Raw genomic sequence first — 57671 nt, 5'->3', positions numbered from 1 at the left:
CTTAATCAACATTTAATCCCGCTCACCAAACCCTTCAAGTTTCAAGTGAGTGGGATTTTTAGGTGACCTCCCCAATGCTGCTTCCCAAAAATTTAAGCACCTCCAGCAAAAGATTTTTAGAGAATAAAAGTTGAGAATCAAGGCAAAATAAATTCATTACGAAGAAGTGGTATAATTAATATTGAAACGCTACTATCCTTAATACTTTCTACATTTCACAGTGCTGTAGGAGTAAATGAACCGTTAGTAGCAATGGCGGATTCGGCAAAACAAATCGTGCGTTATTCTGAACCAAAAAAGAAGGATTTAGCCGCTTCTTAATTTGTTTAAAAATTATTTTAAATTTTTTCGGGACAATCTTAAGGTTCAACCGTCTTATCATCTGATGACAGGATTGATTTGAAAAGGCTATTGTAGAAAGATATTATACAGGCCAAATGTCAAATTAAACAATTGAAACCAATTATTGAACTAAAATGAAAAGAAACTTAAAGTACGTTCTGTCAGCAGTATTTTTACTGTGGCTGGTCTATGCCTGCCGTAAAGATGAAAGGATCCCTGAAACCAGGCTTCCTGAAGATGTGGCCGAAATGGCCAAATGGTATGGGCGCCAGCTTCTGCCCAACGACAACCCGCAGGCCTTTGCAAACATGAACAAACCCGACTGGAACGGGACGGTTGTCAAAAAAAAGGGAGATTCGACCCTTTATACCACCTTGATATTAACTGATGCAAAGAGCACACGGGAGTTACAGGTAACCTATTACGACGGATCGTACATAGGACTAGTGCGTCAATATGAATATGTCCGAAAGGATTCAATAGCTGTGGGAACATTTACCATAAATGGCAGAATGCTGGACATAGGCTATTTTGACGAAAGTAACAAATACACACTGAAAGCTGTTACGGGCAAACGTAATATTGTGTTGATGGGTACTGAGCTGCCAGTAGTGGATGTTTATCCTCCTGGAACTGGTGGTACCGGGACAGGTGGTACTGGGACAGGTGGAACGGGAACCGGTGGTACAGGAACTCCCCCAACTGGAACTTTTCCTATTGGAACAGGCGGTTCAGTAGGCCCCTCTTCCTTCAATTCGAGCAATCTTGTCAATACATTGGGAAATAAACCCCTAAAAGAATTTCGTGATAAATGTACCGGATTACAATTTATGTGGAATAATTACCCTAACAATGAAACTTTTGGGTATTTAACTGCCGATAACCAGCTCATCATGACTGATGTTTTGGCGCTTGACGGCGGCCAAGCCAGCGGCACATATAAATATGTCAATCCGGATGGAACAACTTCCTATTATTTTACTTATCCCGATACACAAGGTGCACCAGCGGGTACGTATACAGGCATTATACATTCAGCCGGGAAATATTTTATACCGATCACCGCTTCCATTCACACACATACACCATGTCGACAAGACGGCACTAACGGTGTATCTCATAATGTTGGTGCTGACGATAAGGCTTTTGCTACTAGTGCCCCTGGATTAAAACATTGGGTAATCGGTTGTGGTGCAATTGGTCAGTTTAATTCAACATCGACAAACTTTTTTAATATATTGGTGGGTGATCTGTCAACCAATTGTTCTAAAATAAACTAAAAGATGGTATGAAATATCTATTGATAGCAATATTTTTCCTGTGCTTTGACAAAGGAAATTGTCAGATGAAAGATTCAAAAGCTAGCGAATTTATTATTACAGAGATTCAGCTCAAAGATCTGACGTTAAGAGACAGTATAGCTTCTTTTATTTCCCAAGAAATAGAAAAAGATTCTATTTTTAAAAATATTGGCTATGTGAAATTAACACTGAATACCGTATCATCTAAGTATAAAAATGATGCTCTTTTTACCTATTTATACAATAGAAGTTATGATGAGTTTACCGGAGACATTCCATATCCACAATTTTATACTATGATTGCTAATAAATTAGTCGTCATCACTGACCATTCTATCACTACAAACTTTAATCTTCGATATAACAAAAATAATATTAAACAATTTAAGAAGATCGTTGAGACTTATCTGCCAAAAAGAACAAAAATTAGATTTAAAGGCAAAACGGTGCCGTATAGAGAATCTATCGTTGTAATAGATGGGGGAAAACGATTTTATAGATTGCGGGACGGCTCCGTTGTCGTTGAGAATAACACCTATTTTTAAGGATACCATATGGGGAAAAAGCCAATAAAAATGAAGGTTTTTGTCTCTTTTAAACTTATGTAAAATTATTTTCATTTTTTTCGGGACATTCTTGTTGTTCAACCGTCTTATCACCTGTTGATAAGATTCATTTGACAGGGCTATTGTAGAAAGATATTTTACAGGCTAGATGTCAGATTAAACAATTGAAACCAATTATTGAACGAAAATGAAAAGAAACTTAAAGTACGTTCTGTCAGCAGTATTTTTACTGTGTCTGGTCTATGCCTGCCGAAAAGATGAAAGGATCCTTGAGACCAGGCTTCCTGAAGATGTGGCCGAAATGGCTGAATGGTATGGGCGCCAGCTTCTGCCCAATGAAAACCCACAGGCCTTTGCAAACATGAACAAGCCCGACTGGAACGGGACGGTCGTCAAAAAAAAGGGGGATTCTACCCTTTATACCACCTTGATATTAACTGATGCAAAGAGCACACGGGAGTTGCAGGTAACTTATTACGACGGCTCGTACACAGGGCTAGTGCGTCAATATGACTTTGCCCGAGAGGATTCAACAGCTGTGGGAACATTTACCATAAATGGCAGGATGCTGGACATAGGCTATTTTGATGGTAAAAATAGATATGTGCTCAAAGCGGTTACGAACAAACGTAATATCGTCCTGATGGGTACCGAAATGGGAGGGGAATTACCTGAAGTTGTGGTCACACGTCCATGGCCGGGTACCCCGGGAACTGGAACCATTATCGGAACCCCGACATTGCCTACCTTCCCTCCAATTATCGGGGGCGGCACATACCCGGGAACACCGGAACCGACACCCATTGAGATTATTTTTAAATGTGGCGGGGACAATAAACAGTTTGTTGACCTGGTTACCAAAGCGCTGAACGAGCTAAAAAGTGGAATCATGTCTAACTATACGGTAAGCCCCTGTTTTATGGCTGCTTTCTTTAAGAACCTACAGCAGAAACAGAACGGAAATCCGCTGAATATCTGTCTGAAAGAGTCCCCTACGGGAGCCAATGGCACCTATTCAAATAACACAGTGGGATTTATAGCTGGAGATTATGTTTCCAATGAAGTCTTCTTCCACGAACTGATCCATTACTATCAGAATATCAGCGGTTTGTACCCTAACTTTAGTTCGATGGGGGGCAATTCAAAAGGCTTTGCAAATATCGAGTTTGAAACCCAGTTGATGACAGATCTTGTTGAAGGCATTGGTGATGGTTATTTAAACCAGTTGGATAGAACCTTATTTACCACTGCGGAGTTTGATGTCTTGGATGAGTCATACCGAAACTGGTTTAAAAAGTTCTATGACAGCAATGGCAACTTTAAAGGGGCTGAGGTATTCAATGAAACCGGTGTCATGGATGGCTATTACAATTATCTAAAAATTTATGCGACCAAATCAAAATATTACAAATCGGAGATCTTTGACACGCTTAAGCCACTGGCCTTAATAAATATGTTATCAACAGCAGGTATCAACTGTAAATAAAATTCTGTTATGAAAAATATGATAAAACTATTATATGGCATCATTATATTAATGATCCTGAATATAAATACGACGGAAGCTCAAGAGGGCAGGCTGTCAAATGGAATCTTTAAAGTCGGAAATGTAAACTATTCCGTTAGGATTATGGGATCACAGGAATCTGACTCCAATATCTTTATCAGCAGCGAGGGCAATTCTGAAAAAATATTGAAGATTGAAAAAGATCATAAGGAAGCAAGGGAATCTATTCCAAGATGGTTTTTAACCATCAATAACGATGAAATCCTGAAGGTCAAAAGAAGCATTTTGGGTGATTCAGCCCGTATACAGATCACATTCTATTTTGATAAAAACGCTAAATTATTTGATCTGAGATACATGTTTGCAAAAGCTGACAACATCACTGTCGAACAATTTAAGGAACTTGACCAGCAGGTACGCAAAACAGCACGGGGTTCAATATCAATCCCCAGAAGTTTCAATAAGGACTACTATCCGTATGTGATGAGATCCTTTAATTTCAAATAATGGTAGAAATTGTTCAATACGCTAGCTTGTGGCGTTGAGTTAATGATTGGCTAAAACACCTGATTACACTGTAATCGGATGTTTTAGCCAATCTACAATCTTAATGAGGGGATAATAACAAGGTTTACCGAGGTGGAACAGGGAACCTTTAATCCCGATCTATCCAACGAACCGAAAAGCATGAGATGAGAAAAATTAACCCAAGCCCATCTGGTTTTGCAAATGACAGCTTACATTGTTTACCAATTTTTCTTATCGGTATGGCTTCCTGTACCGGCTACCTGAACCGTGGAGCATCCTTCTGGGCCGGGGAATTGGGCTTGCCCGCCGTTTTAGCCCTGACAGCAACCAGCTGTTTTGGCCTGTACAAAAGATTATTTTTGACAATAAGCGGTATAGATAGATTATTTCTGCTCTACCTGGCTTATCTCTTGGTCAATGCCGCGGCGCAATCATACCCTTTTCCACCGACCGACCGGATCCTGCTGCCGGTCATAAACCTGCTGTTCTACCTATTGATACGCAATATTTCGGTACAGGGCTCTCGTAAACTAATTTCAGGTCTAACGAACGGAGTGATCGGAATCGCATTGTTCCAGTCCATTATCGGCCTGCTGCAATATATAGGTGTATTGTCCCCATTCCACCCGGACTATAAGTCCGTGGGACTTTTTATCAATCCGGGGATCTATGGCTGTTTTGTTGCCATCGGTTTTTGCATGGCCGCCATCATGCTGATCGAGCGATGGCATAAAAATGGGTTCCTGTACGGATCGGCGCTATTGCTGTGCGGATGCGCACTGGTACTTTCCCGCTCCCTTACGGCCTGCATATCCGCCATAGCGGGCATTGGCTGTTATTTAGCCATGAGCCGGCCAGCTATCCCTGATCTGTTAAGGCAATGGCGAAGATTGGCCGTTTTTACGGTACTGATCGTTATAGCCAGCTGTTGTGTACTCCTGTCACAGACCGATTTCAGTTCTTTTCAGGGACGTCTGCTGATCTGGAAAATAAGCCTCAATATGGTACTGGATTCCCCCCTGTTCGGTCAGGGCTACGGTAGTTTCTACAATTCCTATCCGGATTATCAGGCCGGTTATTTTATGGCCGGAAAAGGTTCCGCAGAAGAAATACAGCTGGCTTCCGTCAATTATTATGCCTTTAACGAACCTTTGCGGATACTCATCGAGGGCGGCATCGTTGGATTTCTGTTTTTGGGAGCAATTTTAACAGCTATTTCCCTCGTCCTTAAAAAGAATAGTTCTTCAAAGACCGGAATGCTATTGTTTTGCCTGTTATTGGTCATTTTCATTTTCGGTCTTTTTTCCTATCCTTTATCCGATATCTCACTGTCGCTCCTTGCAACATTTTCCATCGCCGCAATCGCTTCCATGCCGGGTTTGGCAGGTGGCATAAAACTTATCGTCATAAAGCCACTATTTAGGTTTATATGCCTTGGGGCACTATTGGTGCTGACCGGTGGAGCAATGCTCCGGATTTATGCCGTATGCTGCTGGAAGGAAGCAAAACAGCATCTCGCCGAACAGGAAGGCGATTCGATGAGAACCTATGCAAGGATATATCCACTCCTTTCCAATAATGCATCCTTTCTCTATAATTACGGAAGTGAACTGGCCGAACTGGGGCAAATTGAGGCGGGTCTGGCTGTATTGGAGCGTTCATTGCGGTACGGGAACAGTATTGAACATCATCTGGCCATCGGCGATATGGAAAAATCGCTGGGCAATCTGAAGACGGCAGAACAGGCCTATAGATATGCAGCCTATATGGATCCAAAACGTTTTGTCCCGTTTTATAAGCTGCTGCAATTTTACCGGGAAACACGGCAGGAGCAAAAAGCAAAAAAAATTGCGGCCATGCTCTGTGCCAAACCCGTCAAAGTTCAGTCACCTATCATAGACCGCATAAAACAAGAAACCTGTACATATGAAAAAGATAACTAGTTATGTATGTATGTTGCTGGCTATGGCCAGCCTGATGACCGCCTGTCGGAAAGATGATCCCCTTCCACCGCCGGATCCGCCATCCCCAAAAGGGCTTTGCGGGGAGATCGGCCTATTGGAGCGCGATACGGTATTTAGCAACAGGCTCACTGCCTTGATCCGGGACACGCAGACAAAAAATTACGAGACGGGGTACATGCTGCTGCCCAATGGTGGAAAAACATTCCGTTACCAGCCGATAAATGGGGTGCCGGGACAGGCATCCATTCAGTTCAGCCCCCAGGGACAGGTCGATGGTTTTATCCACAGTCATTATGGCGGACTGTACCCCAATTTTTCCGGATCGGATATCCGGGCCGTCTATTTTGCCCTGGTAGATGAGAAAATAAATGATACCGGACGGTTCATCACCACTGTCGTCTCGGACAATGGCATCGCCTATCTGCTGATGATCGAGGATGTGAAGAAATTTCTTGCCTTCGGTGAACGGTATTTCGATGATCCGGCGGCCTTTACCCGGTTTGAACTTACCTACAGCAGGATGCAGATGGAATCGCTCAACAGAGCAGGGCTGACCGGCTCCTTTGAAATTGCACTGCTCGAAATGCTCAGCGGTTCGGGGCTGGCTCTGTTTAAAGGTACGGGTACATTCAATGTATGGCTCCGAATGCAAACGCAGGGGGATGGAAAAGTTAGTTTAAATAGATGTTTCTGAAAAAACAATAGGTATGAAAGCAACCCTTCTGACAATATTTTTTTTATTATCGCTATCTGGCCTGATCTCTTACGGGCAGCAGCGGACAGTCCCGGAGCAGCAGCTCCTCTCGCTATCACTGGATTTTGCAGGAAAAAATAAGAGCAATCTCCAGCAGGTGCTCGACCATTATTCGAAAGCTCCGGGAGACAGCCTCAAACTGAGGGCTGCCCGTTTTTTGATCGCCAATATGACGGGCCATTTTTCCTATGCCGGCTATCTGCAAAAAGGGATGTCCGACCTGATCGATCACGTTAAACATCTGGAGGATAGCTTAGATCGTAAGATGTGGCGGTTTTATGCCGATCCGTTGGTCGACCGTGCATGGGATTCTGTCATTAACAAATCGAAGGCCGTCAATCCATCCCCCTCGCAGGTTTTTGACAATAAAGTTATCAATGCGCAGTTGCTTATTGAAAATATCGACCATGCCTTTGAAGCCTGGAATTACCCCTGGAGCAAGCACCTGACATTTGACGAATTTTGTGATTATATCCTGCCGTACAGATTTTACGATGAACCGCTGGAATCCTGGCGGCCGCTTTATAGGGAAAAGTTCAGCTGGTTGGTTCAGGCTATGGAGAAAATCGGGAGTACGGATCCAGTTGATGCCTGCCGGCTGATCAATGACAGCCTGCGCTACAAGTTCACCTTTAATCCGGCGATGTTTTCCTATCCTGCGGCTTTAGGGCCGTTGGAAGTTTTGAAAGGTGGCATGGGAAAATGCCTGGATCAGGCGGGATTTGCCAATTATGCCATGCGAGCAATGGGGATCCCCGTCATTCTGGAGCAGATCCCCCATTGGGCCGACCGCAGTATGGGCCATGAATTCTGTTCGGTCAGGAAGAAAGATGGTTCCTTTGCCAGTTTTCTGGGGGCGGAGCTTCCTCCCGGTAAAAATGAGATCCGCAATGTTGCCCCTAAGATATACCGTACTTTTTATAGGATTCAGGATGACCGTTATCTGGTGGATGAAGTGAGTCTGGGGGATGTATCAGCACTTTTTGACCGTTATCAGCTGGATGTGACAAAAGAGCATATTCCGGTCAGGGATATTGTCCTAAAACTCCCAGATCATAGCTGTGTTCCGGGAGAAACAATTTATATCTGCGTCTTTGATAACGAAAAGTGGATCCCGTTTTCATCCACCGAAACCGCAGATGGTAAAAATGCCGTCTTCAAAGATATCGGGCTGGGAGCTGTCTATCTGCCAATGGCAATAAAAAGTCAGATGCTGCCATTGTCTGCTCCCCTACTGCTGAAGAAAGATGGTGGGCTGAGCGAGATCCGCCCCACTGGCAGCGAGGTTGAAAAAGTGGTGCTCTCCCGCAAATACCCCCTTGGGGAAAAACAGCGGGCCTGGTTGGAGCTCGTAAGGGGCGGATTATTTCAGGGGGCTGGTAGCGCCGATTTTTCGGATGCACAGGAGATCATTAAGATCAGCTGGAGTGAGATGGCGATGAACAAATATTATTATGGCAACAATGGATCGTTTCGATATATACGGTATGTTTTCCCTGACAGCAGTTTTGGTTCGTTGGCAGAGCTCGCTGTCTACGCAGACAGCCTTTTTCAGATCCCATTGAAAGGAAAGCCGGTCGCTTCTGCTAAAGTAAAACCAGAAGATGTAAAGATCGCTTTTGACGGTCGGCTGGATAATTTTATTTATACCGAGGCAGCTGATACCTATAAAGGGGAATGGATAGGGCTGGACCTGGGGGAAAGGACAAAGATCACGGCAGTTGGCCTCAGTCCCCGGAATGATACCAATGGTATTATGCAGGGCATGAACTACGAACTTTTTTACTGGAAGGACAAGTGGGTGTCGCTCGGTGCAGGGACGCTGGATAGTCAGCTGCGCCTGAATTACGGGCGTGTTCCCAAAGGAGCGCTTCTGCTCCTGCGCAATCATACCGAAGGGAAAGAGGAACGTATATTTACCTACGAAAATGGGAAGCAGGTCTGGTGGTGATAAAACGTTCTGATCAGCAATAAATTTTCTATCCAAGGAAAATTGGGCTGTTTGCATTGCATTTGTTTGAATTTAGGTAGGTTAAAGTTATTTTCACTTCTATCGTTACGCGCAGCTCTATCGCTAACCGACAAAGTGCCAAAACCAACAGTGTAACATTATCACCTTTCTTCTTTATTTAATCTTTGCTTTAGCTCCAGATTCGGAGAATGCTTTCCCAGCTTTGAATTTTGGTATTTTCCTGGCCTTTATTTTTATGGTGTCGCCTGTCTGTGGATTACGACCGTTACGGGCTGCTCGCTCTGTTACTGAAAAGGTACCGAAACCACCAAGCGTTACATTATCACATTTTTTAACGGAGGAAACCACAGCATTTGTAAAACTGTCCAGGGCTTTGTCAGCCTGCACTTTTGTAAGACCTGCACCAGTGGCGATCTCGTTAATAAGTTCTGCTTCGTTCATAATTTTTAGTCATATTATAAGCGAAAGATGCCGCTATATTACAATATTGTAAGAAACAAACCAAAAAATTGATTATCATTAACTTGTTGAAAAGCTAAAAGCCATAGATTTTAACTGATATCACCATCTGGCTGGCCCACATAATATTGTACAATATCACCTCATAGCCCTGCTTCCCATACAGCTCATTATAGGGAGAGCCTTTTATATAATGCCAGCCCGCAACCGTGGCCCCAGCGAAAATGCCACAGATAGCCGGGAACCGATAATTTCTGATTCGATCTTTATTACCTGCTCATGAGGCGCATTATAGCTTTGGTTATCATTCAATCCCTGAACAACTTGCTCCAGGTGTTTAAAAAAAAACATAGCCCTTGTGCTCATCTGCTCTTATAAGTAAACCTTATTAACGTGAGTTCGGGATAAGGAAAACGTTAAAACAGAGTGTTTTAAAAAATAAAAAAGGTTTGATTTTTGTATATAATTAGTTGTAAATAAGATTAATACAATATAAAATCAAGCCTTATGCTTAGAGATAAAGCTATAGAAATATTTGTAAAAGTTGATATTTTGCAAAGAAATTCAGCCAGTTATGGAGGAAAAGCTAATCGAAGACAGAAAATTAGGTAAGCGAAATCGTAAGGCTGGTCTTTGTGAAAGCGAGCTTATGAGTTTGATGATCCTGTTCCACGCTGGTCAGTTTAATAATCTAAAGTCCTTCTATACGTATTATGCATTGCCACATCTGACAGACTTGTTTCCGGGGCTGCCATCGTATAACCGCTTTGTGGAATTACAGCCTCGATGTGCGGTGCTATTCATGCTATTTGTTAAAATGTGTTGTTTGGGCAAGAGCGAAGGAATTAATTTCATCGATTCTACCCACTCAAAGTTTGTCATACAAGGGGATTCACCAGCACAGGGTCTTTAAGGATACCGCCGAAAGAGGCCAGTGTTCCATTGGTTGGTTTTATGGTTTCAAACTACACCTGATTATCAACGATAAAGGGAAATACTTTCATTTTATCTCACCAAAGGTAATGTTGATGACAGGAACCTGCGGCATATGATGGATATGACAAAGGATATTTTTGGAAAACTCTATGGAGATAAAGGCTATATCTCAAAAGCAATGGCAGACATCCTTTGGGGAAATGGAATACAGATGTTAACAAAGCCCCGGAAAAATATGAAAGGCATGAACCTAAGTCAGACCGATAAAATTATGCTCAGAAAAAGAGTCATAATAGAATCTGAGAACGACGAACTAAAAAATATATGCAAGATACAGCATACTAGAGATCGGTCAGTGAACAACTTTTTATTGAATATTTTAGGAGCGTTTGCAACATATGCGTTTTTTCCTAAAAAACCATCATTAAATATTCAGTTTGAACAACAAGTAAATCAATTATTCCTTGCTGCTTAAACCGAACTCACGTTAGTTACTTTTTGGGAGAAACCTTAGACTTGGATCTTTATAACGAAAAGTAGGTTTACAGCTGTGTGAATTAACCAAAGGGATCGAGCAGGATAAAAATTATCAGTACATGGTGGGTATTATGTTTTAAATACAAGTTCGTGTTAAGAAATTATGAAATCTGCTACTTTGCTCATATAATGGTGATAGGCTTTGTATTTTTGTCTGGTGAACTTATTGGAACAACTTAATATTCAATTTGGATTGTAGGGTTCTTACTAATTTTGTAGATTTATCTGTAAAAGGTAAAAGACCTTAACCAATTATGAGTTAGCTTTTAGACATCGTTTGTCTGATTTGAATAAAAATCGTTATGAAGAAGGAGTACTTCAAAGACCTATTTAATAGATACCATAAGAAAGTATTTTTATTCGTTCAATACTATATTGAATCCCAGGATGATGCTGCAGATGTAGTACAGGAAGTTTTTATTCACCTGTGGCGTTATGTTCATAAGCTATATGGGGTATCCAATCCAGAAGCAATAATTTTTAAAACCTCCAAACAGGAAATTGCCAATTTTTATAGAAAACAAAAGGTTCAATTTACTTCCCTTGATAGCGCTTATGAGTTAACAGAAATCGAAGAGAGGTTTGACGAATCTGCCTATCAGATTAAAGTAGACAAACTGAATTTATTATTGTCAGCTTTGCCAGAACGTCGAAAAATAATGGTACTTGATAGTGTTGTGGATGAGTTAAGTTACAGTGAGATTGCTCATAAATTCAAAATATCCAAAACAGCCGTTGCTAAGCAGATCAACAAAGCCATGGCTTTTCTTCGCGCTAATTTTTAATTTTTTTCCAAATAGGGGGTGTACGATATAGGGGTATAGACGTAATAATTTATAGATACCATCTATACGATATGGCGAAAGGAAAAAAAGATCCGAAAGAAATCTGGGATGCAATTTCTGAGGACCCCTCCGTGAAACAGGAGACGTCTGAATCCTTATGGGAAAACATTGATCAACGTATCCAGAAAAAGGAACGGGCTAAAAGAAAAAAGAGGAAAAGTATGCTACTTATTCTTCCCGTATTGCTGTTAGGAGCGTGGTTTATATTCCAGCCCAAAAATGTAGCAGAACACTACACTTTTGTGACAATGAACAATCGTGATACTGTATACCTTAAAGATGGTAGCCATATCATCATGGAACCCTTTAGTGAGCTGACTATATCTACCGAATTTGGGAGTAGTTTACGAAAAGTAGCTTTCAGAGGGAAGGGATATTTTGATATCGCTAAGGACAAAAATAAACCTTTTCAGATTGATGCAATGGATTTTGATGTTGAGGTGCTGGGTACAAAGTTTGACCTCATTCAAACGGATATCGACCATCGGGTACAACTATTTGAGGGAAAAGTTAAGATCAATAAAGATGGGAATATAACCTATTTAATGCCCGAAGAGGCCTGGTGCTTTAAAGCGGGATCGACACAAAAGCATTATATGCTACCATCCGCTAAGAGAACTTTTAAGTTTGACCACACTGAGCTAGCTATCGTGTTACAACAACTGGAAGAATCTTACCAGATGAAAATAGCTTATCCAGATAGCCTAAAGGACAAAGTTGTTAGTGGTGCTTTCAGTGGTAATTTTGAGGATATCCTACAGATTATATCTTTCCCACTAAACCTAAAACCGATCCGAATTAATGAACAACAATATAGCTTAAAATAAAAAACACCGGTAACAGCCATTACCGGTGAATAAATCAATTCAAACAATTAGAATCAATTTTCAAATCATTTCAAATTTATGAAAAAAAACAGTTTTATAGCCTCTGCTATACTTTTTTCATTGTTTTGGTCCGCATTTCCTGAATCGACAGATGCGGCCCCTTACACTCTTGGTCAGCAGGCCAAGTTAAAATCACTGTCCTTACGCTCCGCGATCAACAACCTGGGGAAGCAGTTTGGATACCAAGTGTACTATGTAGAAAGTGACCTGCAGGGGCTTTATGTGGAGGAAACAGCCCTTCAGTTCAAGACGATGAACGAATCCATAGATTTCCTCAAAAGGAATTTTCCGCTGGATTTCTTTGTTAAGGATAAGGTTGTTACGGTCAAACGTTTGATGAAGACAGCTAAACAACAACAGGTTCTTGCTGGTGTTATCCGTGATCAAGACAACAAACCAGTTAGCGGTGTTACGATAGAATTTCTGAATAGCAGCGTTAAAACATTGTCTCAAGCAGATGGGAGTTATCGACTAGCTGTGCCCAATGTGCCAGAAAAAGTTTTGATGGTTTCTCATGTGGGCTATGATACCTTCCGTACCACAATAGAGGGCCAAGATCAGCTTGACATTAAATTAAATACCAAAAATAGATTGTTGGATGAAATCGTGGTGATTGGGTATGGCGAGCAATCTCGGGCAAAAATCGTAGGTGCTGTCAGTAAGATTGACGCCAAAAGCCTAGAAAAGACTGCAGCGGCCAGTTTTGAGCAACAATTGGCAGGGAAGGTTTCTGGTGTTGTGATTAATCAGGCTGATGGCCAACCGGGAGCGAGCGCTCAAATTGTCATTCGGGGACGAGGCACATTGACTGCTGGGGCGAGTCCTTTGATTGTAGTTGATGGTTTCCCGCTATCCGAAGGAAATACATTAAACTCGATCAATCCTTCGGATATAGCAAGTATCAATATTCTAAAAGATGCTGCATCCGCAGCAATTTACGGTTCACGCGCTGCCAATGGTGTTATCCTGGTGACGACCAAGGAGGGAAAGATGGGGGCCGAAAAGACCAAAGTAGGCTTTGATGCCTATTACGGTTTCCAGCAGCAGACATCAGGCGTAAAACTTGTGGACGGTTATCAGTTGGCTCAATTCCTGTCTGAAGCTCGAGATTGGGGTTATGTATCCAAAGATCCAATGAATCGAAGTGCTTCTGATCCAAATTCGGTACGTGTTACGAAAAAAATCAATGGCAAGAACATTGATGGGAGAGAGCTTTCCCTGGATTATCTAAGACCTTATCTTGACGGTCAGCAAGGTTTAACAAATACAGATTGGATGGATTTAGCGTTTCGAACAGCACCAATGTCCAATTACAATGTTAATATCAGCGGCGGCGGATCACAGTCAAAGTTCTACACCTCACTCGGGTATTTTAACCAAAAAGGAGTCGTCATTGGGTCTGATATGCAGCGCTATTCTGCTGCCGTTAATTTGGAAACCAAAATATCAAGTAAACTTGATTTCGGGATCCATCTCAAACCGAGTTATACTCACCAAAATGCACGAGATCAATCGAGCAGAAGTGACGGCGCCCTGGGATTAATACCACTGTCTTTCCCATTTTATAGCCCTTATAAGACTGATGGTAGTTTGAATATCAGTGACCAACTGGTACAAGAACAGCGTATTCTTGAAGGGGTTGCAATTAACGGTACTCCTGTAGAAAATTTGCTAGCGACATCAACATTGGTCAAAAACCTTAACCAGCGGTTTAAAACATTTGGTAATATCTTTCTCAATTATGAGATTATTAAAGGGCTTAAATACCGTTTTAGCCTAGGTGGTGATTACGATTCCTATTTAGCGGATTTCTATTACCCTTTAAGTGTAGGGGCATACCGGATTCCTGCGCCAAGACCAGACGCAGATGGAACACAAACTCGGATATCAACTTATAATTATCTCGTAGAGAATACCTTGAATTATGACTTCCGGATTCAAAAGCACTCATTTAATGTGTTAATAGGTCATACTTTTCAGAAAGAACGGATCAATTTAAATAAAATTACGGGGACAGGGTATGCTGATGACAATATCCAGAACATTGCAGGAGCGAGTACAACAAGATCAGTTCCTAAGATTGATATGTGGACATTAGAATCCTTTCTTTCCCGTATTCAATATGATTATGATGCGAAGTATCTTGTCTCTTTAGCGCTACGCCGTGATGGTTCCTCCCGGTTTGGTGAAAACAATCGATGGGGAAACTTCCCATCAGCATCGGTGGGATGGGTTATGAGCAAAGAGAATTTCTTTCCTGAAAATGACTTCCTAAATTTTGCCAAATTGGCTTTAAGTTGGGGAAAGACGGGAAATAACCAAATTGGCAACTATAGTTCTTACGCGCTGGTTACCAATTTGAATGACTATACCAAATACAACTATGATTATCTCAATGGATCAACGGTCGCACCGGGGTATATTACGAGTACATCTTCGAATCCTAACCTTGGTTGGGAAATTGCCAATGCACAAAATATAGGCTTAGATCTAGGATTTTTAAAAAATAGGTTAAATCTCTCACTAGCATATTACAAAACCAATACCAAAGGATTATTGCTCAAAGTACCCGTCCCGGCTCAATCAGGTTATAGTGAAGCGCTGGCAAATGTTGGTGAAATGGAGAATAAAGGTTTTGAAGCACAATTATCCGGTAATAATTTTATGATTGGTAAGGTCGCTATTGGTTTTAATGCTAATGCCACGCGTAATAGCAACAAAGTGTTGGCCTTAGGGCCGGGGCAAACCAAGGTAGCCACTGGTGTTGATCAAAATTTCGTAACTAAAGTAGGTGGTTCTATTGCGGAGATCTACGCCTATACCGTTGAGGGGGTGTATAAAACGCAGGCAGAGATAGATAATTCGCCACATCTCGATGGAACGCTGACAGGCGATTACCGCGTCATCGATGTCAACAACGACGGCAAGATCAATGAAGAGGATAAAACCTCAAAAGGTTCATATGCACCAAAATGGACTTATGGTTTTGGCTCAGATATCACGTATAAGCGGTTTAACTTTAGTTTTGATTTCGCCGGCATTTATGGACGGACATTGCTGGACGGTGATATGTCTTCACTGACTGAATCCGGCGAAGGCTTCGCTGTTCCCTCGCAGTACTATTTTGAAAACAGATATCATCCCGAAAACAATCCTGGAGGGTTTCTGGGGCAGCCCAATTTTGGTAACTTTTCCAATAGCCGAAAGCTGGTGCGCAGTTCTGTTGTTGTGCAACGCAATAATGGCGACTACTTTCGGTTACGAAATGTGCGCCTCGCCTATACCTTTGATTCAAGCTTGTTGAAAAAGATAAAATTAAGTGATCTGCAGCTTTATGTTTCTGGTACAAATTTATTTACAAAAACCAAGTTTAGGGGCTGGAATCCCGATGGTACCACCATGGGAAATATCCTGACGTCAGGATACAATACAGGAGGAAACTATCCAATTGCGAGGACAATAACTTTTGGACTCAAAGCAACTTATTAAAGATAACCATGACAACATCGTTTAGACGAAATGTCAATAGAGAAATTAATTATACGAACGGAGTTTATTGAGATGAAAAAAATAATCTACATATTTTTGATTGGTTCGGCCACTATGCTGAGCTGTACAAAGGAACTTAAGATCTATCCTGAAACAGAGAAGGTTGCGCAACGGTTTTACCGAAATGAAAAAGAAATCGAAGAAGCGATAAATGCGACCTATGGTTCTTTACAGTTTAAAGGAATCTATAACTTGGGCATGCTCGCCATCGGTGAAATCCCCGGTGAGGACGCTTATGATGAAACTCCTGCCAATGATAATGGCGAGTATGGCATGTTGGACAACTTTACCAATATACCACAAAGCGGCCTCATTGAGGCCGTTTGGAGAGATCACTATATGGCTATCCAGAATGCAAATATTGTACTCAACAGAATTAAGGAGATTTCGTTCAACAAAGAAGAATTGAAATCAAATAGGATCGGTGAAATGAAGTTTATCCGCGCCCTGCTTTATTTTAATTTGGTACGCTGTTTCGGGGATGTGCCACTTGTGGTTGATGAGATTAAAGATCCACAGGAACTATTTGGTCAGGGCCGTACAGAAAAGGCAAAGGTTTACGACCAGATCAAAACAGATCTTAAAGAGGCTATTGTTTCGCTGCCGACACGTACAGAGTCCAATAAAGGCCGCGCGACAAAATCGGCTGCGCAAACCTTAATGGGGAAAGTCGAGCTAACCTTAGGTAATTTCCAAAATGCCAAAACCTTTTTGGATGAAGTGATTAGTCCTGCCTCAGGGCAAGGGTTGCTTGATGATATCACACAGGTCTTTCCAGTGGCCAATGAATTAAATAAGGAGATTATTTTTGCTGTTCAGTTCGCTTCAGGTGTTAATTCCAACAGCGAAGGGACAGACGCTTATCGGATGTTTAATCCAACCGGACGCGTGGAAGGAAAGATGACTGGCACCAAAGGTCATGGTGTGCTGAGTAGCAAGTTCTATGGTCTATTTACAGATCAGGACAAACGTAAAGGAAGCTATGTCAAAAGGTTAGCTTCAGGTTTGGCCTATAGCAATAAAATCGCAGTTCCAGTGACTGTCGTTGAAGATGCCGGCAGTGATTTTGTTGTCTTGCGTTATGCGGACGTATTGCTGATGCTAGCTGAGATTGAAAATGAATTGGGCAGTACCACATCGGCCTTGAAATACCTTGATCAAATCCGGAAGCGCGCAGGTATAGGCCCTTATGGAGGAGCTTTGACAAAACAAGCTATTTTTGAGGAAATTGATATGCAGCGTCGCAAAGAACTCGTTTTTGAAGGCCACCGCTGGTTTGATATTATCCGTCGGGGACGTGCTGCGCTGCTTTTGGGATTGACAGACAACAATAAGTTGTTGCTTCCTATTCCTGCAAGCCAGACCGCGACTGATCAACGTATCGTACAAAATCCAGGTTATACTAAATAATTAGAAAATTAAGGCTTTTAAATCCATAAAGATAACTATCAGGCTATGTTATTTCTATCTGCTGCTACTTTTTGTACAGCAGATATCAGCACAGGAGAGGGCTGCCAGCCCAACGAACATCGAGCGGACAACAGCGCAACTGCGGGATTCACCCCGCGAAAAAGTTTGGGTCATCGCGCATCGCGGCGATTGGCGCAATGCGCCCGAAAACTCCGTTCAGGCAATCAAAAACTGTATTTCAATGGGGGTGGATATGGTCGAGATCGATGTACAACTGACCAAAGACGGAAAAGCGGTATTAATGCACGACTCCACTATTGACCGTACAACTACCGGAAAGGGAAGGGTTGGAGACTGGACGTTGGATAGTCTAAAGAACCTATTTCTCAAAGACGGACTCGGTATAGCCACTTCACATCGTATCCCAACCTTAGAAGAAGCATTGTTAACCTGCAAAGGGCACATTCTTGTTAATATTGACAAGGGCTTTGAGCTGTTTCCTATCTGTTATGCGATAGCTAAATCTACAGGGACGCTGGATCAGATCGTACTTAAAGCCAATAAATCGTATGAGGAAATCAAAGAAAAACTGGGTGAAGGCTTTGAAGAGGTAAGTTTCATGCCAATTATTAATATGAACAGTTCCAATGCGATGGTTTTATTGGATAACCATCTTCGAAATTATAAACCCATCGCGGTAGAATTCTCGATCAACAAGGGCCAGGAGGACGTATTGAAAAGATTTCAAGAATTACGGCAACAGGGGATCAATATCTGGGTTAATTCACTCTGGGCCAAGCAGAATGCTGGGCATGATGACGAAAGAGCTGTAGCTGACCCATCCATTTATGATTGGTTTCTGGAGAATCATGTAAACATGATCCAAACCGACCGTCCAGCGCTTTTGATAAATTATTTAAAGAGCAAAACCCATGAAGATGATTAGAAGACTAGGAATGTTAGTGTTATTGTTCGCATTAGAAGTTCCATTACTGTTGGCACAGCTATCCCCAGTCAAGCATGAACCTTCAGCGCAACAGAAATTTCCGTTTTGGAAAAAAGGGTACATGGATATACATCACATTAATACAGGAGAGGGAAATTGCACCTTTATGATGATGCCTGATGGGACGCGTATCTTATTGGATGCTGGAACAGTGGATAAAAAGGGTTTTGAGAAAAATAATGCGCCATTGAAAGCCATCGATTCCCGTTACGCATCGACTCGTTCCATTCAGGATGCGCTGATTGATTATATAGGGTGGGCCACTGAGAGTCAACGAGGTCCGCTCGTGCTGGATTATGCTATTATCAGTCATTTCCATAGTGACCATTATGGTGCCGTAATGGATCTGCTGCCGAGACTGGATGTTAAAACTATCATTGACCGTAATTATCCAAATTACGACTTTCCTTTGGATCTAAGAGTTAAATTGAAGGATGATAAGTTATTTCAGCAATATCTCCAATTGGTTGATAGTCGTTTGTATACCATTCAATCTTTGCAAGTTGGACGTCAAGATCAGATCGTATTGACAAAAGATCCTAACGCTTTTCCAATGGTACATATTCTGAATATCAAAAATAATGCGCAGGTATGGAATCCACAAAGCAATGAAAGGACAGAACTTTTTTCGCCTAAAGATATGCTCGACTTTTACAAAGGGGGATATAATGAAAATCCTTTGAGTATGGCCTTAAAGTTTCGTTATGGCAAGTTTGACTACTATGCTGGTGCTGACAATACCGGTTTGCACGACGGCTCAGTACCGTCTTGGTTTGATGTAGAAACTTCTATTGCCAAAGCTGTCGGACGAGTCGATGCGATGGTATTGGATCATCATGGAAATCGCGATGCCAACAACGCAAACCTTATAGCGACGCTGGATCCAAAAATTGCCATTCAACAAGTCTATAGTTCAGACCAGCCCGGACAAGAGGTTTACTATAGGCTGCGGAATTTGGGGAAGCGAAAAGATAGATTGCTATTTTCAACCAATATGCATGATGAAACTTTGGTTACTTATGGTCCATGGTTCCAGAAGGGATATCAGTCATTTCGTGGACACGTTATTCTTCGTGTATTTGAAGGTGGCCAAGGTTACAAGGTATATGTATTGGACGAGTTCAACCGTGCTGTTAAATGGGAAAGCGGACTTCTAAGTGCTGATGACTAGAGAACCTTGCCGATTGTAACAGAACGAATATGAATTTATTGATAATTAGGCCACTTTGGACAATCTCAAAGTGGCCTTTCTTTTTATTGGTGGTATCTCGGAGGTTGAAAATGGTAAATAAAAGGAATATCGATAATTACAAGAATAGATTTACTAATATTAAATTGTAGCAGACGAATATTACCGCAAACTCTCCTTTTTCGTTTGTACTTGTTCCAATATTGGTCCCTTATACTCCCACACTAACCCTATATAAAGGATCGCCTTTGCCATCCAGCACTCTTCCCCGAATTATTTGCTGCCTATTATTGAGAAACTGGCTTGTTTTTTCATTTATTGTTCCTTTGGGAATCGCAGCAGGATCTATGTCAAGCCTATTTGCCACTAGATCTTGCTGAAAGAGCAAAATAAATGACAACGTAGTCAACTTCATCGGCAATAAATTATTCTCGAAGTTATACCAACGCCCAGATTTTGTAAAGTAATTAAAAATCACATACTTACATTTATGGTTTATATTAATGTTTCTCAAACCGTGAAATGTTGATCCATTTCAGCTGCTTGTTTGTTTTTCTCTGTACTTACCTAAAAAAAAGATCTGCATCACTTTACGGCGAATTTTAACACTGTTTTATTAAAAAATCTGAGAGTAAGTGATCAATTTGTGTTGGCTAAATATTTATTCAATTCCGCTGCTACCATCAAAAAACCTCCAGTAGAATAACCTCTTGTTGATTCCTTCTCAACTACTCCTGGCTTCTCAGCAACAAGTTGTGTCCAGCCAACTCTGCCTGTTGGGTCAACAGCATTGACAAGTGCTTTCCAGCCTCTTTGTACAACAGGTAAATATGTATCGGCCGGTAATATCCCCTGATTAATACCATACATCAAAGCATAAGTAAACAGACTTGTACCACTTGTTTCGGGCATTGGGTAGATATCTTTATTCAATAAGCTACTCCGCCAATATCCATCTCTATGCTGAAGACTTGCTATTTTTGCACTCATTTCTAGAAATAACTTCTCGTAAAATGGACGATATTTTTTATCCTGTTCTGGTAGGTTCTTCAACATCTCGACAAGCCCTGCTAGTACCCAACCATTTCCGCGGCTCCAAAACACTTTAGTACCATCAGCATCTTTCGTCCTTAAATATCTACCATCACGGAAAAACAAGTGTTCATCACGATCATACAAATGATGATAAGCGGCAAGGAATTCATGATGTGCAAAAGTGAGATACTTAGTCTCACCTGTTATTTTCCCAAGCCTAGCAAATACAGATGGCCCCATATACAGCGCATCACACCACCACCAACGTTCACTTTTCCCTTTCGTGATATCGATATTATTGGAAGGTGGATTGGCAATGATCCAATCAATCCTAGCCTTGGCTGGGGTCATCATTTCTTTTTTTTCCTTCTTCAAATACATATCGAGATAAACTTGCGCCACACATAAATCATCTGCATGATACATGCGATTACCGACCTGCCAATAAAAGCGGGCCAAGATTTTATTTAGAAAATCAAAATAAAATTTACTGTTTGTACTTTCTGCCCAATCAAACAAGCCATTGTATAAAACACCGCTTACCCAGCCCTGGTCCAAACTACGCTCATTTTTTTGATAGCTTTTTATCTGCCAGTCAAAGACTGCATTAGCGACCTTCGTGACACTGTCCTTATTCCATGTTGGCTCAAAGCCTGCTGCATGAGTATGATAGGAAGCAACAGTACATATCTTTGCCGAAGCATGTCCCAGGTACGGATCTAAAGTCATAATCGATGTAGGACTCGCCGTATGGGGTATAGAAATCTCTAGTGCCAAGACTTCATTCTGAATAATGAATATAGACAGGTAAAATAGGCTAATCAAGCCCTTGTAAATCTTGGCCTTTCTCTTTTTGGTCAGGTACATAAGTAATTTTTGTTTATCTCCCTTTAATCTGTTAAAATGTATTTTTTTCAATTTTTTATCATTCATCCCCTCTATAGAGAGGGGGGAAATACACTTTTTATTTTCCTGTGCCACTTTTCTATCCTTATTATCCAAAGAGAATTTCTTCTGGCAGCCAAGCACCGGTAAAATAGCGCATAGTGACAGTGAAAGAAAGTATAGAATCCCTTTCTTCCTAATTTTAAACAAGACGATTGAAAAAGTAAATTGTCCCGAAATATTTTCATATTAAAAAAAGAATAGCTTCTGCATGGGGTCAGAATTTGCGGAACCTTTCATTTTTAGAGCTTTTGATTCAATTTTATGCTTTTCATCCTGTTTTACTGAGGATTTTTGGCACTGTTTTTTATGCTCTATTTTTTTGTTAGTTTCAAATGTCCAGAGACTTTATAAACTTCCAACTTTTTAAGGTAATTGTATATAAAATCATCCTTATCATATAGGTACCTACAGTTATGGTAAATGGCGGCCTATATTCTATGGTTCGCTGACGAGAAAAGGTCGGTTTATTTTCAAAAATATGTGAACTGATATCCTCTATCGGGGTGGATATTATGATAATAAAGGAAAATTCAATTTAAAAAGTAATGTATTTTTATTGGAAAAAGACGGAAACTTAAAACTGTCAATAATGAAAACCTATATTCCGAACCATTCCCGATCGGCATCAGACTGGAGAAAAATAATTATGGTGAAGACGCATGGTTAAAGCGAAAAAATCTTACAGGCTGATTGCGCTAAATCACAAAGACGATTGGGATACAATTTCGTCCCGCACTCCGGTACAGGACTCTCTGATCACTTTTTCTGAATTTAAATCAATGTGCCAGATTCTTGCATTGATGGAAAACGAGGCCGAACTTAGATTGGAGAGCCCCTTTTACATGGTAAAAGATTCGGTTGTATGGTATTAAGATCTGATTATATCTAACATCATAGTGATTCTGTTTTTCCTGCCCGACGTCCCCCATACTTCGGATGTTTCAATTTCCCACAAACTTAAAAATCTAAAAATCACTAGTTCCAGAGAAATTTTAGTTCTTAATTTCGATTTTAATAGAGTGCAAATACCGATAAATGCTATTTTCCCATTTGCCTCAGGGAGATGCAATGAAATGTCCCTGACATCTGTATATTCAAGCGTAACATCTATCTAATGGTTATTTTGCAGTTCAAAAATAGTAAATTGGATATTTAGATTTAAAAGAGGCACAATACAGCTTTCGCAAGCATTGGATTTCTTAAAAGTCCACCTGAACGCCTTAGACACTTTATGCTCACGAATAGATCCCTGTCCTTTCTTGTGGCGAAATTTCTGAATGTCGCTGTCCCATGATACAGCAGTGCTATGTCCAGCGTTTCTGCCTCCATAAAATGGGTTAGAGAATTCGTGTGTGAATTGCGCAAACTATGGCAGCAGGAAGAGGAGAATGCCGAGCTAAAAAAGCTTGTTCCTGATTTAAGTTTGGACAAGCAGATGTTACAGGATGTGAAAAAAAAAAGTTGTGAAGCCGGCCCACAAAAAGGAGATGGCCTAGGAGGAAAACTCTATGAAATTATTAATCAACAAATTCCAATAATTGGGGTTGCCAAGAATTCATTTCATGCTAATCATACTACAGTCAAAGAAGTATATCGTGATGAGAGGTCAAAACCATTATATGTATCTGCGATAGGAATTGATTTAGATGAAGTAATAGAATCAATCGAAGGTATGAAAGGTAGATTTAGAATACCCGATATACTGGAAATATTGGATAGTTATACCAAGAGTTGATAATTCTTTTTAGCACGAGGCGGTTTGTTTCGGGCTTTTTTATACCTACTTGGTTCCAATAGGCGATCTAATCAAGCCTATCGAAGCAACCGGAAATTACGCTGAATTGTGTCCTATTGACTAAAAGAAGCCTGTTAAAATAACGTTGGAGGATATTCTAGAACTCCCGAAAGACTTATTCATCCAAATTCATCATCTATATATAATAAATCAAAATTTCATTGAAAAAATAGAAACGAATAAATTGATAGTATCTAATATTGAATTGCCAATCGGTACTTCCTTCTTTTTCGAATCTTGAATACTATCCATGAAATTTAGCATTTTGAAACTAGTTACTAGGAAAATGGAGAAACTATTGATATAGACATTCTATAGAAGACCTTTTTGTCCATCTTCATTTGTATTTATTACTTCAATCTCTTATCTTTAAAATATAAGAGTACTTGCAGCTAAAACGAATGTCAAACCAGTGAGTTATTCGGTGAACTGGAAAAGGATAGGTTTGTAAATTACTGATAAATAGACTAATGCAGGAGGGGTTCGATTCCCCTACGGGCTACAGGGTAGGCAAATCAAGTAAAAACTTGATTTGCCTTTTTTTTGTCCTCTTCCGCTACTTTGTCCGCATATCCAGATCAAGCTCTCCTCCGCCCTTATTCCCTACATTTTTCAAAAATGAATTAAAATATTGGAAATCGATTTCAAAAAATTATTTTTGCTCTGAATAACTGAATATTAAGGGCAAACGAATCTTACTCCAGTAGCAGTGTGTGCAAAATTTAGGATAGCAGCTTCGAGAATAAGTAGGATTGCTTTAAGCGCGAGTTCGCTCGAGCATATTGAATAGAATATTGGTTTGACACATACCCACATACCTAAAAGTTTTTGGCATCATCTATAGCAGGGAAATTTGATTAGCGAGGAAGGTTTAAATAGGACATTTGGCTTTTAGTATATGATTAAGTGTCAATAAGACGGTAAATTATGAAAACTCTAATCTGTACAGGACCACAAAAACTAGAATACAAAGACGGCACCATGCCAAAAGCTAAGGCTGATTTTGCAATTATAAAAATACATCGCATCGGGGTTTGCGGTACCGATTTACACGCATTTGAAGGAACGCAACCCTTTTTTACTTATCCCCGCATTTTGGGGCACGAGATCTCTGGTGAACTGATCGATACTGGCGGTAATCAAAACTTTGAAGTGGGGGAGTCTGTGACATTTATCCCTTACATCAATTGCGAAAACTGCATTGCCTGCTTAAGTAAAAAGCCTAATTGTTGCGTAAATATAAAAGTCTGCGGAGTGCATACAGATGGAGGCATGGCGGAGTTTATACAGATTCCTGCACGTTTGTTGGTAAAGGGATGTGGCTTGAGTTTTGATGAACTGGCTTTGATAGAACCTTTGGCTATAGGTGCCCATAGCCTGCGTAGAGCCCAGATACAACCAGGTGAGTTCGTCCTTGTGGTCGGAGCGGGTCCAATAGGACTTGGTATTATAGAACTCGCCAGAATTGCTGGCGCTCAAGTAATTGCCTTGGACATCAACAGCAACCGTTTAAACTTCTGTAGTGAAAAATTAAATCTAAGACACATCATAAATGCAGGCAATGAAAATGTAGCCGATAGATTAGCTGAAATTACAGGTGGTGATATGCCTACACTGGTGATAGATGCTACCGGTAATCAAAAAGCGATTAACAATTCTTTTTATTACATGGCACACGGCGGCAGATATGTATTGGTTGGCTTACAAAAAGGTGAATTGATTGTGAGTCATCCGGAATTCCATAAACGCGAAGGCACGCTCATGAGCAGTCGGAATGCAACTATCGAAGATTTTGATCACGTAATAAACTGTATGAAAAGGCGATTGATCAACCCCGAATATTATATTACACACCGGGTATTTTTTGATGAAGTAAAAACTGAGTTTAAAAGTTGGCTTGATCCATCATCATCGGTAATAAAAGCGATGATATCCATCCGTTGATATAAGTCAATCACAATTTAGGCCCGATAAAATACCTCATAGTATACATTAAAGCTCTTTATCTAAATTAATATGCTATTGAAAACATTGAATAGCCCAAAGAGATAATCAGCACGATCAAAGTAAAGAGTTTTGATGAAAATAAAGGGATAACTGTACGCAAACATGACATTCAAAATAGCGTGTACAATTTGAATAATAACCATTTCGGTGAGGACCAAGTATCAGGTAAAAAGAAAACAAAAGCTTTTGGTATTAAAGAAATAGCATGATGAATTTAGATAAACAACATTTGGCGGGTATTAACCATCAGGAAATTGAAGTTCCCATGGAGTCAATATTTAATATGCCGGAACGGGTCATCCAATTTGGAACAGGAGCACTCTTACGTGGCCTGCCTGATGATTATATCCATCAGGCCAATCAAAAAGGAATATTTAATGGCCGTATAGTTGTTGTCAAATCAACACGCACTGGAAATACAAGTGCATTTGACAATCAAAATGGGCTCTATACTTTAATTACGAGGGGGATGGAGAAAGGAAAGATTAAAGAACTGAAATGTATTAATGCTTCCATCTCCAGGGTGTTGTCTGCCCATGATTCGTGGGAGGAAATACTAACGACAGCGACTTCTCCTTTGATCAGCATTCTGATTTCAAATACAACTGAAGCTGGACTGTTGGAATTGGGAGGAACTATTGATGACAGTCCCCCGACAAGCTTTGCGGCAAAGGTAACAGCTTATTTATATCATCGATTTTCCCATTTTAATGGCGATAACGCTAAAGGTCTTGTCATCATTCCTACGGAGTTAGTTTCAGATAATGCGAAGGTACTTAAGCATAACATCGTCTGGATTGCTGAACAGCAAAAATTAAGCAAGGATTTTATTGATTGGATTGACAAGGCCAATTACTTTTGCAATTCACTGGTAGATCGTATTGTTCCCGGTAAGGTCTCTGAAGAGGACCTTTCCTATAGAGATCAACTTGCAATTATGGCCGAACCGTATAAGTTATGGGCTATTGAATCAGATAATCAGGATGTTAAGAATATTTTGAGTTTTGCATTGGTTGACAGTACCGTGAAGATAGTTCCCAGCATAGCGCAATATAGAGAATTGAAACTGCGTCTGCTTAATGCTCCGCATATTTTATGTTGTGGTATTGCGCTCTTGTCCAATACAGAATTTGTTAAGGGCTTCTTTAATAATGAGATCTTAGACCGTTATATTCAATATTTACTTTTTAAAGAGATAAGTCCAATAGTTGAGCAATCGGGTATCAGTCATGAACTTATTCAACCATTTGGTGAGGCAGTTATTGATCGTTTTAAGAACCCATTTTTATTACACAAATGGCAGTCCATCGCATTTCAGTATACGGCCAAACTTAACATGCGGGTGTGTCCTTTAATTGAACAATGGTATAGCAAAAAACCTGAACCACCGGTTGGTATTGCTATTGGCCTAGCTGCATACATACTTGTCATACGCCATCAAATCACAACAGAACCTTCATTTCAAGATGACGCTACTTTAATAATATCAAGACACCAGGAGTACCCCAATTTAACAACAAGAATATTATCCGATCCTGAGATATGGGATAAACCACTTCATAATTATCCAGGTCTCATTTCTTTAGTTCATACAATAGTTAATCATATAGAGCGGCAAGGTATATTGGCAACCATAAATCATTTTTTATAGACTAATCAACAGTGTTTTTTATTTCAGGATAGATTACAGATTATTTGATCAATTTTTTCATGGATATTGCGGAAGGTCGTTTAATTGACAAATAAACAAGACTCCCGAATTTAGGCGTTTCCCCGATTCGAGAGTCTTGCAGACGCTATTGTCTATTATAGTTTAAAGCAGGACACATTTCCTGCAAAATCAGCCGTGTAAATAAAATCGCCATCTGCTGTGATTTCCGAAAAAATAGGAGCGCCCAGGTTAAATTTGGAAAGTAGCTTTCCTTGTTTATTAAGCATATAGATGTAACCGTCCGAAGCACCAAAAAACAGCTTCCCTTTTACTTCAGTTACAGAGGATTCTACGGTTCCGACCGGTTTATGCTGATCGGGGCTGCTGTAAGGGGAGGTATAGACAAGAGCCTCACCGGTGTTAAAATGCCATTTTTCCGTTAAGGTCTGCAGGTCGTATGCCTTGATGCCATTTGTGGATGTTGGCATGACCAACAGATCCTCGACAATGCCCGGAAAAGCCATGACTTTAAAGTCATCGGTTTTGATGCTCTTTTGTGCGACCTCGCCCGTCTTTAAATTTAGCTTAAATAGTCCATTGAGGCCTGTTGTATAGAGGTAGCCGTCTTTTGCCGTGACACCCCCGCTTCGAAAACGGAGACCATCCTCTTGGCGTTTCCAAAGAAGCTTTCCTGTCTGGGTATCGTACGCACAGAGGGCATTCCAGTTGTATCCCGCTAATAAGGTTTGATCCACTACGGATAGCTCTGCAGGGGTTGCTTCGCCGCCCGAGGGATCTACACCTTCCCAAAGTACTTTTCCTGTTTTGATATCAATCGCCGACATGCGCTTGCCAAGTCCGGCATAATAAACCCCTTGCTCAAGTACTGGACCTGACACAAATGTCGGAAGGCCCGGATTGGAGGTTTTTTTAGTCCAGCGTATTTTGCCAGTATTCGCATCGATGGCATATACATTGGTTTCGATATCGGTTGCAAGCAATATTCCGTCGCTGTAGCGCAGTTTATGTTTGATTGAATTGACGGTGGGCACTGACCATAGCATTTTACCCGTGCGTTTGTCCAGCGCGGTAATAGCATGGTTGGTTCCGATACCATCGTCCATAGTAGCAACAAAAAGTTTATCCCCAACGATTAATGGACTGGTTTTCCAGATATTTCCTTTTATAGCAGTAGACCATTGAAGTTTCATGTCGCTTTCTGCGCGGTCCACCAAATTAAAAGACTGTTTTTTTAATGCTTGTTCACCATTTTCATACTGGATGGTAATAAGGGCTTCATATTGGCCTTTTTGTTTTCCGAATGGTATGTTTGCTTGCCACAACCAATCGCCAGAGGGAGACAGTTGAACACTGCTCAGACGTTTGCCATTTTCATGGGCATAGACTTCCATGGTCACCCTTTGTATTTTTCGCTCACTGTCGTAAGCACTGACTACGACAGGCAAGGCTTCTTTTGCTGTCACTTGTTGATCAGCGCTTGGCTGTACCAGTTGGACCTGATCGCGTCGGTTGGTATAAATGGGCTGAATACCTTTGATGCCTTGTTTGTCGATATCGACGACGACAAACTGTGCAGCCGAATTGTCAATCCCCCCTTTATTTGGTGCGTTTGAACAGACAACATAGACTCCTTTTTGTTTAAAGACAAAATTGTTGTGCCAGTGCCCATAAAACCAGGCTTTGAGGTTATATCGCGTCAGGTCGATCTGTTCTTTTTCCCCTTTTAGGATAAAGTCAGGCCCGGCGAAAAAATCGTGATTGATAAAGATCAAAGGTTTTGACCTGTCCATCGCAGCAAGGTCTTTCTTGAGCCAGGAAATGATCTGATCGGCGGTGTAACTAGGTTTGTAGTCTCCATTAGGCATGGGGGTTACGACAAAATGGGCCGGGCCGGCATCAAAAGAGTAATACGTCGGACCAAAGAGGTCTTCAAATAGTTGCTCCCCATATTCCCCTTTTACAAGGTCATGGTTACCGACGGTATAATATGTGGGTCTGCCCATGAGATCGGAGTTCACCTGCTTGGCATGAAAAAGCATACCCGGTTCATAACAGATATCGCCTGTATGCATGATCAGGCTCGCCTTTTGATTTTGGGCATAATTTCGCACGTTATCTATCCATGGGCCATAAAGTGGAGTTTCGGTGTCCGTAATTTGGATAAAACGTAAAAAATCATTTTGCTGTACCGTGTCTTTGGTTAAGGCGAAATCTAAATTTTTAACCTCACCGCGCAGTGGGATATAGTGCGTTTTTGTTGCTTTATATCCGCTCGGAATGGTAACTGACAGAAAGCGGGCGTTTGGGTTGTGCGGTAAGCTGTATGTCCCGGTCTTGTCCGTTTTTACAACATCATAACCATCGGAGACAACGATGTTGGCAAGTTGTTTTTCGTCCTGTTCGAACTGATTGTTCGCATTTTGATCTTCAAAAACCCGTCCCGTCCGCTGTTGTGCCAATAAGGGCGAGATCGGGAGTAGGAGGCATGTGATTAGTTTCGTTAATTTCATCATAGTTTTATAAAGTAGAGCCAGCTGCTCCCTGAGGAGAGCTGGCTCGTTTTGCTGGTTTCGCTGCTTATTAAGCGTAGTCATGACCTAGGCTTATTTACCGAGGTTATGAATCTTGCTTTTTTACAGGTCAAATTCTTCCCAACCTTTCGGCTGTTTCAGCTTATTGTTGAGAACAGTTTGCTCAATCGGTATAGGAAAGTAATAATATCTTTGCTCATTAAAACTCCTTGGACGGGTTGTTTTGTCATCGATGAACATGATTCTTCCTGAATTGTCGTTTTCCAGATAAAATATGCCATCATTGACATAGAATTTAGGGATCTTTTTAAGATCGTCTTCAGGAATACCGGCTATCGGACTGTTATCTCCTTTTTTTAGGATGATAATATCCCCAACACCATCGCCGCTCACATCAATAAGTCCCAGCTTAGGGATGTACATGCCACTTGGAGCCTTGGCGAGTATGTTGCCCGATTTCCAGCGGTAAAGATCATCAAAACGGAATCCTTCACAGGCGAGTTCTACACGGCGTTCGCGACGGATTTCTAATAACACGCCTTTATTGGCACCTGTTACTAAAGCGTATTGATTTGCAAGATAGGCATCTGGCGTTGCGTTGGCGGCTGCGAGATTTAATGCAGGCATTCCTACACGTGCGCGAATCTTGTTCACAGTAGCATCAATATCAGTTTGCGTCAATTTTCCCAGTTCCGCCTTTGCCTCGGCATTGATGAGTAAGACTTCTGCGTAACGCATAATAGGAAGATCCGTATAATTCAGTTCCCAGCCACCCCGTAGAGCGGGGTCACGCGGATAGAATTTGACCTGAAGCAATCCCCCAAAATCCGGACGTGTTATATACGGCGTCCCAGCAGCATTATTGCTGAATCCCGCAGGCATAATTGTTTCGGCAAGACGCGGATCACGGTCTTTGAATAGATCCACAAAGGCTTTCTTTTTGTAATCAGCTTTGGATGTAAATGTTGTTCCGTCTTTCATCAGGAATTCATCGGCCAGTTCGGCACTCAATGCCCATTGCCAGTCCAATACCGTGTGTGTATTGTTGGCAACCCCTAGATCGCGGCCGTTTTTCTGTACGAAAATCACCTCTTTGTTGCCAGCAAGTGTATTGCTCGAAAAGAGTGCACGATAGTCCGTAGCAGAGCTACCTGATATAGAGAACCCACCGTTATTGATGATTTCCTGCGAGGCCGATGCAGCTCTTTCCAAAAATGTTGCTGCCGTGTTCTGTAGATTTAATTCCGTGTGGTATTTACGGAAGGTACCTTCATGAAGGGCTACACGTGACAATAACGTCAAAGCACTCCATTTGGTGAAATAACTATTATCTCCACCCGGACGGACATTTGCTGCCGCAAATTCAAGATCCTTCATGAGGGAGTCGACAACTGCAGTACGGGGATCTTTTGCCTTGTAAAGATCTTCGGATGATGTACCCATTACATGGGAGTACCAAGGGACATCACCATATTTCTTCACCATTTTAAAGTAGAAGTTTGCGCGAAGCAAACGGGCAACACCAATATAATGGTTAATAACAGCTTGGTCTCCCGTGACCTTGCCCACGTTGTCCAGCATGTAATTGACGTCACGTAAAGGAGCCCAGGTATCTTTATCCCATCCGGAGACGGTAGAGGGTGTCAGCGTGCCGGCCAATAGTGTTCTGACTTCCGCGTTTTGGTCGTTGTTGCTCAAGGCAATGTTGTCCGAATAAAGATCTGTATATTGGGCCCGCATTTGCTTGTATAGACCATTTGTATAGATTGCCAGATCTTCGGTTGTATTAAAAAAGACCTCTTTGGTTATCGCCGATCCCGAGGTGCGATCCAGAAAATCTTTTTTACAGGATGTCCCCAGTGCGATAAGGGAGGCCAGTGCGATATAATTGATACGTTTCATTTTTTTAGATTTAGAGATTAAAGATTTACATTCAGACCAAATGTATACGTCCGCTGGAATGGATATGCAGCTTGCGCCCTGTTACCTGATCCTATCGATTCCGGATCCAATTTCACCTTAATATGAGAGATCTCAAAAACGTTTTCTGCACTGAAGAAGAAACGTACTTTTCGCAATTTGATACGTTGTAATACAGATTCTGGTAGCGTATAGCCAAGCGTAAGATTTTTTACCCGCATATAAGCACCATTCTGCATATAACGTTTGTTTGGAATACCGAGCTGTTGATAATTATCTTCGGCAGAGTAAGCACGCACAGCAGGGAAGTAGCCAATTTCGTCTTTAGATTTCCAATGATCGCCATTTTGTACCGTTGGATTTGTCCAAGGTTGAGCATAGACACCCCAGAAGTAGATGTTGGAAGCTCCCGGATACCAGTCACGCTTACCTATACCCTGTAAGAATACGCGTAAATCAAAGCCTTTCCATCCTGTGGAGAGATCCAAACTATAAGGTAGCCTTGCACTGTTATTACCAACAATATGCATATCGCCGGCGTCATCCACCGTCTTTTTGCCCATATCCACTTTGCCATCTCCATTTAGGTCAGCAAAGACAGGATCACCGGCATAGAACTTATAAGATTGATCATCCGTTCCCATAGCAGACTGTTTGGAGGCAGCTGCGGCAGCATCATCTTCAAAAAAACCAACGATGTCCGCACCCCAGATTTCACCAATTTCCTTCCCTACATAATGTCTGTCCCATTGATCGCCTAAGGATTTTGTCGGATTATCAAAACGGGTTATCCATGAACGGCTATCCGCCAGTGTAAAGGCGACATTATACCAGAATGGAGAACCGCTTAGTTCCTTGCTGTCACGCCAGCTCAAACGCAACTCCCAGCCTTTTGTTTTTAAGTCACCGGCATTTTGTACGGGAATCTTTGCCCCAAATGGTCCCGGCAATTCTTTGCCCGGTACCAACATATCCTTGGTATAACGGGTATATTTATCAAAGTTGACGCCGAGCTTGTTATTGAAAAATCCCATATCAATACCCGCATTGACCGTTTGGATTGTCTCCCAAGTGAAATTATCCGAAACAGCCCGCGGAGCATAGACAGCCGGTGGTTTACCATTCCCCAGGATGTAGTCGGCTAGTTTATTGTCCATAATTGGCATATATGGATAGGCATCGTAATAAGGGAAATCAGCATCATATCTGAACAATTGGTTGCCCAAAGATCCATAAGAACCCCTGATTTTTAGGAAATCCATTGCCAGCGTATTTTTCACCGGTTCGAAAAAATTCTCCTTGGAGATTACCCATCCAGCAGAGGCCGAAGGAAAGAAACCCCATCTGTTATTCTTCGGAAAACGGGACGAACCATCAAATCGACCATTGAATTCTGCCAGATATTTATCTTTATAACTATAGCTGACGCGGGCAAATATACCCTGTACTGCCCAGTCTTTAATACGTTCATCTTTTGAGATATTTCCCGTCGCACTTCCGATGGAAGGCACCGTTGTGGAGATGAGATTTAATGCCTGTATGTAATTGTAGTTGTTGTAGTTGTACTCCTGGTTATAACCTGCAAGTGCCTGTAAATAATGATCCCCAAAATTTTTATGAAAATCAGTGTAGATATTATAGACATTATATCGGGTGAGATCATTCTCATTTCTTGCATAGGTATTCGAAAATGTTGGCGTTAGAATAGCCTCTGGTCCCGTTTTGTACTTCGAGGGAACATCATATGATCTTTTTAATCCTGAGCTGCGTCTGAAAGTAGCATCGGCATTTAAGTCCCAGATCCCTTTGATCAACGCGGCCTTTGCGGAGAATGTGGTTACAAATTCGTTGATACGATTATCATTACGCCCACCTTCTTGTAATGAACCTAATACCTGTGCACCAGCTCTTGTCCAGCTACCATCCGGATTTCGGGGTACATCGAGCGAGTTGGTTCGGTTTACTCTCCAGAAAAAGCTGTCGCCCGCATCCAAAACTACAGGGGTATCATAGTTCATGCTGGTAAGCAATGTATTATTAGATACCTGTAGCCAGTCGGTAACATCAAAATCTACCTTACCTCTGACATTGTAACGCTTGTAAACATCATTTCCATATTTTAAAAGCCCATCTTGTCTATAGTAATCACTGGAGAGGTAATAGCCGATTTTATCCGACTTTTTGGCAATACTTAAGTTGGCATTATAGGTTGGAGCAGTTTTATTGTAGGCCTCTTTCAGCCAATCCGTGCTTCCCGTATATACCCAGTCCTGACCATTATCGGATAGTGTTACCGCAGGTAAAGAAGGGTCCAACGAACGTTTTTTTGCATATTCACGAGCAGATTCCGGATACGAGTTGTATAAAGGTTTTCCGGCTTCGTGTTTAATGGCCATTACTTCGTAAGGGTCAGTAATGAATTCAGGGAGCTTGCCTAAAGTTCTATAGCCAACATTGGTGCTGAAATTCACATCAAGCTGACCGCTCTTCGCTTTTTTTGTGGTGATTAATACCACCCCAAAACCACCACGGGCACCATAAATCGCGGCTGAAGCAGCATCTTTCAATACCGACACGGATTCGACATCATTTGGGTTGATACGTGCAACTTCATCCGGAGAGTAGGGGATATTATCGACCAAAATTAACGGTGCTCCACCATTTAGACTGGTAAATCCGCGTACGTTAAATTCAGGATTTGTGGAAGCACGGCCATTGGAAGTGGTAATATTTAAGTTGGGGATTAATCCTTGAAGTCCAGCGCCAAGATTTGCAATCGGACGGCTTTCCAGTTGTTTTGAAGAGATCATATCAACAGCCCCCGTTAGGTTCACTTTTCGCTGCGTACCGTAGCCGACAACAACAACCTCATCCAACTGTGAGTTGCTCGCCTGTAGGGTCATGTTGACTGTACGTTGACTGCCTATCTGCACACGCGCTGTGGTATATCCCATATATTGAAATACCAATACAGCGTTTTCCGGTACACGGAGTTTAAACTGGCCATTGGCATCAGTTTTCGTCGAAAGTGTAGTATGTCCCTCCACAGATACGGTAACACCGGCCAGGGCAGATTCTGTACTACGTACAGTACCTGTTATTTCGATATCTGTGCGTTGTTTTTCTGAAATGACGATCGTGTTGTTAAGAATCTGATAGGTCAGGTTCTGACCTTTAAGAACCTTGGATAGGGCCTGTTGTATAGGGCCGTGATCCATTTGGATACTCACAGGCTGCAAACTGTTCAATAGTTTTTCGTCATAGAAAAAGCGGAGGTCAGTTTGTTTTGAAATTTCTTGCAAAACTTTCTCTATCCGTACTTTTTTCAAAGAAAGATTGACAGTCTGTGCTGTTCCCGAAGCATGGGCTCCAAGTGCGAGGGAAAGCAAGGAAAGGGTGCTTAACTTTATCATACATAAAGTTTTAAAGGCTGGAGGGATACGGAATCCCCGATCTTTCTCCTGCCTTTTTAATGGAGAAAAAAAATTCATAAATTAGAATGATTTTTAAGGTTTTAAAATTTCTGTTGGTAATCAGTAAAATAAGCCTTGAATTTAACCGGGGATGCGTCAACATCCCCTTTTTTGTTAATCGCAAGGCGCTAAAGTTGATGTCTATACCATAGGCCGTTTAATATTTGGGTAATTAATCTCATTGTATTATAACCTTTCGTCCGATAATGTCAAATTTGCGCCCCGTGGCCAGAGCCAGGATCTGCAATACCTCTGAAAGTCTACTATTTCTGCTGATAGAGCCTTTGTAAGTCGAATTTGTGCCAATTGTTTCCAAATTTTCAAATTCAACATTATACCATCGGGCGATCTGAAGAGAAATATCGCTAAAATTGCTGCCATCGAAATAAAATTCATCCCGTTGCCAGGCTGTATTTTTAGCCAGGTCTGTGGTGGTGACTTTGATATCGTTTGTCAGCGATGTGGTTGCCTGTTGACCGGGCTTGATAATCATTTGCTTACCTTCCTTCAGGACTTTCACGCTACCCTCCACTAATGATGTAGCGACCTCCTCGTGATAGGCATTGACATTAAAAGTTGTCCCGAGGACTTCAATTGTGGTACCGTTGGCATTGATCCGGAAAGGTCTGTTTGCATCTTTTGCTACCTCAAAATACGCTTCTCCCGTTAAAGCAACTTGACGTTGATCGGACTCGAAATGTGTAGGATACGACAATTTTGTGGAAGCATTCAACCATACTTTTGTGCCATCTTCAAGAATAACCATATAAGAACCAGCTTTAGGAACATCAACAAGAAAATTCTTTCCCTGTTGATCGGATGATTGTTCAAGCCGCTGAATGAACGGGTCGGCTAGTGTATGTTCTTCCCCTTTTGCTGTGATGATTTTGGCATAATGCCCTCCGGGTAGGATATCGTTGTGAAAGGTCTTGTCATGTGAAGGCACCTCCGCGGCCAGTTCCTGCAGCCTGTGATCCGACGGGGACAAGCTGTTATACATCCACAGACCAAAGCCTGAAACGGCCACCAGCATTGCCGCTACCATCCATTTGGAACGAAACCAGAGGGGGCGGCTGACGGTAGGGGTAGATTCACCAAATAGTTGTTCCTCCAGTCTGGTATTGATACGTGGTGCTAACCCCGCGCGGTATTCCTTTGTTAACGGCTCCTCCTCGGGATGATCCTGCGCATAAAACCAGTGAAGAACCTGTTGTTCTTCTTCTGGCGTACACTGACCTTCCAGATATTTTTTGAGCAAAGCTTTAGCTTGATCTGACGATTCTTGTTCCTTCATACAGACCTATAATCTGTATAGGGGAATAATAGTACCGAAGAAAATTACGGTAATTTTGTAATCCGCTGTAAATGAGTGTTATATTTTTTATGCTCCGTTATTTAAAACGAAGTTTAAGCCATCCGAGGGCTAACGAAATATTGTTTTTGACGGTTTGCTCGGATAGGGCTAGTTCCGAAGCAATATCTTTGATGGACATCGCTTCCTTTCGGCTGAGTGAAAATGCTGATTTCATTGTTGTTGGCATTTTTTCTATTTCTGTGTCGATCAATTGGGCTAATTCTTTTGCCAGTAGTTCCTCCTCAGAGGTTGGAGAAGTCGATTCTTCTTGGAAATTTGCCAATAGTTTTTCGGCACGGACAATTTTCTTTTGTTCATTTATTGTCCAGTCGATAATCTTATACTTAGCGGTTTGAAATAGATACGGATATAGCGAGTAGGCTATTGTAATATGAAGACGCTGATTCCAGAGTGAAACAAATACTTCCTGCAAAATATCTTCGCTGTCTTCAATACAGGAAACACGGCGCTGAATGAAACGGAAAAGAATGTCTGAATAGCGATTGACTAATTCAGAAAAAGCATAACGGTCATCCGCTTGAATTCTAGTGAATAGCTCGGTGTCGTCTAACTGTTCCATAGGTACCGCAATTTGTGCTAAATATCTCTTAGTTTAATGAGGTCAAATTTATAATTGTGGTGTTAAGTTAATATTAAAAACAAAAGATTTGATGCTATTTTTTAAAACAAACGATTGCATAACCTGCATTTATAACAAAAACAGTCAGTTTTCTCGTTACTTAAAGAGAAAACTGACTGTTTAGAAGAATGTTGTCAGAAATATGCTAAAAATATACGGTGCTACAAGCGAGCGTCTACTAAGTTTCGATCCAGTATTCCTTTGATATCGAATACAACCGATGGATTCTTTTTTAAATTTTTGAGGTCAAGCTGTAAAAATTCCCGATGTCCAACAGCAAGGATGATACTATCATAATCGCCTGTCTGGGGGAGAGTTTTTAGTAAATCCAGACCAAAATGTTTTTTTAATTCATCGGTGTTTACCCACGGGTCATAAATATCAACCTCCAGACCAAATTCTTTCAAATCCTGAATCATGTCAACCACCTTACTATTGCGGATATCAGGACAGTTTTCTTTAAAGGTAACACCCAATACCAAAGCTTTGGCGCCATCAAATTTGATGTTCTTCTGAATCATCAATTTGACGACCTTTGAGGCAATAAAAGAAGCGACCTGGTCATTGACTTCCCGCCCCGATAGAATGACATGGGGATGATAGCCTAATTGTGTTGCCTTTTGAGCCAGATAATAGGGATCTACCGAAATACAATGCCCACCAACCAAACCGGGTTTGAAACGGAGGAAATTATACTTTGTACCGGCAGCATCGAGCACATCCTGTGTATCTATGCCCACGCGGTCAAAGATCAGGGCCAGCTCATTCATAAAAGAGATATTGACATCGCGCTGTGCATTCTCAATCACTTTTGCTGCTTCGGCGACTTTGATTGACGGTGCCAGGTGCGTACCCGCGTGAATAATTTTTTTATAAAGACCATCCACCACAAATCCTGCGGCAGCAGTACTGCCTGAAGTTACTTTCATCACTTTTTGCAACGAATTCACCTTATCGCCAGGATTTATACGCTCAGGGGAATATCCAACAAAGAAGTCCTGATTAAATTTTAATCCTGAGTTCTTTTCTAAAACCGGAATACACTCTTCTTCAGTACAACCGGGGTATACGGTGGATTCATAAATAACCAGATCACCCGCTTTTAGGAGTTCTCCGATCATTTTGGAAGCCGCCAACAGTGGCGACAGGTCCGGTGAGTTATAACGATCTATGGGTGTCGGTACAGTGACAATATATACATTGGCATCAGCGATATCTTGAACGTTTGCACTTGCATCATACCCTTTGCGCTGTTCCGATGTTGTAAATAAGTTCCGAGCACGCATCAGCTCATCTTCGGGAGTCTCCAATGTACGGTCTACACCCGCCTTAAGTTCGTCAATACGTGTTTTGTTGATATCGAAGCCGATCACTGGAAAGAATTCAGAGAAAGCTATCGCTAAAGGCAATCCCACATAACCCTGACCAATGATGGCAATTTTTTTTATCTGAAAGTCTGTCATATTTATATTTAAAGTAAAGATACATTCTTTACATCGAAATTACCCCCTTGTCAACCAACCTCTACGTCCAGCAGTAGCGATGGCGTACGGAGTGATCCAAAATAAACTAAATGCGTAGAATATACTGTAGCTATATGCCCAGAATGCCTCTTTTGCGTTGGAGTTTTTAGATGCAAAGAAATAAGCCTGAATGCTTGAAAAAATAAGGATTCCTACCAAAGTCGAACTTAAAAACATCAACGGATAGTGAAATACCGTCCAAAGCATCAGCAACATCATGGGGTAGGAAAGTAGTACTTTCTGCCATTGCATGATCAATAGGATACGTGCGCCCCATTTTGGTCCTTGACGGAAGTTTTTAAAGGCAAACTGGCTCATCATAATGTTTTCACGCACATTGCTTCGTTCCCAACGGATAAACATTTTATATAAATTCCTATAGCGTACAGGTGTATCAGTGTACACTAATGCGTTGGACTGAAACAATACATGATATCCCTGTTTCAAGATCATATTGGTCATGGCACGATCTTCACCAATATCTGACGGCTGTCCCATAAACGTTTGGTTAACCCAATCTTCAAGACAGTTCAGCACAGCTTCCCGGCGGTATCCGGATAATGCGCCTGGGGTACACATCACGGTGCCCAACATGCTCTGAGCCGAACGTACAAATTCAAAGCTGAACACGAAGCTCACATTCAACATACGTGGTATAATAGCCTTTTTATTGTTCAGTACCCGCACGTTACCCGCTACAGCTCCACATTCCTGATTGGTTACAAAAGGGCTGGCCATGTTACGAATAGTATCTTTATTGACCACAGAGTCACTATCCACTGTGATAAATACCTCTCCCGTACCTAATTTAAAACCACGGTATAATGCATGGCGTTTACCCATATTTTTGGGTTGTTGGTAGATCTCTATACGATCTCCTAACTCCATTTTAGCACGTTGTATCCACGCGAAGGTGTTATCCTTACTTCCGTCATCAATGGCGATAATCTGCAGTTTCTTTTCCGGATAATCGCTACTTGCCAAGCTATGCAAGGTATCGTAAACCAATTGTCCTTCATTATAAGCCGGCACGATGATCGTACAGGTCGGCAGTTCCTCATCTGAGACCGAGGCAATCGGCTTATATTTGCGATGGAGTACAACTAAAAATAGTAAAAAGCTAATTGCGACAACCGCTAAAAATATACCCAAGCCAATTAAAAATGTCCCCCAAATACTGTCTAAACGTTGAAAACGTAAGGCGTCAAAATCTGGCTGGAGCATATATACACCAAAGACTGATGCAAATAGTGTAAAAAATGTCGCTCCAAAAATTAAGTATTCTTTTGTTCCAAAATTGCTTTCTTCGACTTTATCTACTGCCGTCTCAGATTGCTGCTGTTCTTCATTTACGTCGTACATGGCAGGTTTCCATTGTTTAGTCATCTGCGCCGATACGATTGAGTTTTCTTTCATGTAATTCATAGCCGTTCTATTTTTAGATATGCATTCTTCTTTTTTATTTTTTAGCGGACTCAAGCGAGGAGCCTTTTGTAATGAAAATATTACGAATCCATAAACGCAAAATACATGCCTTTATTTTGTGCCAAAAATTGAGGTAACCAGCTATTTGTAACGTTCTTGATACATTACGTTGTTTTGTAATTCGTTGATATTCAACTTGTTTTATGTGTGATAGTTTTCGATTAACCAAAAAAATAGTAGGCTATGCCGCAGGTGGACATTTAAGATTTTTTAACGTTTTCAGGGATTTTGTTAAGAGAACTTGACAGTGTAGTGCCAAGAATGTATCCGAAAAAAGGCAGTGATTTGCATGAAAAAGGGGGGATCAGACCTGACTGATACCCCCTTTAACTTGATGGATTTTTCGCGATGGGTTAACCGCCAAATTCCATTAAATAATTTTTTAAGAAATCATTGAGGTCCCCATCCAACACGGCTTGGGTATTTGATGTTTCGTAATTTGTGCGTAAATCCTTGATCAATTTGTAAGGGTGTAAGACATAGTTACGAATTTGCGATCCCCATTCTATTTTCTTCTTATTTCCTTCAATTGCTGCAGTGGCTTCTTGCCTTTTGCGCATTTCGATCTCGTATAATTGCGATTTCAATAGGCGTAAGGCATTTTCCTTATTTTGCAATTGCGACCTTGTTTCCTGATTTTTTATAATAATTCCCGTGGGTTTATGATGCAGTCGGACCGCCGTTTCTACTTTGTTTACATTTTGGCCGCCCGCACCGCCCGAACGGAAAGTATCCCATTCAATCTCTGAGTCTTTGACGTCTATTTCGATATTGTCGTCAATCAGCGGATAAACATAAACTGAGGCAAAAGAGGTATGTCGTTTTGCATTGGAGTCAAAAGGCGAAATGCGAACCAGTCGATGTACACCGTTTTCACCTTTCAGGTAGCCGTAGGCAAAATCTCCGGAAAGCTGCAGCGTTACACTTTTGATTCCCGCAACATCTCCCTCCTGAGAATCCTGCTCGGTGACTTTATACCCATTTTTTTCGCCCCACATGATATACATGCGCATCAACATGGCAGCCCAGTCACAGCTTTCTGTACCTCCCGCTCCCGCGGTGATCTGTAAGATCGCATCCAGCTGATCCTCCTCTGCACTGAGCATATTTTTGAATTCCAGTTCTTCGACCTCTGCCAATGCAAGCTTATACTGATCGTCCAGTTCCTTTTCGCTTGCATCTCCGGACTGAAAAAACTCGTACATCACATAGGTATCTTCAACCGCAGCGGCTACCGCGTCAAAATGATCTGTCCATACTTTCTGGTTTTTGATGGCCTGCAGTATTTTTTCTGCAGCTTTGGAGTCATCCCAGAAGGTCGCCTCTAAGGTAAGCGCTTGATCTCTTTCTATTTCTTCTTTGCGGACATCAATGTCAAAGATGCCTCCTCAGGGAAGTAACACGATCCCTCAAGTCTTGAATTTGTTCTTTTGTCATATCTGCTAATGTATAAATTTTTTAGTAATAAATTCGTCGTCCTGGCTAAAATTCGCTGTGGTATTTAATAAGCTTATTGATCGCTATACGGACAAATGCTAAGATAAAAAGGGAAGGAACTAAGATTACGGAATTTTGTAAAGTTCCCAGCGCAATTGGATAGCAATAAAGTTAGATAATCTTGTTGGACAAGTCGAAGGTAGAGAACCACGGGTAAAAGACCGGTGGAAAGCGAGTCTAGTACGCAATACTGGCTAACTTATACAAATATTTGACCTTTTTTTTTTAGTTTTGGTATCATCAATTGTATCAACCTTCACTGAACGATCTGTGCCGGGGGGAATGAAAAAATACCGAAGGTTTTTATTCGCATTTTAAAACAAATAATTTCAACAAAAACAGTATGTTTCCAAAAATTAATTTTACGACAACCAAAGCCTACCAATATCTGGTAGATCATTATATTGATATCAATCAGCAGGACCTACGAGAGCTTTTTGCAGCAGATCCACAACGATTTGAGAAATTTTCAATTCTTTTTGAGGATATTCTCTTAGACTATTCTAAAAATCGTGTAAACGAGGAGACAATGGCACTGCTGATCCAGTTGGCCAAGGAGTGTCAACTAGATGAAGCAATAGCAGCCATGTTTGCCGGCGAAAGGATCAATGTGACTGAAAACAGGCCCGTTCTGCATACGGCATTAAGAAATCAATCGGATCAACCTGTCTTCGTCGACGGGAAAGATGTGATGCCTGCTGTTAAAAACGTGTTGGCTCAAGTGAAAGCTTTCACAGAAAAGATTCTCTCCGGCGAATGGAAAGGGTATACAGGCAAGGAGATCACAGATGTGGTCAATATTGGCATTGGGGGTTCTGATTTGGGACCCGTCATGGTCACTGAAGCTTTAAAAGCTTACAAAACTAGACTGAATGTGCACTTTGTCTCCAATGTGGATGGAACACATATTGCCGAAACCCTAAAAGCAGTCGATCCAGAGACAACCTTGTTTCTGATTGCATCCAAAACATTTACCACCCAAGAGACCATGGCCAATGCGCACACAGCCAAGGATTGGTTCTTGGGCGGCGGGGCAGGCCAGGAAGATGTTGCTAAACACTTTGCCGCATTGAGCACCAATACGGAGGCCGTGAAGGCTTTTGGAATAGACCCGCAAAATATGTTCGAATTTTGGGATTGGGTTGGCGGACGTTATTCCCTATGGTCTGCAATTGGACTTTCCATTAGCTTAGCGATCGGCTTTGATAATTTTGAAGAGCTTCTCAAAGGCGCATATGATGCCGATGAGCATTTCAGGACCAGCGCCTTCGAGGAAAATATTCCGGTAATATTGGCTTTGCTTGGTATATGGTATAATAATTTCTTTGAAGCGGAGAGCCATGCAATCCTTCCTTATGATCAGTACTTGCATCGTTTTGCGGCTTATTTCCAACAAGGAGATATGGAGAGCAACGGAAAATATATAGACCGGAATGGAGAGCGTGTAGATTATCAGACTGGACCGATCATTTGGGGTGAGCCTGGGACAAACGGACAACATGCCTTTTACCAATTGATCCACCAAGGCACAAAACTGATCCCATGTGATTTTATCGCACCAGCGAATAGCCTGAATCCGATCGGTAATCATCATCAGCTTTTATTATCTAATTTCTTTGCACAGACTGAGGCCCTGATGAATGGTAAAACTGAGGCAGAGGTTGTTGCGGAACTGCAAAAAGCAGGTAAGTCGAAAGAAGAGGTGGAAGAATTGAAAGCCTATAAGGTATTTGAAGGCAATCGGCCGACAAATTCTATTTTATTGAAAAAAATGACACCACGTACATTAGGCCGACTTATTGCATTGTACGAACACAAAATTTTTGTGCAGGGTGTGATCTGGAATATCTACAGTTTTGACCAATGGGGTGTTGAACTTGGTAAACAGCTTGCCAACAAGATTTTGCCTGAATTGGGTGACAATAATCCCATCAGTAGCCATGATTCTTCTACCAATGGCCTGATCAATACCTATAAATCTTGGCGCGATTAGGACGAACGAAGCATACCTGACATTTAACAATAGGGATATCCTTACATAACAACAAGCGGCTGATTTTTCAATGTCAGCCGCTTGTTGTTTATCCATTCTCTTGTAGAACCATTTCTTTATACCGTTTTATTTTGGATACGGATTGCATTTAGGATCGCCAGGAGTGCCACCCCAACATCGGCAATAACAGCCTCCCAGAGTGTCGCAACCCCTCCGGCGCCCAAGATCAAAACAATTATTTTTATACCCATCGCCAGGATCACGTTTTGCCAGACAATATTGCGGGTAATCTTACCGATTTTGATCGCAGATAAAATTTTATGGGGCTCATCATTCTGTATCACGACATCCGCCGTTTCAATGGTTGCATCTGCGCCTAATCCGCCCATTGCTATACCTACCTGCGCTAGCGCGACGACAGGAGCATCATTGACGCCATCCCCGGCGAAAGCAACATTTCGCCCTTCGTTGATCAGTCCCTGTACATGCTTCACTTTGTCTTCTGGTAAAAGGTCACCATAAGCTTGGTCAACCCCCAGCTCCTTTGCAATCTCGTTTACTACAGCCTGCTTATCGCCGGACAACATGACTGTGTATAGGCCCTGTGTCCGCATAGCGGAAATAACCTCTTTTGCCCCTGGCTTATTTCGATCGGCAACAGTAATGTAGCCCACATATTGATTCTCTATTGCTATGACTACAATGGAATAAACAATTTGCTTTATTTCTTCCGGATACGGAATGCCAAACTTGTCCATCAGCTTCGTATTGCCCGCTAGGACAAGCTTATTGTTGACCTTGGCTTTGAGGCCATGTCCCGCGATTTCTTCTATCTCTTCCGTTGTAAAGGAAGCATTTCCGGGATGGTAGTTGGCAATTGCCTTGGCAATAGGATGGGTAGAATTTGACTCAATGGCTGTGGCGTAATCCAGCAATGTTGCCGTTTGCCCATTGACGGCTTTGACCTCTTTTACTTCAAAGACTCCTTCGGTGAGGGTACCCGTTTTGTCCATAACGATGGTGTCAACAGCAGTGATGGCATCGAGGAAATTACCCCCCTTGAACAATATGCCATTTCTCGAGGCCAATCCTATTCCGCCGAAGTAACCTAAGGGGATCGAAACGACTAATGCACAAGGGCAACTGATGACCAAAAAGACCAAGCTGCGGTAAAACCAGTCTCGAAAGCTATAGTCATTAACAACAAATAGGGGGATGATAAGTACCAGAAGCGCCAGCGCGAAGATAATCGGAACATAGATTTTTGCAAACTTTGAGATAAATAGCTGTGTTTTGGATTTTCGCGCAGTAGCATCCTGCACCATCTCCAATATTTTGCTCAATTTGCTATCCTGAAACGAGCTACTTACAGCGATTTGGGAAACGGTCTCCAGATTTATCATGCCGGCAAAAACAGCCTCGCCCTTATATTTGGTGTCTGGTTTGCTTTCCCCTGTAAGCGCTGCGGTATTGAATGCGGCCCTCTCATTGACCAGTTTGCCATCCAAAGCCACTTTTTCACCGGCTTTGACGAGAATGACTTCACCAATTCCGACCGTCTTCGGATTGACGTCTATTTGTTCCCCATCACGCAGCACAGTGACCTTATCTGGGCGGATATCCAGCAATGATTTGATGGATTTTTTTGCATTGTCTACCGCCGTGTCCTGAAACCATTCACCGATCTGATAGAATACCATTACTGCGACCCCTTCTTCAAATTCGCCTATGGCAAAAGCGCCTAGCGTCGCGACACTCATCAGAAAGAACTCATTAAAAAAATCGCCACGTTTGGCCTTTCGAAAAGCCATTTGGAGAACTGGAATGCCGGCTAATAAGTAAGCAATCCCGTTTAGAAGGAGCGAAGCATAAAATGGAGGACTGATCTTAAATGCGTATTTGAGTATCAGCAGGCTGATCAATAGGAGAAGTGCAATAAGGAGTTTGCGTTGCGAAATCCACCAGGGGGTCTCTTTTTCTGTATGGCTATGCTCGTGATTGTGTTCGCACATATATTGAGGGATCTATTTAAATACTATAAATTTAGCGATTTTAAGCTTAAAAAGCGAGGCGGACTTTAATAAAAAGCACTCTCCGTGGATTCCCCGAACGCTCAAACAAAAACGGCTGTTTTTCAAATCGAAAAACAGCCGTTTCTATATGCGGTAAATCTAATTTTAGTCTTTTGAAGTGCTGCCGATGATCATTTCCAATATAGCAACAACGATGGCAAATAAGGCCGCAGTCCAGAATCCATCCACATTAAACTTGTCTCCAAGCAGTGAATCTGAAAGTAAGACCATAAGGACAGTGATAATAAAAGAAACCAGACCCAGTGTTAGCCAGTTCAGAGGAAAGGTGAACAGCCTCAAGATGGAACCTACAGTAGCGTTGACAAATCCAATGACCAATCCTGTGACGATAGCCCAGCCAAAACCGGCAACTTGGGCTCCCGGTATGAGCCAGCAAGCGACTGCGACGACAACTCCGGTGAGTAAAAGACTAATAATAAATTTCATAATATGCGCTAATTTATAAACTGTGAATAAAGTAATAATATAAAAACTATCGTGCAAACGCGATGCCAAAATTTAATAGATGCTTGTTGATAAATAGGTCTTCGTGTACTCGCTGTTCAGATTTTTGTTAGATCTAGTTCATTAAACCAACAATGAATCTAAGCGTCTATTTAAATAAATCGAAAACACGACAAATAAATATATGCGAGCATAGTAAATATTTTGTATATTTATTCATGTTAATAAATGAGATAGCAGCGATCATTTTTAGTTATCACTTATAATTAGTTATCACTTATAAATAGTAAACCAATGAAGAAAATTATGATGTCATTCATCATGTTACTAGCTACAGTAACATTGTTTGCACAAACAGATCCGATTATCGGAAAATGGGAAAACCCAAGTGGCGAGGGGCGTGTGGAAATTTATAAAAAAGGGGATAAATTTTTCGGTAAACTCTATTGGCTTAAATTTCCGAACAATGAATCGGGCCAGCCCAAGAAAGACGTAAAAAATCCGGATAAAGCACTTCAGGCTAGAGCTGTCCAGGGCTTGGAGATCCTGACCAATTTTGCAAAAGATGGAAATACCTATGAAGATGGAAAAATCTATGATCCAAAAACAGGAAAGACCTACAGCTGTAAAATGACGTTAAAAGGCGATAAACTTGATATACGCGGTTACGTTGGCGTCAGCTTATTGGGCCGGACTGAAACCTGGAAAAGGATCAAATGACAGACAAATGGATAGCGAAAGCGATTCATATCAAAAGCTATAGCAGATCAATACAAACCTTCTTGATGGCAATGATCTGTTATAAAAAGGCAATTTATTCCATTAGGATAAATTGCCTTTTGGTTTTGTGCAGGAATAACAGTATTTTCATCTGCAAATTATAAAAATCGCCGTATGTCCGTAAAAATGTCTTATGTTGAAAATGTCAAACTTGCGCTGCAATCTATCGTAGGCAATAAGTTGCGGACATTTTTAACGGCATTGATCATTGCGATAGGGATGATGGCTTTGATTGGTGTATTGACATCTATTGATGCCATGAAAAATTCGCTGACGGATTCCTTTTCTTCGATGGGCTCCAATTCATTCAATATCCGCAACCGGGGACTGAATGTACAGATCGGTACCGGCGGCACCCGGTCGAAAGTATTTGCCAATATTACCTATGCGCAGGCGGCAAGGTTCAAGCAGAACTTTCATTTTAACGCAACGACCTCCATCAGTGCCAATGTAACCTGGAATTCAACGGTAAAATTTCAATCCAAAAAGACCAATCCCAATATTGGCCTCATCGGGACCGACGAAAATTATCTTCAGACATCAGGTTATGTGGTCAGCGAAGGACGCAACTTTTCTGCTCGAGATGTAGCGACGGGTGGCGCAGTGATTATTATTGGTAGCGAGGTCAGTAAAACACTTTTTGGAGAAATCATAGATCCGGTCGGGCAGTTTATTACGGTCAATAATATCCGATACCAAGTAATCGGAGTGCTAAAAAGCAAGGGTTCTTCTGCAGGGATGGGTGGGGATAGAGCTTGCTTTATACCCTTGGTGAAAGCCCGGTCAGTGATGCAAGTGGTGGAGCCATCCTATGTGATCACCGTCTCTTCTAATGATCCAATGCGCTTGGAAGCAGCAATTGGAGAGGCCTCCATTGTTTTTCGAAATATTCGTGGTCTATCCGCCAGACAGACCAACGATTTTGAGATTACCAAATCCGATGCTGTCGCACAGATGCTGATGCAGAATATGGCCATGGTAACCCTGGGAGCTGTCGTGATTGCTTTTATTACCCTTGTTGGCGCATCCATCGGGTTGATGAATATCATGTTGGTATCGGTTACCGAGCGGACGCGGGAAATTGGTATCCGCAAGGCGATCGGGGCGACACCAAGTGTGATCCGCAAGCAATTTCTGATGGAGGCCATCGTCATCTGTATGATGGGCGGTGTCGCAGGTATATTTATCGGAATCCTGATCGGTAATTTATTGGCGCTACAACTGGGGACATCTTTTATTATCCCCTGGGCAGCCATTATTCTCGGATTTGCAGTTTGCGGTCTGGTGGGAATGCTATCCGGTTATTATCCGGCTTCCAAAGCGTCGAAATTGGATCCTGTCGACGCACTTCGTTACGAATAGACAAAACCGGCATTTATCCACCATATAATTCACCCAAGAAGAGAACAAAAGTTCAAACCTAACAGGTCAGGGGCGGGGCTTTCCTCAGCTGCGCATAATTCCGGGCTAGGCCCATACTTTTAAGTTGTCGCGTTGCAAACAGATTGTTTTTATGCTGCCAATGATCCAATGCAGTTTGCTCGTTATCCCCGCATAATAGTTCATTTTTCGTTGCGAAAGGAAAGAAATCAATGCAGGATGTAAATTTGTGCAAACGGTTTAATGTTATCAAAACATTGATTTGAGGTGAATTCTCAATAAACAGGCTGTTTCCACCAAAGAAAAACTGTAATATTGTATAAAAAAATAAAATCAAATTATGTACAATACATTACAACCAGTTTTAGAAAAGGAATTGGAAGCAATCAAAGAAGCGGGATTGTATAAACAAGAACGGGTGATCGTTACTCCTCAAGGAGCAGACATCAAAGTAAGCACAGGACAGGAAGTTGTCAATTTTTGTGCGAACAATTACTTGGGCCTGTCTTCACACCCCAAAGTAATCGAAGCTGCAAAGAAAGCGATTGATACACACGGATATGGCATGTCATCTGTACGTTTTATCTGTGGTACCCAAGATGTGCATAAAGAATTAGAAGCAAAAATTTCCCAGTTCTTAGGAACAGAAGATACAATTTTATATGCAGCGGCATTCGATGCCAATGGTGGAGTTTTCGAACCTTTGTTTGGTGCTGAGGATGCAATTATTTCCGATGAATTGAACCACGCTTCGATCATTGATGGGGTACGTTTATGTAAAGCACAACGTTTCCGTTATAAAAATGCGGATATGGCAGACCTGGAAGCACAGCTGCAGGCAGCATCGGGAGCAAGACACAAAATCATCGTGACCGATGGAGCTTTCTCCATGGACGGATCAGTAGCGCCATTGGACAAGATCTGTGACCTGGCCGACAAATACCAAGCTTTGGTGATGATCGACGAATCACATTGTACGGGCTTCATTGGAGCTACCGGTCGCGGGACACATGAACTTTTCAACGTGATCGATCGTGTAGATATTATCACTGGAACTTTAGGTAAAGCCCTTGGTGGTGCCTCCGGTGGTTTCACTTCGGGTAAAAAAGAGATCATTGATTTGTTACGTCAGCGTTCACGCCCTTATTTATTTTCAAATACATTGGCTCCGGCAATCGCAGGTGCTTCTGTTGCGGTATTGGATATGTTGAGCGAGACAACAGCGTTGCGTGATAAACTGGAATCCAATACAAAATATTTCCGTGAAAAAATGACAGCGGCAGGATTTGATATCAAGCCAGGTTTCCACCCGATCGTCCCTGTGATGCTTTATGATGCAAAACTTGCACAAGAGTTTGCTGCCAAGATGCTGGACGAAGGTATTTATGTGATCGGCTTCTACTATCCTGTTGTACCTCAGGGAAAAGCCCGTATCCGTGTTCAGATTTCTGCAGGACATGAGCTTGCGCACCTGGATAAAGCGATCGCCGCCTTCACCAAAGTAGGTAAGGAATTAGGTGTAATTAAATAAAATACACATAGTTATAAATTTTATGGTGCAAAATGATTATCTTTGCACCCTAAAATTTTATAAAAATATTCTTGCTCAATGCAAAACATTAGAAACATTGCGATCATCGCTCACGTCGACCACGGTAAAACTACGCTTGTAGACAAAATTTTATATTTTACCAATCAATTCAGAGAAAATGAAAATGCTGGTGAATTAATCCTAGACAATAATGATTTAGAGCGTGAGCGCGGAATCACTATTGTATCTAAGAACGTATCAGTAACATATAAAGGTGTTAAAATCAATATCATTGATACTCCTGGTCACGCCGACTTTGGTGGTGAAGTGGAGCGTGTATTGAAGATGGCCGATGGTGTTGTATTACTTGTAGATGCTTTTGAAGGTCCAATGCCTCAAACGCGTTTCGTTACAGGTAAGGCACTTGGATTAGGTATCAAACCTATCGTTGTTGTCAATAAAGTCGATAAAGAAAACTGTCGTCCAGAAGAAGTATACGAAAATGTTTTCGATTTATTCTTCAACTTGGGTGCTACCGAAGAACAATTGGATTTCCCAGTATTGTACGGTTCTTCAAAACAAGGATGGATGTCTACAGACTGGAAAAACCGTACCGAAGACTTCACGGATCTGTTAGAAGCAATCATCAAATATATCCCTGCTCCAGTGGTTACTGAAGGTACTTTGCAGATGCAGGTAACATCTTTGGATTACTCTACCTTCGTAGGGCGTATCGCTATCGGTCGTATCGCTCGGGGTACAATCAAAGAAAACCAGCCCGTATCATTGGTAAAACGTGACGGAAAAGTGGTTAAATCACGCGTGAAAGAACTTCAGGTTTTTGAAGGTTTAGGCCGTATCAAAGTGCCAGAAGTACATGCAGGTGATATCTGTGCCGTCGTTGGTATCGAAGGTTTCGATATCGGTGATACCATCGCAGATTTTGAAAATCCAGAGCAATTGGAAGTTATCAGCATTGATGAGCCAACAATGAACATGTTGTTTACAATCAACAACTCTCCGTTCTTTGGTAAAGAAGGTAAATTGGTAACATCGCGTAATATCTATGATCGTTTACAAAAAGAATTAGAGAAGAACTTGGCATTGCGTGTCGTTCCTACCGAATCTCCTGATGCTTGGTTGGTATATGGACGTGGTATCCTTCACTTATCTGTATTGATCGAAACAATGCGTCGTGAAGGTTATGAATTACAGGTAGGACAACCTCAGGTTATCGTGAAAGAAATCGACGGTCAAAAATGCGAGCCTATCGAAGAGCTTGTTGTTGATGTTCCTTCTGATGTTTCCGGGAAAGTAATTGAACTGGTCACACAACGTAAAGGTGAATTGTTGATCATGGAAGCTAGAGGAGATATGCAACATCTTGAATTCTCTATTCCTTCTCGTGGTATCATTGGCCTACGTAACAACGTATTGACTGCAACCGCTGGTGAAGCTGTAATGGCGCACCGTCTGAAAGGTTACGAGCCTTGGAAAGGTACAATCCCTGGTCGTTTGGCGGGTGTATTGATCTCTTTGGATACAGGTTCAACTACAGCATACTCGATAGATAAATTGCAAGACCGTGGTCGTTTCTTCGTAGATCCAGGAGTGGAAGTATACGAGGGTCAAATCTTGGGTGAGCACATCCGTGATAACGATTTAACAATCAACGTGACCAAAGGAAAGCAATTGACAAATATGCGTGCTTCCGGTTCTGATGATAATACACGTATTGCTCCGGCAATCAAATTCTCTTTAGAGGAATGTATGGAGTACATCCAGGCAGATGAGTATATTGAGGTAACACCGCAATCGATGCGTCTACGTAAGATCTATTTGACGGAAAATGAGCGTAAACAAAATGCGAAAAAATTCCAATAATCATTAGATAAGGATAATAAGATAAAAGCCATCGAAATATTATTTCGATGGCTTTTTTATTAGTTTTTGGTTTTGCGTCGAAAGCAGATCTATGCCGCCAATTTTCGATGGCATACTACTTCCAAAGCAAAATGTGTGGAATTAATACCTGTCCTTTTTAATTTTTTCTTCTTTGCATGCTTCAATCAAGCAGAGCAAGTAATCCTATCTATTATTTAATAGACCATATCACATCATTTTGCGTATCCGATCCGTTAAACTGACGTTGCAAAGCCTCCTTTAAATGACTTTCGTTTGTGCTATATTCGTTTTTCGGATAGGCCCAACGTTTAGGAATCTGGTTGTTGTTGGCGTTTGCCGGACCTACATTGAACTCCGGGATACCGGTACGTCGTTGCTCAAAAAAGGCCTGTTTGCCCGAATTCTCAAAAAAAGCGACATATTTCTGGATAAGGATCTGTTTCAAACCTTCCGGATTATTCCCTTTGTAAGGATAAGCCCTTAAAAAGGCTTCAATCTTCTCTGGGGAAATACCATAGGACTGCATGGACTGTGTTATACCCGCTTCAAATCTGGATTTTGCATCAGCATTGCTCCAGCCGCGGTTGATCCCTTCGGCAAGCGCAAACTGTACTTCAGCCGCTCCAAGTTGAATGGAGGGTAAACCCGAAGGCGAGGCGAGCCAATAATCAAAATTGATCATGGATAGCAGACCTTCAGTAGCCTGTTTCAAAAGTGTACTTTGTAAATCACCTGTTTTACCGCCTTGATAAGCTTCGAAAGGTTTGGCCGGATCAAATGGCAAAGCAGTCGCTGGTAATGCCTGAACGAGCAATCGTGGATCTCGGGTTGCCTTTAGAATGTCCAGATAAGTTGCCCCCAGGGTGTTCCGCACATCTTTTTTGATAATCACTCCGTCAGTAGGCCAGAGCGGATAGGTATTGATCGAATTGTATTGCAGTTGAAAATTGTCCCGATTGTCAAGAATCAGCGGGAATTTTGACGGATTGGCCAACATCTCCGCAAATCGCTCTTTAATACGTAGTGCTGGACTGTCATCGGCGCGTTTACTCAGGCTTAACAGGATACGCAACTTCAGGGAGTTGACCAATTTCTGCCATTGTTCCGTTTTTCCGTTGTAAAAGAAATCACCCTCCAGTAGGGTGCCTTTCGCTTTGAAATCAGCCAGTTCGATATTGGCCTCCTCCAGCCAGGAGAGCACCTGTAGATAGACTTCCTGCTGCGTATTGTACCGTGGGGCAAAGTTGTTGTTGGTCTCCCCCTGGAGGGCATCTGCCATTGGGATATCACCGAACATTTCGGTTGTCCGCGTAAAAAAATAGGCTTTGAAGAACTTGGCCAGCGTGAGGTAAACAGCTCCTAATTCGGGTGTTTTCGCCGCTTCGATTTCCATCCGATAGACATCCCGCAGCACGCCATAAGGTGTATCAAAGGAGCCTGTAGTCCAGCTGTAGGGTTGTCCGGTATAATAGGCCTCATTTTGGGTCATGAACTGATTGTACCGATGGTCTTCGCTCCAGGGTGCGTCATGAGCGCGCATTAATATTCCGGTAAACAGCAGCTTCGGTGCTGGATCATAGACGGCAGCAGGATCCTTTTGCAAGTCCTCGATTTTTTTACAGGAGCTCAGTGTACCCCCCAAGACTAATAAAAGTAGAATTGATTTAAAGCATTTCATAGTGGAAAATATCTTGATGTGTTAAAACCTTTAAAAAGTAGCATTAATATTTAGGCCAAAGCTTTTTACCGATGGCGTTTGGTAATCCGAACTGGCTGCGGTAAATTGATCCAGATCCATGTTTTGCGTCCCTTTACCGGTAAAGTATAGCAGATTCCGGCCAACGATAGAGACGCTTGCGCTGCGTAAAAAACCAGTGTTTTTCAGTAAACTGACCGGAAGGTTGTAGCTGAGGACAATTTCCCGCAATTTGACAAATGTCCTGTCTTTTGCACTGATCGGTCCGGATTGGTAGTAATTGGTGGCCCAGTTTTGCCATAAAACGGGGATGTCATTGCTTGCAAACTCCCGTGTGTCGGAGATTATTTTACCATCTTGATCAGTGCTCAATTGGCCTTTGACAATCTTTAATCCCTCGGTCATTATCGAGCCCTTGTAATCTTTGCTGTCTCTGTTTTGCCAGTCTTTTAGGCGATAGACGCTGGCCGATTCAGGGTGCGTGCCAGATCCCCATTGTTTGGCATCCTGTACGTTTTTGATCAACCCGCCAAAGCGGCCGTCGACAAGAAAACTCAGGTTGAAATCACGGTAGCGGAAGCTGTTGCTGATGCTGGCCGTGAACTTATTGTCACTGTATCCGATCTTGCTGACATAGGGATTGTAGGCCGGTAGACCGTTGGTCCCCACGATTAAATTTCCTTTTTCATCACGTTGAAAATCATTTACATAGAAGCCGTCCCAGCGTTCTCCGATGCGAACATTGCCGGAGCGGGTCTGCTGGCCATCTATAGCATGCAGCCAAGCATGGTTGGTCGATGTATTGACTACTACATTCCAGCTGAACTGCTCACGTTGGATTGCCGTGGCGTCTATACTCAATTCAATTCCTTTTCGCAGCAAAGTCAACCCGTTAGTTTGTCTTGCCTTGACGCCCGAAGTGACAGAAGTAGCCAGTTCGATAATTCGGGGACCTTCCAGGTTTCGGAATACGGCGACATCCAGGCCGAGACGGTTATTAAAAAGACGGGTTTCTAAGCCGATCTCCGCTGTCTTTACACGTTCTGCTACGAGATCCGGATTGGGTAATACATCTGTATAGGTAACGCCAGTCATGGAGTTTGCCCAACGACCGTAATTGGTATAGGCTGGCAGCAGCTTGTAAATATCGTATTGTGCTGTTTCATTAACGAAATCACTGGCAACATTGGCATAGGCACCACGTACTTTAAGCGAAGAGATCACTTGTGGTAGAGCAACCATCTGTGATATGACCGCACTTAAGGATGCAGATGGATAAAAATAGGTGTTATTTTTTACTGGCATGGTCGACGATTTATCGAATCGGCCGGTTAGGTTCAAGAACAGCATATTTTTGTAGTCAAGATCCACAAAACCATAAGCGCTTCCGACCTGACGGAGCGCACGGTCGTTGGTCGATACAGTTGGCATGACCGAATTGCTCAGATCATAAACACCAGGGACAGTCAACCCTCGATCCGTACGGGCAAACAAGGATTTTGCGCTAACAGTTCGTAAGTTTCCAAATAGGGAACCGCTGAAGCCTAGGTCTTCTGAAATACGATTTTGATATTTTAAAGAGATCTCGGTGTTATTTTCCCAGAAAGTATCGTAAGTTTCCTGATAACCGCCGACACGGCTTCCGCCGATATTGTAGTTGTATAAATTGGCAGATATTGGAATTTTGATGGTTCGGTTCCTGTTCCAGGTGCTCGCGCTGCTGCGCGCGTTCAAAGAAAGATGGCTGTTCCATTTATAATTTGCCGAAACATAGCCGTAAATATCATCTTTGTCATAGGTACGCAGGTTTTCATAAGCTGTCATCCATGGGTTGTCATATATCGTGTATTCGCGATTATACTGTTGTACATTTTCTTTCCCCGGTTGCCAATAGTTTCTCAGATCATTGATGTCATAATCGGCGCCACCCCACAGTGTTAGAATATAAATGGGACTGTTTGGTCCATAAGCGATATTGGGATAGTTTGGCGAATATTGCTTATTGTAATTGATGCTTGCGTCTATCCTCAATTTGCTTCCGGCATTAATACCACCTGTTAAATTGATATTTGTGCCCCCTAGTTTTGTATTGGGTGTTGTGCCGCGTTGAAATAGCTGCGAAGCCGAAAGGCGAATGTCCCCACGCTCCGTTTTACTCGAAATAGCGATATTGTTGGTGCTCAACAATCCATTTTGAAGAAATTCCTTTAAATTATCTTTTCCACGGGCTTCCCAGGGAAGCGGTACCAAAGATCCGGTTTTGGGGTCTATAGGACTATTGTACTGAGGGATAAGCTGGCCTTCGAATCGGGGTCCCCAGATATTATAGTCGTTATCGTTTATTCCGCCACCGCGTCCATCTTTGAATGCATATTGAAAATTTGAACCGGGACCATACTCCGTCTGAATCTTAGGGATCGCATTGTAGCCGGTTTGGAGTTGGGTGCTCGAGTTAAACTCTACTTGAAAACCCTTTTCCTCAGTCTTGGCTCGCTTGGTTGTAATGACAATAGCACCATTTTGTCCACGATTTCCGTATAGTGCTGCAGCATTTGCTCCTTTCAATACAGAATAAGATTCAATATCATCGGGACTCAGGTTCCAGGAATCTGTATTGATCGGCATACCGTCTACGACAATAAGAATATTGCTTCTCCCACGCAAAGTGATACCGGGATCTCCGAATAGATTTGTGCTCGGGGTAATTGTCAGGCCCGATACACGCCCCGCAAGACTGGATATTGCATTTGGTTCGCGGGCCTTGACCAGATCTTTGCCTTTAATCTCCTGTACGGAATAACCGATGGCCTGTTTTTCTTTCTTTATACCCAGGGCAGTGACCACTACTTCATTGAGTGATTGTTGATTAGGCGATAAGGAAATCAATAGCGGGCCCTGATTGGAGATAATAAAGTTTTTAGGCAGGTAACCCATAAAGGCTATACGCAGGGTATCTCCGATTTGCGCCTGGATGGAGAATTTTCCTGTTGGGTCTGATGAAACTAATTTACCCCAATGGGAATTTCGAATGGTTGCTCCATGAATAGCGTCCTGACTCAGGGAATCAATCAGCTTTCCCTCAAATATGGGGGATTGGGCAACAACCTTTGCAGATAACGTCGTTAAGATACACGTGAGCACTGCAATTTTTGATAGATGTGATGAAGGTCGATTAAACATGATCATTTATATACTTATGTCTGAAAACGTAAGCAATATTAAACTTTGTGTATTAATACTAAACCAATGCAATGTTAAGTTTTTGGTATGAAGATTTTTTTATATTGCTACAATGCTTTGTTAATCATGTTGTTGAGGCTGGTATTTTCGCGGGATTTTGAAGAGATCAGCGTGTTTTTCTGTTCGATGGCTACAAAAAAGGAAAAGCCTCCAATTTTTATTGAAGGCTTTTCATTATCAGCTTTGTTTGTTGTTTTTGGGCCAACTAAACAGAATGTAGTGGCTATTATTTTTTCTTTTCCCTGACTTCAGCAGCCCGATAGGTATCTCCATCTGTCGAATAGATTTTGAATTGCGCTTCATAACCTTCAGGAACATAAATAACAATAGGCATTCGACCATTGTAACGTACCGTTTCAGGTTGGGCACTTACAAAAAGATTTCTCTTGGCTTTATCCGGGCAGGCCATCATGGTACTTGCTACATTCCCGTTGGTTTTGAATACATAGTAATCATAACCCCAGCCCTGAAGATCTTTCTTCTCAAGGGAACCGGCTAAGTTAAAATTGTTGCAACCGTCCACTTCCATCCATTTACCTACAGCGAATTCGATTTTTTTATTCTTATCGTTGTCCGAATGTGGAACTTCGATCACCATTTTTTTGTATCCCTTTTCTGCCGCTGGAAAAATACTTAAGTCTATTTTATCAATTACCATTTGTGCTTTACTTACTGTTGTGGATGCTGCGAAGACGAACAGCATCATGACCATTACTTTAAATAGATTTTTTCTCATAACCATTTTTTATTTTATTATTAAAACGCAATTTCTATTGGTATTGCTACATTGTTATCAAAACTATATTTTTAAGACTAGCAAAAATTAAGAAGGATTAATTGTTAATTGATATATATTCAAAATAATTGTTTGAAACATCAGGTGGCAATGTGAAAAAGTGTCATTAGACAAGACCTGCTCAATGTCGGATATACAGTGGTTATTTTGTAACAAAATTATGGGATTTTCCTAGAGTATT

General features: G+C 41.8%; 39 protein-coding genes and 3 pseudogenes. 26 read left to right on the top strand and 16 right to left on the bottom strand.

Annotated elements, in window-relative coordinates; genetic code table 11:
• The first annotated feature begins 476 nt into the window (after positions 1-476).
• The 7 genes from BWD42_RS24755 (at position 477) to BWD42_RS12880 (ending at position 8913) form a co-directional block, all read left to right on the top strand.
• Positions 477-1622, top strand: a complete 1146-nt coding sequence (locus BWD42_RS24755) for a hypothetical protein (protein ID WP_077436787.1) — start codon at positions 477-479, stop codon at positions 1620-1622.
• Positions 1623-1687: 65 nt separating this feature from the next.
• Complete coding sequence (locus BWD42_RS12905; RefSeq protein WP_139351148.1) at positions 1688-2188, top strand: hypothetical protein; 501 nt, start codon at positions 1688-1690, stop codon at positions 2186-2188.
• A 208-nt stretch (positions 2189-2396) separates the two neighbouring features.
• A complete protein-coding gene (locus BWD42_RS12900; RefSeq protein ID WP_077436785.1) occupies positions 2397-3695 on the top strand; it encodes a hypothetical protein in 1299 nt (432 codons plus the stop codon).
• Between the two features lie 9 nt (positions 3696-3704).
• The gene (locus BWD42_RS12895) at positions 3705-4223 is read left to right on the top strand and encodes a hypothetical protein (RefSeq protein WP_077436784.1); all 519 of its coding nucleotides are present in this window, start codon (positions 3705-3707) and stop codon (positions 4221-4223) included.
• A 185-nt stretch (positions 4224-4408) separates the two neighbouring features.
• Complete coding sequence (locus tag BWD42_RS12890) at positions 4409-6187, top strand: O-antigen ligase family protein (protein ID WP_077436783.1); 1779 nt, start codon at positions 4409-4411, stop codon at positions 6185-6187.
• Positions 6171-6902, top strand: a complete 732-nt coding sequence (locus tag BWD42_RS12885; protein WP_077436782.1) for a hypothetical protein — start codon at positions 6171-6173, stop codon at positions 6900-6902. The genes BWD42_RS12890 and BWD42_RS12885 overlap by 17 nt, the downstream gene beginning before the upstream one ends.
• 13 nt (positions 6903-6915) lie before the next feature.
• The gene (locus BWD42_RS12880; RefSeq protein WP_077436781.1) at positions 6916-8913 is read left to right on the top strand and encodes a transglutaminase domain-containing protein; all 1998 of its coding nucleotides are present in this window, start codon (positions 6916-6918) and stop codon (positions 8911-8913) included.
• 174 nt (positions 8914-9087) lie between these two features.
• Here the strand turns inward: BWD42_RS12880 and BWD42_RS12875 are convergent, their stop codons facing one another.
• A complete protein-coding gene (locus tag BWD42_RS12875) occupies positions 9088-9375 on the bottom strand; it encodes an HU family DNA-binding protein (RefSeq protein WP_077436780.1) in 288 nt (95 codons plus the stop codon).
• Positions 9376-9967: 592 nt separating this feature from the next.
• Between BWD42_RS12875 and BWD42_RS24990 the strand changes: the two genes are divergently transcribed.
• The 10 genes and pseudogenes from BWD42_RS24990 to BWD42_RS12840 all read left to right on the top strand — a co-directional run bounded on the left by BWD42_RS24990 (position 9968) and on the right by BWD42_RS12840 (position 19734).
• Positions 9968-10306 carry a hypothetical protein gene (locus BWD42_RS24990; RefSeq protein ID WP_254846232.1) on the top strand — a complete coding sequence of 113 codons (339 nt, stop codon included), beginning with the start codon at positions 9968-9970 and terminating at the stop codon, positions 10304-10306.
• Positions 10203-10804, top strand: a pseudogene (locus tag BWD42_RS25250) (IS982 family transposase). The gene BWD42_RS24990 and the pseudogene BWD42_RS25250 overlap by 104 nt, the downstream one beginning before the upstream one ends.
• 364 nt (positions 10805-11168) lie before the next feature.
• Complete coding sequence (locus BWD42_RS12865) at positions 11169-11651, top strand: RNA polymerase sigma factor (protein WP_077436779.1); 483 nt, start codon at positions 11169-11171, stop codon at positions 11649-11651.
• Between the two features lie 71 nt (positions 11652-11722).
• A complete protein-coding gene (locus BWD42_RS12860) occupies positions 11723-12538 on the top strand; it encodes a FecR family protein (RefSeq protein WP_077436778.1) in 816 nt (271 codons plus the stop codon).
• A 78-nt stretch (positions 12539-12616) separates the two neighbouring features.
• Positions 12617-16087, top strand: coding sequence for a SusC/RagA family TonB-linked outer membrane protein (locus tag BWD42_RS12855; protein WP_077436777.1), 3471 nt, complete (start codon positions 12617-12619; stop codon positions 16085-16087).
• A gap of 72 nt (positions 16088-16159) precedes the next feature.
• The gene (locus tag BWD42_RS12850; protein ID WP_077436776.1) at positions 16160-17557 is read left to right on the top strand and encodes a RagB/SusD family nutrient uptake outer membrane protein; all 1398 of its coding nucleotides are present in this window, start codon (positions 16160-16162) and stop codon (positions 17555-17557) included.
• A gap of 7 nt (positions 17558-17564) precedes the next feature.
• Positions 17565-17996: pseudogene (locus tag BWD42_RS25245) on the top strand (glycerophosphodiester phosphodiesterase family protein); the annotation flags it as partial.
• 130 nt (positions 17997-18126) lie between these two features.
• Complete coding sequence (locus BWD42_RS25240) at positions 18127-18171, top strand: KxYKxGKxW signal peptide domain-containing protein (RefSeq protein WP_217700079.1); 45 nt, start codon at positions 18127-18129, stop codon at positions 18169-18171.
• 5 nt (positions 18172-18176) lie between these two features.
• On the top strand, positions 18177-18503 hold the full coding sequence (locus BWD42_RS25235; RefSeq protein ID WP_410528289.1) for a DUF4996 domain-containing protein: 327 nt from the start codon (positions 18177-18179) through the stop codon (positions 18501-18503).
• Positions 18496-19734: an MBL fold metallo-hydrolase gene (locus tag BWD42_RS12840; protein WP_175992054.1), complete on the top strand. Its 1239-nt coding sequence runs from the start codon at positions 18496-18498 to the stop codon at positions 19732-19734. The genes BWD42_RS25235 and BWD42_RS12840 overlap by 8 nt, the downstream gene beginning before the upstream one ends.
• 229 nt (positions 19735-19963) lie before the next feature.
• Here BWD42_RS12840 and BWD42_RS12835 read toward each other — a convergent pair whose 3' ends face one another.
• Together BWD42_RS12835 and BWD42_RS12830 are read right to left on the bottom strand one after the other, a co-directional pair.
• Positions 19964-20167: a hypothetical protein gene (locus BWD42_RS12835; RefSeq protein WP_077436773.1), complete on the bottom strand. Its 204-nt coding sequence runs from the start codon at positions 20165-20167 to the stop codon at positions 19964-19966.
• A 224-nt stretch (positions 20168-20391) separates the two neighbouring features.
• A complete protein-coding gene (locus BWD42_RS12830; protein WP_217700073.1) occupies positions 20392-21654 on the bottom strand; it encodes a glycoside hydrolase family 105 protein in 1263 nt (420 codons plus the stop codon).
• Between the two features lie 1429 nt (positions 21655-23083).
• Here BWD42_RS12830 and BWD42_RS25230 point away from each other — a divergent pair.
• The 4 genes and pseudogenes from BWD42_RS25230 to BWD42_RS12810 all read left to right on the top strand — a co-directional run.
• Positions 23084-23225, top strand: a pseudogene (locus BWD42_RS25230) (IS3 family transposase); the annotation flags it as partial.
• A 390-nt stretch (positions 23226-23615) separates the two neighbouring features.
• The gene (locus BWD42_RS25225; RefSeq protein WP_410528285.1) at positions 23616-23771 is read left to right on the top strand and encodes a hypothetical protein; all 156 of its coding nucleotides are present in this window, start codon (positions 23616-23618) and stop codon (positions 23769-23771) included.
• A 686-nt stretch (positions 23772-24457) separates the two neighbouring features.
• Positions 24458-25474: a zinc-binding alcohol dehydrogenase family protein gene (locus tag BWD42_RS12815; RefSeq protein WP_077436769.1), complete on the top strand. Its 1017-nt coding sequence runs from the start codon at positions 24458-24460 to the stop codon at positions 25472-25474.
• Positions 25475-25742: 268 nt separating this feature from the next.
• Complete coding sequence (locus tag BWD42_RS12810; RefSeq protein WP_077436768.1) at positions 25743-27188, top strand: tagaturonate reductase; 1446 nt, start codon at positions 25743-25745, stop codon at positions 27186-27188.
• 155 nt (positions 27189-27343) lie between these two features.
• Here the strand turns inward: BWD42_RS12810 and BWD42_RS12805 are convergent, their stop codons facing one another.
• The 8 genes from BWD42_RS12805 to prfB all read right to left on the bottom strand — a co-directional run bounded on the left by BWD42_RS12805 (position 27344) and on the right by prfB (position 41572).
• Entirely contained in the window at positions 27344-29722 is a 2379-nt protein-coding gene (locus tag BWD42_RS12805; protein ID WP_254846230.1) for a PQQ-binding-like beta-propeller repeat protein, read from the bottom strand.
• 120 nt (positions 29723-29842) lie between these two features.
• Entirely contained in the window at positions 29843-31642 is a 1800-nt protein-coding gene (locus BWD42_RS12800; protein ID WP_077436767.1) for a RagB/SusD family nutrient uptake outer membrane protein, read from the bottom strand.
• Positions 31643-31659: 17 nt separating this feature from the next.
• Positions 31660-35073 (bottom strand): TonB-dependent receptor, encoded by a 3414-nt coding sequence (locus BWD42_RS12795; protein WP_175992052.1) that lies wholly within the window; start codon positions 35071-35073, stop codon positions 31660-31662.
• A gap of 238 nt (positions 35074-35311) precedes the next feature.
• Positions 35312-36427, bottom strand: a complete 1116-nt coding sequence (locus BWD42_RS12790) for a FecR family protein (RefSeq protein WP_077436765.1) — start codon at positions 36425-36427, stop codon at positions 35312-35314.
• Between the two features lie 97 nt (positions 36428-36524).
• Positions 36525-37067 (bottom strand): RNA polymerase sigma factor, encoded by a 543-nt coding sequence (locus tag BWD42_RS12785; RefSeq protein WP_077436764.1) that lies wholly within the window; start codon positions 37065-37067, stop codon positions 36525-36527.
• 221 nt (positions 37068-37288) lie between these two features.
• On the bottom strand, positions 37289-38590 hold the full coding sequence (locus BWD42_RS12780) for a nucleotide sugar dehydrogenase (RefSeq protein WP_077436763.1): 1302 nt from the start codon (positions 38588-38590) through the stop codon (positions 37289-37291).
• Positions 38591-38629: 39 nt separating this feature from the next.
• Positions 38630-40075 (bottom strand): glycosyltransferase, encoded by a 1446-nt coding sequence (locus BWD42_RS12775; RefSeq protein WP_217700072.1) that lies wholly within the window; start codon positions 40073-40075, stop codon positions 38630-38632.
• Positions 40076-40488: 413 nt separating this feature from the next.
• A protein-coding gene (gene prfB / locus BWD42_RS12770) for a peptide chain release factor 2 (protein ID WP_139351147.1) occupies positions 40489-41572 on the bottom strand; the annotation gives its coding sequence in 2 pieces (ribosomal slippage) (positions 40489-41511 and positions 41513-41572; 1083 coding nt in all).
• Between the two features lie 403 nt (positions 41573-41975).
• Here prfB and pgi point away from each other — a divergent pair.
• A complete protein-coding gene (gene pgi, locus BWD42_RS12765; RefSeq protein ID WP_077436762.1) occupies positions 41976-43625 on the top strand; it encodes a glucose-6-phosphate isomerase in 1650 nt (549 codons plus the stop codon).
• A gap of 116 nt (positions 43626-43741) precedes the next feature.
• On the opposite strand, the gene BWD42_RS12760 is transcribed toward pgi, so the two are convergent.
• Together BWD42_RS12760 and BWD42_RS12755 are read right to left on the bottom strand one after the other, a co-directional pair.
• A complete protein-coding gene (locus BWD42_RS12760) occupies positions 43742-45637 on the bottom strand; it encodes a heavy metal translocating P-type ATPase (protein ID WP_077436761.1) in 1896 nt (631 codons plus the stop codon).
• 165 nt (positions 45638-45802) lie between these two features.
• Positions 45803-46144: a phage holin family protein gene (locus BWD42_RS12755; protein WP_077436760.1), complete on the bottom strand. Its 342-nt coding sequence runs from the start codon at positions 46142-46144 to the stop codon at positions 45803-45805.
• Between the two features lie 312 nt (positions 46145-46456).
• Here BWD42_RS12755 and BWD42_RS12750 point away from each other — a divergent pair, with 312 nt between their 5' ends.
• The 4 genes from BWD42_RS12750 to typA all read left to right on the top strand — a co-directional run bounded on the left by BWD42_RS12750 (position 46457) and on the right by typA (position 51737).
• Positions 46457-46882, top strand: coding sequence for a DUF2147 domain-containing protein (locus BWD42_RS12750; protein WP_077436759.1), 426 nt, complete (start codon positions 46457-46459; stop codon positions 46880-46882).
• A gap of 174 nt (positions 46883-47056) precedes the next feature.
• Positions 47057-48304, top strand: coding sequence for an ABC transporter permease (locus BWD42_RS12745; RefSeq protein ID WP_077436758.1), 1248 nt, complete (start codon positions 47057-47059; stop codon positions 48302-48304).
• Positions 48305-48662: 358 nt separating this feature from the next.
• On the top strand, positions 48663-49853 hold the full coding sequence (gene kbl, locus BWD42_RS12735; RefSeq protein ID WP_077436756.1) for a glycine C-acetyltransferase: 1191 nt from the start codon (positions 48663-48665) through the stop codon (positions 49851-49853).
• Positions 49854-49931: 78 nt separating this feature from the next.
• Positions 49932-51737: a translational GTPase TypA gene (typA, locus tag BWD42_RS12730; RefSeq protein WP_077436755.1), complete on the top strand. Its 1806-nt coding sequence runs from the start codon at positions 49932-49934 to the stop codon at positions 51735-51737.
• A gap of 211 nt (positions 51738-51948) precedes the next feature.
• On the opposite strand, the gene BWD42_RS12725 is transcribed toward typA, so the two are convergent.
• From BWD42_RS12725 to BWD42_RS12710, 3 genes are all read right to left on the bottom strand, one after another.
• Positions 51949-53361: a SusD/RagB family nutrient-binding outer membrane lipoprotein gene (locus BWD42_RS12725; RefSeq protein ID WP_254846229.1), complete on the bottom strand. Its 1413-nt coding sequence runs from the start codon at positions 53359-53361 to the stop codon at positions 51949-51951.
• Between the two features lie 105 nt (positions 53362-53466).
• Positions 53467-56634, bottom strand: coding sequence for a SusC/RagA family TonB-linked outer membrane protein (locus BWD42_RS12720; protein ID WP_077437014.1), 3168 nt, complete (start codon positions 56632-56634; stop codon positions 53467-53469).
• A 286-nt stretch (positions 56635-56920) separates the two neighbouring features.
• Positions 56921-57430: an ecotin gene (locus tag BWD42_RS12710; RefSeq protein WP_077437013.1), complete on the bottom strand. Its 510-nt coding sequence runs from the start codon at positions 57428-57430 to the stop codon at positions 56921-56923.
• Positions 57431-57671: the final 241 nt, after the last annotated feature.

Source organism: Sphingobacterium sp. CZ-UAM (genome assembly GCF_002000245.1).
In the GTDB taxonomy this organism is placed as follows: Bacteria; Bacteroidota; Bacteroidia; order Sphingobacteriales; family Sphingobacteriaceae; genus Sphingobacterium.
Note: the sequence above shows the minus strand (reverse complement) of the source record. Positions and strands in the feature narration are given on the sequence as shown.

Bases quoted from the DNA above. Each gene is read 5' to 3' on its own strand.
- BWD42_RS12780 (WP_077436763.1), bottom strand. From the start codon at position 38,590: ATGACAGACTTTCAGATAAAAAAAATTGCCATCATTGGTCAGGGTTAT.
- kbl (WP_077436756.1), top strand. From the start codon at position 48,663: ATGTACAATACATTACAACCAGTTTTAGAAAAGGAATTGGAAGCAATC.
- BWD42_RS12805 (WP_254846230.1), bottom strand. From the start codon at position 29,722: ATGATGAAATTAACGAAACTAATCACATGCCTCCTACTCCCGATCTCG.
- BWD42_RS12835 (WP_077436773.1), bottom strand. From the start codon at position 20,167: ATGAAGTTGACTACGTTGTCATTTATTTTGCTCTTTCAGCAAGATCTA.
- BWD42_RS12885 (WP_077436782.1), top strand. From the start codon at position 6,171: ATGAAAAAGATAACTAGTTATGTATGTATGTTGCTGGCTATGGCCAGC.
- pgi (WP_077436762.1), top strand. From the start codon at position 41,976: ATGTTTCCAAAAATTAATTTTACGACAACCAAAGCCTACCAATATCTG.
- BWD42_RS12830 (WP_217700073.1), bottom strand. From the start codon at position 21,654: ATGTACCTGACCAAAAAGAGAAAGGCCAAGATTTACAAGGGCTTGATT.
- BWD42_RS12720 (WP_077437014.1), bottom strand. From the start codon at position 56,634: ATGTTTAATCGACCTTCATCACATCTATCAAAAATTGCAGTGCTCACG.
- BWD42_RS12760 (WP_077436761.1), bottom strand. From the start codon at position 45,637: ATGTGCGAACACAATCACGAGCATAGCCATACAGAAAAAGAGACCCCC.
- BWD42_RS12880 (WP_077436781.1), top strand. From the start codon at position 6,916: ATGAAAGCAACCCTTCTGACAATATTTTTTTTATTATCGCTATCTGGC.
- BWD42_RS12875 (WP_077436780.1), bottom strand. From the start codon at position 9,375: ATGAACGAAGCAGAACTTATTAACGAGATCGCCACTGGTGCAGGTCTT.
- BWD42_RS12890 (WP_077436783.1), top strand. From the start codon at position 4,409: ATGAGAAAAATTAACCCAAGCCCATCTGGTTTTGCAAATGACAGCTTA.
- BWD42_RS12710 (WP_077437013.1), bottom strand. From the start codon at position 57,430: ATGAGAAAAAATCTATTTAAAGTAATGGTCATGATGCTGTTCGTCTTC.
- BWD42_RS12745 (WP_077436758.1), top strand. From the start codon at position 47,057: ATGTCCGTAAAAATGTCTTATGTTGAAAATGTCAAACTTGCGCTGCAA.
- BWD42_RS12800 (WP_077436767.1), bottom strand. From the start codon at position 31,642: ATGAAACGTATCAATTATATCGCACTGGCCTCCCTTATCGCACTGGGG.
- BWD42_RS12855 (WP_077436777.1), top strand. From the start codon at position 12,617: ATGAAAAAAAACAGTTTTATAGCCTCTGCTATACTTTTTTCATTGTTT.
- BWD42_RS12840 (WP_175992054.1), top strand. From the start codon at position 18,496: ATGATTAGAAGACTAGGAATGTTAGTGTTATTGTTCGCATTAGAAGTT.
- BWD42_RS12790 (WP_077436765.1), bottom strand. From the start codon at position 36,427: ATGAAGGAACAAGAATCGTCAGATCAAGCTAAAGCTTTGCTCAAAAAA.
- typA (WP_077436755.1), top strand. From the start codon at position 49,932: ATGCAAAACATTAGAAACATTGCGATCATCGCTCACGTCGACCACGGT.
- BWD42_RS25235 (WP_410528289.1), top strand. From the start codon at position 18,177: ATGCCAATTATTAATATGAACAGTTCCAATGCGATGGTTTTATTGGAT.
- BWD42_RS12755 (WP_077436760.1), bottom strand. From the start codon at position 46,144: ATGAAATTTATTATTAGTCTTTTACTCACCGGAGTTGTCGTCGCAGTC.
- BWD42_RS24755 (WP_077436787.1), top strand. From the start codon at position 477: ATGAAAAGAAACTTAAAGTACGTTCTGTCAGCAGTATTTTTACTGTGG.
- BWD42_RS12860 (WP_077436778.1), top strand. From the start codon at position 11,723: ATGGCGAAAGGAAAAAAAGATCCGAAAGAAATCTGGGATGCAATTTCT.
- BWD42_RS12815 (WP_077436769.1), top strand. From the start codon at position 24,458: ATGAAAACTCTAATCTGTACAGGACCACAAAAACTAGAATACAAAGAC.
- BWD42_RS12810 (WP_077436768.1), top strand. From the start codon at position 25,743: ATGATGAATTTAGATAAACAACATTTGGCGGGTATTAACCATCAGGAA.
- BWD42_RS12865 (WP_077436779.1), top strand. From the start codon at position 11,169: ATGAAGAAGGAGTACTTCAAAGACCTATTTAATAGATACCATAAGAAA.
- BWD42_RS12775 (WP_217700072.1), bottom strand. From the start codon at position 40,075: ATGAATTACATGAAAGAAAACTCAATCGTATCGGCGCAGATGACTAAA.
- BWD42_RS12795 (WP_175992052.1), bottom strand. From the start codon at position 35,073: ATGATAAAGTTAAGCACCCTTTCCTTGCTTTCCCTCGCACTTGGAGCC.
- BWD42_RS24990 (WP_254846232.1), top strand. From the start codon at position 9,968: ATGGAGGAAAAGCTAATCGAAGACAGAAAATTAGGTAAGCGAAATCGT.
- BWD42_RS12750 (WP_077436759.1), top strand. From the start codon at position 46,457: ATGAAGAAAATTATGATGTCATTCATCATGTTACTAGCTACAGTAACA.
- BWD42_RS12785 (WP_077436764.1), bottom strand. From the start codon at position 37,067: ATGGAACAGTTAGACGACACCGAGCTATTCACTAGAATTCAAGCGGAT.
- BWD42_RS12900 (WP_077436785.1), top strand. From the start codon at position 2,397: ATGAAAAGAAACTTAAAGTACGTTCTGTCAGCAGTATTTTTACTGTGT.
- BWD42_RS12850 (WP_077436776.1), top strand. From the start codon at position 16,160: ATGAAAAAAATAATCTACATATTTTTGATTGGTTCGGCCACTATGCTG.
- BWD42_RS12895 (WP_077436784.1), top strand. From the start codon at position 3,705: ATGAAAAATATGATAAAACTATTATATGGCATCATTATATTAATGATC.
- BWD42_RS12905 (WP_139351148.1), top strand. From the start codon at position 1,688: ATGAAAGATTCAAAAGCTAGCGAATTTATTATTACAGAGATTCAGCTC.